Origin of the sequence: Bacillus paramycoides (assembly GCF_001884235.1) — a bacterium.
In the GTDB taxonomy this organism is placed as follows: Bacteria; Bacillota; Bacilli; order Bacillales; family Bacillaceae_G; genus Bacillus_A; species Bacillus_A paramycoides.
In genome coordinates this window covers 1-57,671 of record NZ_MAOI01000073.1, presented here as the reverse complement: position 1 = coordinate 57,671, position 57,671 = coordinate 1, and the positions used below count along the sequence as shown (strand labels likewise).

At 34.9% G+C, this 57,671-nt stretch carries 53 protein-coding genes, 3 pseudogenes and 1 riboswitch; of the genes and pseudogenes, 43 read left to right on the top strand and 13 right to left on the bottom strand.

Annotated elements, in window-relative coordinates; all coding sequences use genetic code 11:
• The first annotated feature begins 222 nt into the window (after positions 1-222).
• From BAU28_RS15205 to BAU28_RS15170, 8 genes are all read left to right on the top strand, one after another.
• Positions 223-1,074, top strand: a complete 852-nt coding sequence (locus tag BAU28_RS15205; protein WP_116500370.1) for a DnaD domain-containing protein — start codon at positions 223-225, stop codon at positions 1,072-1,074.
• A gap of 80 nt (positions 1,075-1,154) precedes the next feature.
• A complete protein-coding gene (locus BAU28_RS15200; protein WP_071719004.1) occupies positions 1,155-3,545 on the top strand; it encodes a penicillin acylase family protein in 2,391 nt (796 codons plus the stop codon).
• 137 nt (positions 3,546-3,682) lie between these two features.
• Positions 3,683-4,750: a glycoside hydrolase family 113 gene (locus BAU28_RS15195; RefSeq protein ID WP_071719003.1), complete on the top strand. Its 1,068-nt coding sequence runs from the start codon at positions 3,683-3,685 to the stop codon at positions 4,748-4,750.
• Positions 4,751-4,839: 89 nt separating this feature from the next.
• Positions 4,840-5,031 (top strand): DUF378 domain-containing protein, encoded by a 192-nt coding sequence (locus BAU28_RS15190; RefSeq protein WP_002172636.1) that lies wholly within the window; start codon positions 4,840-4,842, stop codon positions 5,029-5,031.
• A 209-nt stretch (positions 5,032-5,240) separates the two neighbouring features.
• The gene (serC, locus tag BAU28_RS15185; protein ID WP_048373074.1) at positions 5,241-6,323 is read left to right on the top strand and encodes a 3-phosphoserine/phosphohydroxythreonine transaminase; all 1,083 of its coding nucleotides are present in this window, start codon (positions 5,241-5,243) and stop codon (positions 6,321-6,323) included.
• Positions 6,324-6,335: 12 nt separating this feature from the next.
• Positions 6,336-7,508, top strand: a complete 1,173-nt coding sequence (locus BAU28_RS15180) for a phosphoglycerate dehydrogenase (RefSeq protein WP_048373072.1) — start codon at positions 6,336-6,338, stop codon at positions 7,506-7,508.
• Positions 7,509-7,521: 13 nt separating this feature from the next.
• Positions 7,522-8,769: a DUF1015 domain-containing protein gene (locus BAU28_RS15175; RefSeq protein ID WP_071719002.1), complete on the top strand. Its 1,248-nt coding sequence runs from the start codon at positions 7,522-7,524 to the stop codon at positions 8,767-8,769.
• A gap of 130 nt (positions 8,770-8,899) precedes the next feature.
• The gene (locus BAU28_RS15170) at positions 8,900-9,277 is read left to right on the top strand and encodes a hotdog family protein (protein WP_071719001.1); all 378 of its coding nucleotides are present in this window, start codon (positions 8,900-8,902) and stop codon (positions 9,275-9,277) included.
• A gap of 585 nt (positions 9,278-9,862) precedes the next feature.
• Here the strand turns inward: BAU28_RS15170 and BAU28_RS15165 are convergent.
• A complete protein-coding gene (locus BAU28_RS15165) occupies positions 9,863-10,144 on the bottom strand; it encodes a hypothetical protein (protein WP_071719000.1) in 282 nt (93 codons plus the stop codon).
• Positions 10,145-10,581: 437 nt separating this feature from the next.
• On the opposite strand from BAU28_RS15165, the gene BAU28_RS15160 reads away from it, so the two are divergent.
• The 5 genes from BAU28_RS15160 (at position 10,582) to BAU28_RS15135 (ending at position 15,625) form a co-directional block, all read left to right on the top strand.
• On the top strand, positions 10,582-11,223 hold the full coding sequence (locus BAU28_RS15160; RefSeq protein ID WP_071718999.1) for an ATP F0F1 synthase subunit alpha: 642 nt from the start codon (positions 10,582-10,584) through the stop codon (positions 11,221-11,223).
• 217 nt (positions 11,224-11,440) lie between these two features.
• Positions 11,441-11,710: a 2TM domain-containing protein gene (locus tag BAU28_RS15155; protein WP_048373060.1), complete on the top strand. Its 270-nt coding sequence runs from the start codon at positions 11,441-11,443 to the stop codon at positions 11,708-11,710.
• Between the two features lie 580 nt (positions 11,711-12,290).
• Entirely contained in the window at positions 12,291-13,130 is an 840-nt protein-coding gene (locus tag BAU28_RS15145) for a YitT family protein (RefSeq protein WP_071718998.1), read from the top strand.
• A 439-nt stretch (positions 13,131-13,569) separates the two neighbouring features.
• Positions 13,570-14,247, top strand: coding sequence for a response regulator transcription factor (locus tag BAU28_RS15140; protein WP_025148624.1), 678 nt, complete (start codon positions 13,570-13,572; stop codon positions 14,245-14,247).
• A 1-nt stretch (position 14,248) separates the two neighbouring features.
• Positions 14,249-15,625: a sensor histidine kinase gene (locus tag BAU28_RS15135; protein ID WP_071718997.1), complete on the top strand. Its 1,377-nt coding sequence runs from the start codon at positions 14,249-14,251 to the stop codon at positions 15,623-15,625.
• A gap of 168 nt (positions 15,626-15,793) precedes the next feature.
• Here the strand turns inward: BAU28_RS15135 and BAU28_RS15130 are convergent, their stop codons facing one another.
• Both BAU28_RS15130 and BAU28_RS15125 read right to left on the bottom strand, forming a co-directional pair.
• Positions 15,794-17,077 carry an MFS transporter gene (locus tag BAU28_RS15130; RefSeq protein ID WP_071718996.1) on the bottom strand — a complete coding sequence of 428 codons (1,284 nt, stop codon included), beginning with the start codon at positions 17,075-17,077 and terminating at the stop codon, positions 15,794-15,796.
• Between the two features lie 69 nt (positions 17,078-17,146).
• Entirely contained in the window at positions 17,147-17,770 is a 624-nt protein-coding gene (locus BAU28_RS15125) for an ArsR/SmtB family transcription factor (RefSeq protein WP_071718995.1), read from the bottom strand.
• 184 nt (positions 17,771-17,954) lie between these two features.
• Here BAU28_RS15125 and BAU28_RS15120 point away from each other — a divergent pair, with 184 nt between their 5' ends.
• Together BAU28_RS15120 and BAU28_RS15115 are read left to right on the top strand one after the other, a co-directional pair.
• Positions 17,955-19,019: an ABC transporter permease gene (locus BAU28_RS15120; protein WP_071718994.1), complete on the top strand. Its 1,065-nt coding sequence runs from the start codon at positions 17,955-17,957 to the stop codon at positions 19,017-19,019.
• Entirely contained in the window at positions 19,019-19,690 is a 672-nt protein-coding gene (locus tag BAU28_RS15115; protein WP_048373050.1) for an ABC transporter ATP-binding protein, read from the top strand. Before BAU28_RS15120 ends, BAU28_RS15115 begins: the two co-directional genes overlap by 1 nt.
• 85 nt (positions 19,691-19,775) lie before the next feature.
• Here BAU28_RS15115 and BAU28_RS15110 read toward each other — a convergent pair whose 3' ends face one another.
• Positions 19,776-20,894: an LPXTG cell wall anchor domain-containing protein gene (locus BAU28_RS15110; RefSeq protein WP_071718993.1), complete on the bottom strand. Its 1,119-nt coding sequence runs from the start codon at positions 20,892-20,894 to the stop codon at positions 19,776-19,778.
• A 150-nt stretch (positions 20,895-21,044) separates the two neighbouring features.
• Complete coding sequence (locus BAU28_RS15105) at positions 21,045-21,626, bottom strand: AAA family ATPase (protein ID WP_071718992.1); 582 nt, start codon at positions 21,624-21,626, stop codon at positions 21,045-21,047.
• A gap of 213 nt (positions 21,627-21,839) precedes the next feature.
• On the opposite strand from BAU28_RS15105, the gene BAU28_RS15100 reads away from it, so the two are divergent.
• From BAU28_RS15100 to BAU28_RS15070, 6 genes are all read left to right on the top strand, one after another.
• Positions 21,840-22,760: a class I SAM-dependent methyltransferase gene (locus tag BAU28_RS15100; RefSeq protein ID WP_083594736.1), complete on the top strand. Its 921-nt coding sequence runs from the start codon at positions 21,840-21,842 to the stop codon at positions 22,758-22,760.
• 268 nt (positions 22,761-23,028) lie between these two features.
• Entirely contained in the window at positions 23,029-24,024 is a 996-nt protein-coding gene (cuyA, locus tag BAU28_RS15090; RefSeq protein ID WP_071718990.1) for a D-cysteate sulfo-lyase, read from the top strand.
• Positions 24,025-24,156: 132 nt separating this feature from the next.
• The gene (locus BAU28_RS15085; protein WP_048373038.1) at positions 24,157-24,801 is read left to right on the top strand and encodes a class I SAM-dependent methyltransferase; all 645 of its coding nucleotides are present in this window, start codon (positions 24,157-24,159) and stop codon (positions 24,799-24,801) included.
• Between the two features lie 299 nt (positions 24,802-25,100).
• Entirely contained in the window at positions 25,101-25,316 is a 216-nt protein-coding gene (locus BAU28_RS15080) for a hypothetical protein (protein WP_025148613.1), read from the top strand.
• Between the two features lie 209 nt (positions 25,317-25,525).
• Complete coding sequence (locus BAU28_RS15075) at positions 25,526-26,155, top strand: LysE family translocator (RefSeq protein WP_000274249.1); 630 nt, start codon at positions 25,526-25,528, stop codon at positions 26,153-26,155.
• Between the two features lie 508 nt (positions 26,156-26,663).
• A complete protein-coding gene (locus tag BAU28_RS15070; RefSeq protein ID WP_025148612.1) occupies positions 26,664-27,062 on the top strand; it encodes a DUF1259 domain-containing protein in 399 nt (132 codons plus the stop codon).
• Between the two features lie 267 nt (positions 27,063-27,329).
• Here the strand turns inward: BAU28_RS15070 and BAU28_RS15065 are convergent, their stop codons facing one another.
• Positions 27,330-27,935, bottom strand: a complete 606-nt coding sequence (locus BAU28_RS15065; RefSeq protein ID WP_071718989.1) for a hypothetical protein — start codon at positions 27,933-27,935, stop codon at positions 27,330-27,332.
• 526 nt (positions 27,936-28,461) lie between these two features.
• Here BAU28_RS15065 and BAU28_RS15060 point away from each other — a divergent pair.
• The 5 genes and pseudogenes from BAU28_RS15060 (at position 28,462) to BAU28_RS15040 (ending at position 32,256) form a co-directional block, all read left to right on the top strand.
• Positions 28,462-29,940 carry a DHA2 family efflux MFS transporter permease subunit gene (locus BAU28_RS15060; RefSeq protein ID WP_025148610.1) on the top strand — a complete coding sequence of 493 codons (1,479 nt, stop codon included), beginning with the start codon at positions 28,462-28,464 and terminating at the stop codon, positions 29,938-29,940.
• Between the two features lie 111 nt (positions 29,941-30,051).
• Positions 30,052-30,221 (top strand): annotated as a pseudogene (locus tag BAU28_RS29855) (YdhR family protein); the annotation flags it as partial.
• A gap of 458 nt (positions 30,222-30,679) precedes the next feature.
• Positions 30,680-31,099, top strand: a complete 420-nt coding sequence (locus tag BAU28_RS15050) for a MarR family winged helix-turn-helix transcriptional regulator (RefSeq protein ID WP_002172612.1) — start codon at positions 30,680-30,682, stop codon at positions 31,097-31,099.
• A 320-nt stretch (positions 31,100-31,419) separates the two neighbouring features.
• Positions 31,420-31,770, top strand: coding sequence for a DoxX family protein (locus BAU28_RS15045; RefSeq protein WP_071719015.1), 351 nt, complete (start codon positions 31,420-31,422; stop codon positions 31,768-31,770).
• Positions 31,771-31,950: 180 nt separating this feature from the next.
• On the top strand, positions 31,951-32,256 hold the full coding sequence (locus BAU28_RS15040; protein WP_002172610.1) for a monooxygenase: 306 nt from the start codon (positions 31,951-31,953) through the stop codon (positions 32,254-32,256).
• Between the two features lie 499 nt (positions 32,257-32,755).
• Here BAU28_RS15040 and BAU28_RS15035 read toward each other — a convergent pair whose 3' ends face one another.
• Together BAU28_RS15035 and BAU28_RS15030 are read right to left on the bottom strand one after the other, a co-directional pair.
• Positions 32,756-33,079: a hypothetical protein gene (locus BAU28_RS15035; RefSeq protein ID WP_025148608.1), complete on the bottom strand. Its 324-nt coding sequence runs from the start codon at positions 33,077-33,079 to the stop codon at positions 32,756-32,758.
• A gap of 160 nt (positions 33,080-33,239) precedes the next feature.
• Positions 33,240-33,632 carry a VOC family protein gene (locus tag BAU28_RS15030; protein WP_025148607.1) on the bottom strand — a complete coding sequence of 131 codons (393 nt, stop codon included), beginning with the start codon at positions 33,630-33,632 and terminating at the stop codon, positions 33,240-33,242.
• Positions 33,633-33,745: 113 nt separating this feature from the next.
• On the opposite strand from BAU28_RS15030, the gene BAU28_RS15025 reads away from it, so the two are divergent.
• Together BAU28_RS15025 and BAU28_RS15020 are read left to right on the top strand one after the other, a co-directional pair.
• Positions 33,746-36,055 carry an AAA domain-containing protein gene (locus BAU28_RS15025; RefSeq protein ID WP_071718988.1) on the top strand — a complete coding sequence of 770 codons (2,310 nt, stop codon included), beginning with the start codon at positions 33,746-33,748 and terminating at the stop codon, positions 36,053-36,055.
• 75 nt (positions 36,056-36,130) lie between these two features.
• Positions 36,131-36,232: riboswitch (SAM riboswitch) on the top strand.
• A gap of 87 nt (positions 36,233-36,319) precedes the next feature.
• Positions 36,320-37,525, top strand: a complete 1,206-nt coding sequence (locus BAU28_RS15020) for a M20 family metallopeptidase (RefSeq protein ID WP_071718987.1) — start codon at positions 36,320-36,322, stop codon at positions 37,523-37,525.
• Positions 37,526-37,641: 116 nt separating this feature from the next.
• Here BAU28_RS15020 and BAU28_RS15015 read toward each other — a convergent pair whose 3' ends face one another.
• On the bottom strand, positions 37,642-38,082 hold the full coding sequence (locus BAU28_RS15015) for an Lrp/AsnC family transcriptional regulator (RefSeq protein WP_001178566.1): 441 nt from the start codon (positions 38,080-38,082) through the stop codon (positions 37,642-37,644).
• A 167-nt stretch (positions 38,083-38,249) separates the two neighbouring features.
• Here BAU28_RS15015 and BAU28_RS15010 point away from each other — a divergent pair, with 167 nt between their 5' ends.
• From BAU28_RS15010 to BAU28_RS14965, 9 genes and pseudogenes are all read left to right on the top strand, one after another.
• On the top strand, positions 38,250-39,014 hold the full coding sequence (locus BAU28_RS15010) for an SDR family oxidoreductase (protein ID WP_071718986.1): 765 nt from the start codon (positions 38,250-38,252) through the stop codon (positions 39,012-39,014).
• Between the two features lie 277 nt (positions 39,015-39,291).
• Positions 39,292-39,597 (top strand): arsenical resistance operon transcriptional regulator ArsR, encoded by a 306-nt coding sequence (gene arsR, locus BAU28_RS15000; RefSeq protein ID WP_071718984.1) that lies wholly within the window; start codon positions 39,292-39,294, stop codon positions 39,595-39,597.
• A 60-nt stretch (positions 39,598-39,657) separates the two neighbouring features.
• Positions 39,658-40,095: an ArsI/CadI family heavy metal resistance metalloenzyme gene (locus tag BAU28_RS14995; RefSeq protein ID WP_071718983.1), complete on the top strand. Its 438-nt coding sequence runs from the start codon at positions 39,658-39,660 to the stop codon at positions 40,093-40,095.
• Positions 40,096-40,111: 16 nt separating this feature from the next.
• On the top strand, positions 40,112-41,152 hold the full coding sequence (gene arsB / locus BAU28_RS14990) for an ACR3 family arsenite efflux transporter (protein WP_071718982.1): 1,041 nt from the start codon (positions 40,112-40,114) through the stop codon (positions 41,150-41,152).
• Positions 41,153-41,178: 26 nt separating this feature from the next.
• On the top strand, positions 41,179-41,583 hold the full coding sequence (gene arsC / locus BAU28_RS14985) for an arsenate reductase (thioredoxin) (protein ID WP_025148599.1): 405 nt from the start codon (positions 41,179-41,181) through the stop codon (positions 41,581-41,583).
• Between the two features lie 164 nt (positions 41,584-41,747).
• Positions 41,748-41,927, top strand: a pseudogene (locus tag BAU28_RS14980) (GNAT family N-acetyltransferase); the annotation flags it as partial.
• 95 nt (positions 41,928-42,022) lie between these two features.
• Positions 42,023-42,622, top strand: a complete 600-nt coding sequence (locus BAU28_RS14975; protein WP_071718981.1) for a DJ-1/PfpI family protein — start codon at positions 42,023-42,025, stop codon at positions 42,620-42,622.
• Between the two features lie 335 nt (positions 42,623-42,957).
• A complete protein-coding gene (locus BAU28_RS14970; protein WP_071718980.1) occupies positions 42,958-44,022 on the top strand; it encodes an endonuclease/exonuclease/phosphatase family protein in 1,065 nt (354 codons plus the stop codon).
• Between the two features lie 427 nt (positions 44,023-44,449).
• Complete coding sequence (locus BAU28_RS14965; protein ID WP_071718978.1) at positions 44,450-45,964, top strand: FAD-dependent monooxygenase; 1,515 nt, start codon at positions 44,450-44,452, stop codon at positions 45,962-45,964.
• A 261-nt stretch (positions 45,965-46,225) separates the two neighbouring features.
• Here BAU28_RS14965 and BAU28_RS14960 read toward each other — a convergent pair whose 3' ends face one another.
• Both BAU28_RS14960 and BAU28_RS14955 read right to left on the bottom strand, forming a co-directional pair.
• Positions 46,226-47,653 carry an IS4 family transposase gene (locus BAU28_RS14960; RefSeq protein ID WP_071718977.1) on the bottom strand — a complete coding sequence of 476 codons (1,428 nt, stop codon included), beginning with the start codon at positions 47,651-47,653 and terminating at the stop codon, positions 46,226-46,228.
• 161 nt (positions 47,654-47,814) lie between these two features.
• The gene (locus BAU28_RS14955; protein WP_070144492.1) at positions 47,815-48,804 is read right to left on the bottom strand and encodes a ketoacyl-ACP synthase III; all 990 of its coding nucleotides are present in this window, start codon (positions 48,802-48,804) and stop codon (positions 47,815-47,817) included.
• A gap of 146 nt (positions 48,805-48,950) precedes the next feature.
• Between BAU28_RS14955 and BAU28_RS29845 the strand changes: the two are divergent.
• A pseudogene (locus tag BAU28_RS29845) lies at positions 48,951-49,141 on the top strand (hotdog family protein); the annotation flags it as partial.
• 259 nt (positions 49,142-49,400) lie between these two features.
• The gene (locus tag BAU28_RS14945; RefSeq protein WP_071718975.1) at positions 49,401-50,009 is read left to right on the top strand and encodes a DUF998 domain-containing protein; all 609 of its coding nucleotides are present in this window, start codon (positions 49,401-49,403) and stop codon (positions 50,007-50,009) included.
• Between the two features lie 234 nt (positions 50,010-50,243).
• Here the strand turns inward: BAU28_RS14945 and BAU28_RS14940 are convergent, their stop codons facing one another.
• The gene (locus BAU28_RS14940; protein ID WP_071718973.1) at positions 50,244-51,386 is read right to left on the bottom strand and encodes a tyrosine-type recombinase/integrase; all 1,143 of its coding nucleotides are present in this window, start codon (positions 51,384-51,386) and stop codon (positions 50,244-50,246) included.
• 170 nt (positions 51,387-51,556) lie between these two features.
• Between BAU28_RS14940 and BAU28_RS14935 the strand changes: the two genes are divergently transcribed.
• From BAU28_RS14935 to BAU28_RS14920, 3 genes are all read left to right on the top strand, one after another.
• Entirely contained in the window at positions 51,557-52,681 is a 1,125-nt protein-coding gene (locus BAU28_RS14935) for an FAD-dependent oxidoreductase (RefSeq protein ID WP_071718972.1), read from the top strand.
• 250 nt (positions 52,682-52,931) lie between these two features.
• Complete coding sequence (locus tag BAU28_RS14925) at positions 52,932-54,710, top strand: aminopeptidase P family protein (protein WP_071718970.1); 1,779 nt, start codon at positions 52,932-52,934, stop codon at positions 54,708-54,710.
• Between the two features lie 418 nt (positions 54,711-55,128).
• On the top strand, positions 55,129-55,617 hold the full coding sequence (locus BAU28_RS14920) for an NUDIX domain-containing protein (RefSeq protein WP_071718969.1): 489 nt from the start codon (positions 55,129-55,131) through the stop codon (positions 55,615-55,617).
• A gap of 499 nt (positions 55,618-56,116) precedes the next feature.
• Here BAU28_RS14920 and BAU28_RS14915 read toward each other — a convergent pair whose 3' ends face one another.
• The gene (locus BAU28_RS14915; protein WP_071718967.1) at positions 56,117-56,575 is read right to left on the bottom strand and encodes a VOC family protein; all 459 of its coding nucleotides are present in this window, start codon (positions 56,573-56,575) and stop codon (positions 56,117-56,119) included.
• 607 nt (positions 56,576-57,182) lie between these two features.
• Here BAU28_RS14915 and BAU28_RS14910 point away from each other — a divergent pair.
• Positions 57,183-57,671: pyridoxal-dependent decarboxylase (locus BAU28_RS14910; protein WP_244158117.1), on the top strand; the 489-nt coding region annotated here is incomplete at its 3' end.

Below are 57,671 nucleotides of genomic sequence, written 5' to 3'. Positions count from 1 at the left end.
GGGACATATGTAATTAGAAATCAGATAGGAGATTACATTTCAATCTAATCTAGAATTATTAGATGGGAATAACAACACTATATAAGCCCCTTCCAAGCCCCTCATAAGCACCTACCAAGTAATAAATCACTAAGAAAAAACAAAACAAAAACAACTACAAGAACAAAAAAGCGCGGAAAAAAATAAACCGTCGTCGTAGTAGTAAAAAAATTTGAAATTCGAATGCCAAAACCGTTTGCTCATCCCTATATTTATATTGAAGGATTGGAATTTTCCTATTTGCTAATAAAGGGAGGAGGGAAACATATGGCGGTGTACCGTAATATGCAGGTGAAGTTTTGGCAAGATGAATTCATCTTAGATTTAACGCCAGAAGAGCGTTATTTTTACATATATTTGTTAACTGGTACGAAAACGAAGCAATGTGGTATTTACATATTACCGAAGCGTTTAGCAGAGTTAGAAACTGGTTACAGTATGGAGACTGTTGAGAAGCTATTGAACCGGTTTGTTGAATACGGGAAGATTTTATATAATGCGGAAACGAAAGAGTTATTCATTATAAATTGGCTACGCTATAATCCTATTTTAAATACGAACGTAGAGAAATGTGTATTACGTGAGCTGAAAACGGTGAAAAGTAAAGAGTTCATACATATGTTTTTACGTAAATGTCTTGAAGAAGAATGCAAGATTTCATTATTACTGCAGCATTTTGGTATGCCAAAAGAAGAGGTTAATAGTAGTTCACAAGCAGTTATTCAAGAGAAGGAAGATGTGGAAGCGGTAGAAAGAATAGAGGAGGCCACTTCACATAGTGAAGTTTACAAGTTTTACGAACAAAATATTAGTAGTTTATCCCCATATATTGTGAAGGAATTAAAGGAATGGATGCAAAGGATTTCAGGAGATACAGTACTAGAGGCACTTAAAATTGCGTTTGAAAATGAAAAAAGAACGCTTGCTTATGTAAAGGGGATTTTGAGGAATTGGTATAGGGAAGGATGTGTAAAGTTCAGTGAAGTAAAGGATGTAGTGCGTAAGAGAGAATTATTCAGTTTGTATGATCCATAGCAGGAGCAAGTATGGTTTCTTTCTTTTTCTTAAAGGTTCTTACGTAATAGAAGCGAATAGTTTGAGAAAGGAGGGGTTATATGGAAGTTGTTATAAAGAAGAAGCGAACTAGAGGTAAGAGAATTTTTATTTGGTCTAGTAGTATCGTTCTTTTATTGATTATTTGCGCTGCGATTTTTTTGAACGTATATACGCTGAAATCTATGCCGAAGATTGATGGAACGATAAAACTTGAGGATTTACAACATGCTGTTGCGGTGAAGCGAGATAGTAAAGGGGTACCTCATATTAAAGCGGAAAATGCACATGATTTATATTTTTCGCAAGGATATGTACAAGCGCAAGATCGTTTGTTTCAAATGGATTTAAGTAGAAGACAAGCTTCCGGGATGTTAAGTGAAGTTGTTGGTGAAGCGGCTGTTGATAGGGATAAGTTGTTTCGAACACTTGGTTTACGGCGAGCGGCAGAAGCTTCTGTAAGTCAATATGATGGGGAAGCGAAATACGCTTTACAGTCATTTGCCGATGGGGTGAATGCCTTTATACGTGAGGCAAAAGAGGAAAAGAAATTGCCAGTTGAGTTTACTCTATTAGGTTATGAACCTGCTGAATGGTCAATCGTTGATTCTTTAACGATTGGAAAGTATATGGCCTTTGATTTAGGAGGGCATTGGCACGGGCAAGCATTTCGATATTGGGCGCTGAAAAATCTTCCGAAAGAGCAAGCAAATGAGCTATTTCCTACATATCCGAAAGATGCACCTAGATTACTAGCTGAACTAAAAAATACAAATGTGAATGTAGCGCAAAGTTTTTCAAAGACGGTTATTCCGCCAGAGTTTAATGGGAGTAATAACTGGGTTGTGAGTGGTGAGAAGAGCGCTTCCGGTAAGCCTATTTTAGCGGATGATCCGCATCTTTCTCTCGCAACACCGTCCATTTGGTATCAAACAGAGTTAGAAATGAAAGATGTAAATGTGAGTGGAGTTATTTTCGCAGGTGTTCCTGGTGTTATGCTAGGGCATAATAAGGAAATTGCATGGGGCGTTACGAATACAGGACCAGATGTACAAGATTTATATATTGAAAAGCGAAATCCTAATAATGAAAATGAATTTTTGTATAACGATAAGTGGGAAAAGGCTACTGTTGTTGATGAATCTATTAAAGTGAAGGACGGAAAAACAATTCCTTATAACGTTACAATTACGAGGCATGGTCCAGTTATTTCGGAATTTGCGGATAAGGGGAAGGAGAAGACGAAAACAGTATTCGCTCTGAAATGGACTGCTTTAGAACCTTCAGCTGAATTAAAGGCAGTTTTAAATATGAATAAAGCAAAAAACTGGAATGAGTTTGAAGCTGCCCTTCAAGATTTTCACACACCGACTCAAAACTTTTTGTTTGCATCAAACGATGGAACAATTGCGTATAAAGCGAATGGAAATATACCAATTCGTAAAAAAGGTGATGGTAGTCTACCTGTACCTGGATGGACAGATGAATATGAATGGGAAGGGTATATCCCGTTTGACCAGCTTCCGAAAGTAATCAATCCAAAACAAGGGTTTATTTCGACTGCGAACAATAAAATTGTTGATGATAATTACCCGTACCATATTAGTAATACGTGGGCACAGCCATATCGGCAAATGCGTATTCAAGAATTTTTGCAAGAGAAGGATAAGTATACGGTGAAAGATTTAGAAGAATTACAGATGGATCAAAAAAATTTATACGGGAAAGAGTTTGCACCTATATTTTTAAAGGAGTTAAATAAAAAAGCTTTAACTGAAGTAGAGAAAGAAGGGGTGAAAGAGTTAACGAAGTGGAATTTTTACGATAGTAAAGATGAAGCAGCCCCATTAATTTTTCATTTGTTAATGAAAGAGATTTCTAATACGTTATTTTCAAAAGAAATACCGAAAGATGTGATGGAGTTATTTGAAGGGAAACAACAAGTTGTCGATGAATTAATTCGTAAGCAAGTAAACGGTGAAAATAGCGCTTGGTTTACGAAGTACGGAGGCTTCACAGAAGTTGTGCATACATCGTACGCAAATGTAATGAAGAAATTACAGAAGGAGTATGGATCGAATGTAGCGGAGTGGAAGTGGGGCGATTACCATCAACTGGCTTTTACACATCCAGTTTCGAGATCATCTAGCATATTAGCATTACTCGCATTTAATCGTGAGAAACCAGTTCCGATTGGAGGAAGTCAAGTTACGGTTCAAGCAGCGAGTTACGGAGATAACGGTATTGTATATCATGGGGCTTCTTGGAGATTCGTCATTGATACGAAAGATATGTCAAACGGTTATCATATAGTGGGGCCGGGACAATCAGGACATTTTAGAAGTGATTGGTATCATGATCAAATAGATGACTGGGTGAATGGAGAGTATCATACGACTACACTTAATACAGATGGGATAGAAGGAAAAGTGTTAAATTTAGTCCCTAAATAATGTGTGGATATTTTGAGTTGGAATGGTTTGTAAAGGAGCGGGAGAACCGCTCTTTTTTTGAATTGTTTTTCTTATGGAATATATGTGTAATTTTGTATAAAATAATCAAGAAAGCCAAAAATTATAGGGGGGAACTTGTGAAGAAAAGAAAGAGTTTAATAAGTATTTTAGGAGTGTTAATTATGTTGTTTTCTTTTAGTTTTCAAGGAAATGTACAGGCGGATGTAAATACTATTCAATCCGGAAAAATTAAGTCAGGAAACGTAACGGTGTGGGAAGTTGGAAATGTAGCGAAAGTGTTAGCAGATGTGGAGCGCTTAAATTTAAATACGGTGAATGTACCTATTCAAGTTGATATTCCGAATGTGAATTCTGCTAATATGGTAATCAATCAGGCGCAAAAGAAACAAGCTATTATTTTAATTCAAGAATTATTAAAGCGTAATATACAAGTTATAGTGGAACCGTTCCCATATATTCAGCAAGGAAATATTGGAGAAACGGAGTGGAACCCGAGTAATATTAACGATTTCTTCTGGAATTGGAAAACGGTTGTTTTACAAGATATTTTTAATTCAATTACAAGTAAATACAATATTTACGGGTTAAAGATCGCTTCTAATTTCGTCAATATGGAATACGCAGAAGGGTACTGGAATGATACAATCGATTTTGTTCGTCAGCAGTATAAAGGAAATATTTTGTATCAGATGAACTGGTGGTTAACTGCAAGTTGGGATCCATCTTATGAAGCGAAGTTTATCGGAAAGATCAATCGTCCGTATTTAAAAAAGGTGGACATTGTAAGTATTGATAGTTGGTTTGAAGTTTCAGGAAAAAGAAATCCATCATACGAAGAAGTGAAACAAAGTTTATTTGCGACGACAGTATATAATCGTGGCCAAAACGTCGTTCAGCAACTTGAACAATTACATAAAACAACAGGAAAGCCAGTTTATTTTGGTGGATTTAACGTTCCGGCACGTGAACTTGGACTGCAAAATCCGTGGAATCCAGATGTTACGAATGTATTTTCAAAAGATGTACAACTTAACGGATGGCGTGCTTACCGAGAGGTATTAGAACCGAAGCCATATTTTAAAGGTTTTTCAATTTGGTTTATTGGCTCTAATGACAGTAGTCATTCTTATCAAATACATAGTAAAGAAGCAGATGCAGTTATTAACGGTTGGTATAGAAAATAATTTTTAAAAAATAGGCAAGATTTTAAGTCTACTACATATATTTTTAGTGAAAGGCCTTTCACCATCTTATCACCTAGGGGGCAATCATAATGAAATTTTTGTCTTACCTTACAGTTATATTGGTGATTCTTGGCGGTTTGAATTGGTTATTTGTAGCGTTAGATTATAACGTAGTTGAGAAGTGGTTTGGTTCTATGCCGGCGCTTGTGGATACCATTTATTGGCTCTTTGGTCTTTCAGCTATTTATCAAATTTTTGATCGGTTCTTTATGAACGAGTAGCTATTATACTTTTATTACTAGAGTGTTAAGTACGATTATGTACTTAACACTTTTTTGTATGTTTATAAAAAATGCAATGTAACTGCAAGCGATTCCATTGCGTCTTACGCCGTAATAATGGAAAACAAATTGACCGTATATTGTATATGGGTTATAATTCAGAAAGTTTAAAATTAATAAAAATTATAATTAGGGAGGTTATCCGGGTGATGGAGAGAGTGTATAATTTTTCAGCAGGACCATCTATACTCCCTTTGCCAGTTTTAGAGAAGGTGCAAAAGGAGCTTGTAAATTATAACGGGACAGGCATGTCTATTATGGAAATGAGTCATCGATCTTCTTATTTTCAAAGTATTATTGATGAAGCGAGTAGTTTGCTTCGTGAATTAATGAACATACCTGATGATTATGAAGTTTTATTTTTACAAGGTGGTGCGTCATTACAGTTCTCTATGATACCGTTAAATTTAATGAGTACGTATAAAAGAGCTGGGTACGTACTGACAGGCTCATGGTCTAAAAAGGCACTGCAAGAGGCAGAGAAAGTAGGGGAAGTGCAAATAATTGCTTCTTCTGAAAAAGAGAAGTTTTCAGCCATTCCTACAATAGATGTTTTAAATAATGATTTAGAACTAGATTATGTACATATTACAACGAATAATACAATTGAAGGGACAAAGTATGTGGAGTTACCGCATGTAGAAATGATTCCGCTCGTTGCGGATATGTCCTCAAATATTTTATCAGAGCAATATGATGTTACGAAATTTGGTCTTATATATGCGGGTGCGCAAAAGAATTTAGGGCCAGCTGGTTTAACGATTGCAATTATAAAAAGAGACTTGATTGGCCGTGCAAATAGCTCTTGTCCTACGATGTTAAACTATGAAACTTACAGTAAAAATAACTCCTTATATAATACGCCGCCATCCTTTAGTATTTACGTAACGAAACTTGTACTAGAGTGGTTGAAAGAACAAGGCGGGGTATCTGCGATTGAAGAACAAAATAGAAAGAAAGCGTCACTTCTTTATAGTTTTTTAGATGAATCCCAATTATTCACTTCACCTGTTGATCCTACGTATCGATCACTTATGAATATTCCATTTACAACACCGTCAGAAGAGCTTAATGAACAGTTTTTACAAAGAGCAAAAGGTCATGGACTTGTTACGTTGAAAGGCCACCGATCAGTCGGAGGTATGCGCGCTAGTATTTACAATGCAATGCCAATTGAAGGTGTACAAAAATTAGTAGATTATATGAAGGAATTTGAGCTTGAGAATAGATAGGGAGATGGGGATATGTTTCGTGTTCAAACGTTAAATCAAATTGCGGAAAAGGGTTTGCAAATTTTTGATGGAAATCGCTATGAAATAGGAGATGAAGTAGCGCACCCAGATGGTATGTTACTTCGCAGTTATTCTTTACATCAAGAGGAGTTTTCAGCAGATTTAAAGGCGATTGCAAGAGCTGGTGCAGGTGTAAATAATATTCCAGTAGAGCGTTGTACGGAAAAGGGAATTGTGGTGTTTAACACGCCAGGAGCTAATGCGAATGCAGTAAAGGAACTTATTATCGCAAGTCTTATTATGTCTTCACGTAATATTATAAACGGAGTGAGCTGGACGAAAGGATTAGACGGGGAAGAAGTACCACAACTTGTTGAAGCTGGGAAAAAACAATTCGTTGGATCAGAGATTGCAGGGAAACGTTTAGGGGTTATCGGCCTTGGTGCAATTGGTGCCCTCGTTGCAAATGATGCGTTATCTTTAGGTATGGACGTTGTCGGATATGATCCATATATATCAGTTGAAACAGCATGGCGCCTTTCTACGCAGGTGCAAAGAGCATTTAGCTTAGATGAAATTTTTGCAACATGTGATTATATTACATTACATATTCCTCTTACGAATCAAACGAAGGGGATTATTGGTGAACACGCTATAGAAACAATGAAAAAAGGGATGCGTTTATTCAATTTCTCAAGAGGAGAACTAGTTGATGAAACAGCTCTTCGAAAAGCGCTAGATGAAGAGATTATTAAACAATACGTAACGGATTTCCCAAATGAAAATGTTATAAAGATGAAAAATGTAATAGCGACTCCTCATCTTGGTGCATCTACGTCTGAGTCTGAAGAAAATTGTGCGGTAATGGCTGCACGCCAATTACGTGAATATTTAGAGACAGGTAATATTCGTAATTCAGTAAATTATCCAAACGTAGAACTTCCGTACATTGGAAAGAAAAGAATTACGATTATGCATGAAAATGTTCCGAACATGGTAGGACAAATTACAGGGTGCTTAGCAGAACATCATATTAATATTGCTGATATGATTAATCGTAGTAAGCATTCATGGGCATACACAATGATTGATATTGATAATGGAATTGATGATATAATAAAAGAAAACATTGTTGAGAATATAAGAAAAATTACAGGTGTTGTAGCCGTTCGAATGATTGTGTAAAGGAGAGATAAACTTGGCAAAAATCCGACCGTTTCGGGCCATCCGTCCAGTAGAAGAAAAAGCAGTGCAAGTTGCAGCTTTACCTTACGATGTATTAAATAGTGAAGAGGCGAGAGAAGTTGTAAAGGGAAATCCATATTCTTTCTTACACATTGATAAAGCAGAAATTGATTTAGACCCGGAGATTTCACCGTATGATAGTAGTGTATACGAAAAAGCGAGTGAGAATTTACAACGCTTTATACGAGAAGAAGTATTCATTCAAGATGAGGAGCCAGCACTGTATATTTATCAACTTACGATGCAAGGTAGAACACAGTCTGGGCTTGTTGTTTGTACATCAATTGATGAGTATGAGGATGATACAATTAAAAAACATGAGCGAACACGCCATGAAAAAGAACAAGATCGTATTCGCCACGTAGATGTGTGTGACGCAAATACAGGTCCTATCTTCTTAACGTATCGTACAAAAGAAGAAGTGACGCAATTTATTGCAAGTTGGAAAGAGGAACATGCACCAATTTATAAATTTACGGCAGAAGACGGAGTCGAGCATGTAGCATGGAAGATTGTAGATGAAGATGCGATTGCGAAATTAGTAGCAGCATTTGAAGAGATTCCTAATCTTTATATTGCGGATGGGCATCATCGCTCGGCATCAGCGGCAAAAGTTGGGCTAATGCGAAGAGAACAATATCCGAATTATACAGGGGAAGAGGAATTTAATTTCTTCCTATCTGTTTTATTCCCTCATGATGAACTATCTATTTGGGATTATAATCGTGTTGTGAAAGATTTAAATGGTTTATCAGTAGAACAATTTTTAAAGCAAATTGCGCAATATTTTTATGTGGAAGAAGCAACTGTTTCTCCATATAAACCAAATGAGTCAAAATCATTTGGAATGTATGTAAACGAGAAATGGTATAAGCTCACTGTGAAAGAGGAAACATTTGATGCGAATGATCTTGTTAGACGTTTAGATGTATCTATTTTACAAGATCATTTATTAAGTCAAGTACTTGAAATACATGATCCACGCTCGGATTCACGCATTGATTTCGTCGGTGGAATACGCGGGTTAGAAGAACTAGAGCGTCTCGTTAATAGCGGTGATTATACAGTAGCATTCGCATTATATCCGACATCAATGGAAGATTTATTAGCGATTGCAGATGCCGGAGAAGTTATGCCACCGAAATCAACGTGGTTTGAACCGAAACTTCGCAGTGGGTTGTTTATTCATTCGTTAAAGTAAATATAGAAAAATAGACTTCTGTAGTTTTTAAAACCCGAAATGATTTTGAATTTCGGGTTTTCTTATTTACCAAATGAAACATTATTTTAGTTAACTGTGTATTCGAGAATATTTTTGAGGAGGAAGATTGATGGCATTACAAGTAGGCGAAAAAATTACCTTTGAGCGAACTTTTACAAAAGAGGATGTTGTCTTATTTACGGAGGTATCTAAGGATGAGGGAATTCATCATGTTACACCAGATGAACAAGGGCGATTTGTTGTACAAGGTCTTTTAACATCAACACTGCCTACAAAAGTTGGTGGTGATTATAATGTATTGGCTCGTAAAATGGATTTTGAATTTTTACGTCCTGTTTTTAGCGGTGATACGATTCGTTGTGACGTAATGATTGAACAATTTGAACCAGATGAAAAAAATCGTACAAAAATTACTGCGGCGTTTACATGTATGAACCAACTTGAAAAAGAAGTGTTAAAGGGAAGTTTTTCAGGAATAATTCTTTAATCATTAGGCTGAGGGGTCAAATGAAAAAGATGTAATAATTCGATGGGAGAAACTTTGAAAGGAGTTTGCTTCATGAATGTTACATCTTGCAAATGGGTTATCAACACCTTTACATAATTTTTGGAAGAATAATCCGTTTCGCATGTTGCATGACTATAACCCAGAAGTATATATACCACTGAAAAATGGGAAGTCATGAAGAGACTGAGAAGAAAGAAAAGCGTTGGAAACAAAAATACACTTAGTTAATAGGTGTATTTTTTAGACTTGAAAACCACATATGTATTGGAGATTTCTCTCGGGTACAGTGTATCACATTGTAAATCATACGTATACATACGTTTTGTCGCGTGAAATGGTTTTCTTTAAAAAGAAATACGGATAATTTAAAACCGTAGTAGTTTCCTTTTTGGGTAAATTAGATACCTGTACCATGTTCAGCGTATGCAGGGACACCGCTCCACTGTAGAATCCTATAAATATGATGCCACATGTACATTGCTGGAATAAAAGTTGAGAAAGTTTGTTTGAGATGTATCATAGATAAAAATGAGAAAACCCTAGCGGAGATCTAGGGTTTTTGTGTTATATAGTATCACCATGAGCTTCCGATTTAGGAGCAGGAGTATCCCCTTTATTGAAAGCAGGAGCCCATGAATCACCATGTGAATCTAATTTAGAAGCGGGGAAATGTTCATGACCTTCTTGTTTTGGAGCCCCACCTGTATTGCCATCTGCTTCTAATTTAGGAGCAAGAGTATCGCCATGTGCAGCCTTAACAACTCCGCCATCCCCAATGTTTACACCAAAAATACCAAAACCAAGTACGGATAACCCTACAACAGTTGTACCAATTTTTCTCTTCAATTCTTACCTCTCCTTTTTTTGTTTTTTTATTTGTGTCTGCCTACATGAATTAGGCAGAATAAAACAAATCGTAATAAAAAGTTACCTGTCAAATTACGATTGATAAATAATTCTGTGTAATATTTTGTAAAACCTTCTTTAATTTTGAATTTTCTAAAAATGATTTTCGATAAAAAACCACTAATTGTTCTTAAAAGGGCCCTTTTATTTTAGAAAAAATTGCATGTCTATGCAGATAGATTATTGATAAGCAGTTGCCCCTTAGCACTTAAGATTAATTGAAACAAATGAGAATCGATCCTTATACTTAAGAATTGTGATATGCAAGATTGCATAGGAAAGGTAGTTGTTATTTTTCTTACATGTAACTATAATAGTTACAGGTTGGTCGTATCCAATCAAACAAATAAAATCATCATGAATGGAGATGTTACACAATGGGTATGAAAAAAATAATCTTAGCTGGTGCTTTAGGTATCGCAGCATTATCAGGAACGAATTTACCAGGATTGGAAATAACAAAAGCGAGTGCTGCTTCTATTGAATCGAATTTCTCTACGTTAGAAGGACGAGTAGTAGAAGTAGATAATGGTGTGATTGTTGTGAAATCTAAGCAATATGAGGAACCTGTTAGCGTTTATATTGATTCGCTTTCAAATGTGAAAGTAGGAGACGAAGTAAAAGCTACTGGATCTATGATGCGTAATTTTACAGAATATATGGTTGCGACTACAGTTGAAAATACAACAAACAAGTTAGGTATGCACATGAAAGAAGATGGCTCACCTGATTATGTGATTGGAGAAGTATCAAAAGTAGGAACGATGGAAGATGAGGGAGTCGGTTCTACTAAATATGTCGTAGTTGAGTATCCATCGGTAAATGGGAAGAAAGATATTATTGATGTTTTCTTAACAAAGGGACAAGTGTTTAATATGGGTGAGAAAGTGAAAATTAATATGAAGTATGTAGGTTGGGGCGGAAGTTCTATTAACTGGAACACAGTTGATCATATCGAAAAAGTTTATGAGGCAAAGAACAATTTTGAAAATAATGATGATGTGTGGATCTGGTCTTAATAAGGCGAGTATAAGTCGTTATTTGCAATTTACTCCAAATAATAAATGTAAAAACTAAAGTATCATGAAGTACCCACCAAATTATCATGTGTATGACAATTTGATGGGTACTTTTTTGTTTTGTATTTTTTTTGAGAATAAGGGATTTTCGATTAGAATATGATGTTAACACTGGAGTGAATGTGAAAAAATACAATATTGAAAGAGGTGTTTAAGGGTGGAGCGAGATGAGATTTATTTACGAGCTAAAAAAAGGATGGAGAATTTAAAAGCGTTTTACATTCATTTAACGGTCTATATACTAGTTAATTTGATGCTTTTTTTAATAAATGTAAGCTCTGATTCAAGTGAATTATGGTTTTTATATCCACTTGGAGGTTGGGGGATCGGTCTCCTTATACACGGTTTGACAACTTTTCCATTTGGGATATTCGGAAAAGAGTGGGAAGAACGAAAGATTAAAGAATATATGGAGAAAGATAAGTAAATCTATTTCTGGAATTTATGAATATAAAATACAATAGCAAGTATCTTTTTGAACATAGCATGTTTATAAAAAATAAACTTAAATCTGCTGGAGAAGAATCCATTTTGATTAAACTTTATTTTGAATCTACATTAATAAGTGTGGGGAGACGGAAGGTAGAAGCCAATTAAGAGGATATCAGTTGGAATTAGTGAGGATAGTAATAGAAATCTACAAACTGAAATAGAAATCAATACTGAGGTATAAGCAGGTATAAAATTTCATATAAATCTCTGTGATCAAATGCTTGATGCGAAGTCTATTTCTATGGCTTCGCCTATTTGTTTTTTATTCGAAGTTTGTGCGAGTGAGTGTTCATATTCATTTTTTAGCGTGAATTGTATGTGAAATCAAAATTTTATTTGTAGTACATAATAAATAAAGTCGTTTTACTTTTTTAATTACATGTGAATATAGGATAAAGTTGATTTGTTATCTTATATTAAAATAAAAACAAACCACTGTTCGGTTTGAATATTCCACGATATAATGGTGAGAGTTTATGCCTGAATAAATATTTTTATAAGAAGTGAGGTACTGTATGAAAAAAAGAACCACAGACATTATTTTTATTATTATTGGTGCATTCCTTTTTGCGTTAGGTGTGAATTTGTTTGTTATCCCGAACGAGTTCGGTGAAGGAGGGGTAACGGGTATCACGATTATTACCTACTATTTATTTGAATGGTCACCAGGCTTAGTCAACTTAATTTTAAATGCGATTTTGTTAATAGTTGGCTACAAATTTTTGAATAAGGTAACAACAATTTATACGATTATTGCTGTAGTTACCAACTCGCTTTTTCTTCATCTGACAGAAGGCTGGAATATTGCTTCGAATGAAATGCTGGTAAATGCCATTTTTGGAGGGGTATTTATAGGATGCGGGATTGGTCTAATCATTCGTGTTGGCGGAACAACAGCGGGTACTACCATCTTAGCAAGGATGACGCATAAGTATTTAGGATGGAGCATTAGCTATGGTCTGTTGTTTTTCGATTTAATAGTTGCTTTTTCATCTTATTTCATCATTGGTGCAGAAAAGCTGATGCTGACAATTATTATGTTATATGTAGGAACAAAAGTGATGGAATTTGTAATCGAAGGTTTGAATCCGAAAAAGGCCATTACGATTATTTCTGATAAACCGAATGAAATTGCCGAACAGGTGACTACCTTAATGGACAGAGGGGTTACCGTATACTCAGGTCATGGTTATTACACAAAAACCCCGAAGGACATTCTTTATATTGTTATTAATAAGCAAGAAGTAATGAAGTTAAAACGGATTGTTCAATCTACTGATCCGAGTGCTTTCATCGCTATACACGATGTTCGTGATGTGTTTGGGGAAGGATTTGTTGATATTTCTAAGGCTTAATAAGAGGCTACTTAAAAAGAGTTAGAATTTGTTTATAAAAATATATCTTAATGCGAAAGTATGAGAATCTATTTTGATCAATCTTTTTTCAAAATAGATTCTTTTTATTTATCCCGCTATTTGCGGGCAGTAAGACTCCCACCTCAAAATTCGGCACATGTGAGGAAGTTAGGTAGGAGATTAACTGCCCGTAAAAGCCCGATTGTTGTGGGCTAATAATCAGAGGGGGATGGCCCCCCTCTGATTAAAGTTTTACTTTATCGTAAAATGTTTGCTTGTTGGGTAGTATTTATCAATCTTTATTCCAAAGCTACATTACCATACTAATCCAACTGTATTCCAAACAACCGTGTCATAGCATTTTGTTTTTCTTTTTCTTGCAAAAAGTCCAATTCTTTCTTAATGTAAGAATGTAGAAGGATGAACAAGAGAGGGTTTAATGAAAATGATACATATTTTATTAGCTGATGATGACAAACATATTAGAGAGTTATTACATTACCATGTACAAAAAGAGGGGTTTAAAGTTTTTGAGGCTGAAGATGGAAAGGTAGCACAGTCCATATTAGAGAAAGAAAATATTCACCTTGCGATAGTGGATATTATGATGCCGTTTATTGATGGCTATACGTTATGCGAAGAAATTCGAAAGTATCATGATATACCTGTTATTTTATTAACTGCAAAAGATCAGTTAGTTGATAAAGAAAAAGGATTCATTTCTGGTACTGACGATTATATTGTAAAACCATTTGAGCCAGCTGAAGTAATTTTCCGTATGAAAGCTTTATTGCGTCGTTATCAAATGCTTAGTGCCGACATTATTACATTGCACGGAACGACAATTGATCGAAAAGGATTTGAAGTGAAGTGTAACGGTCAGACGATTTTGCTTCCATTAAAGGAATTCGAATTATTATCGCAGCTTGCTAGTTATCCTGGAAGAACATTTTCGAGAGAAGAATTAATTGAGTTAGTGTGGGGAATGGACTTTGAAGGGGATGAACGGACAGTTGACGTTCATGTGAAACGACTTAGAGATCGTTTCTCAAAACGAACAGATGATTTTCAAATTAAAACAGTACGTGGACTCGGTTATAAGTTGGAGTTGAAATAAGATGAAATCACTGTATTCTAGATTTGTTTTTATGACAGTTGGCATTATGCTACTTAGTAGTATAATTGGCTTTTTATTAACGAATGTATATTATCAAGTGAAGTTAAAGCCTTATAATAGTGAAAAGATTTTAAAGTATGCTGAAGAAGTCAAATCATTATATGAAAAGCAAAGTGAAGAAAATAAAGAGGCATACTTACAATCTATTGCGAAATTAGGATATGAAATTTATATTGTAGATGATCAAAAGAATGGAAAGCGTATTGGGAATGCGTTTCGTAAGATAACTATTAGTGATGATACAGTTCATAAAGTATTGCAAGGTGAAACATTTAATGGCGTTTCCACATATCCAACCCGCTTGTTTATTACAGGGTTTTTCGATAATGAATTAATTAATAGTGTAGGTGTCCCATTAAAACATGGTGATAAACAGTATGCTCTATTCATCCGTCCTGACATTCAGCAACAATTTGGTGAGATGAGAATTTTTCTAGCGGTACTACTCGGTTTTATCGTTGTATTAAGTATCATTTTTATAGCGATTGCAGCAGGTTATATCGTTCGTCCAATTCGAACATTTACGAAAGCTACCAAAAAGATTGCAAGTGGTGAATATGATATCGAATTAGATGAAAATCGAAAAGATGAAATTGGTACGCTAGCAACTAATTTTCAAAAGATGACGAAAAGTATAAAAGAATTAGACCAAATGAGACAAGAGTTCGTTTCTAACGTTTCTCATGAATTCCAATCGCCACTTTCGTCGATACAAGGTTTTTCGAAAACGTTACAATCGGAGAATATGAGTGAAGATGAAAGAAAACGTTACTTGAAAATTATTGAGGGCGAAAGTAAGCGAATGTCTAATCTTTGTAAACAATTGCTGACGCTAGCTTCTTTAGATAAAGAAGAAAAGGTTCTACAAATAAAAGAATTCCATCTACAAAAGCAAATTAAAGACGTCATTTTTATGCTAGAATGGAAGTGGCGTGAGAAAGATATAGCCGTTGAATTTGACGTGCCGGACATCGTCATAAAAGGCGATGAAAACTTACTTCATCAAGTATGGAGCAATATTTTTACGAATAGCATTAAGTTTTCAAACGATGGTGGGACCGTTGAATTTGTTGTAGAAGAATTAGAATCTAGCGTAATGATCTCTATATCAGATAACGGAATCGGTATGGAAAAAGAAGAAATGGACCGTATATTTGATCGTTTTTATAAAGTAGATACAGCAAGAACGAGAAATATAGAAGGTAGTGGTTTAGGATTATCTATTGTACAGAAGATCGTTGAACTGCATAATGGAAAGGTTTCGGTATATAGTACGAAGGGGGAAGGGACGACTGTTCGGGTTGAGCTTCCTAAATAAATGAAAAGGAAGAGGCTGTTTTTGGAACTGCCTCTTCTTTTTTGTTGTCGTTTTTGTCGGTAAATCGGTATAATCGAAAAATCGCTGATATAAATTGAGTTACGGTCGATATATTTCAAAAATCGCCGATATAATTTCATTTCCTGATTAGATACTCTTTTCTTTTTGTTATAAAGCTGCATCCTTCGCACGTTCTTCCTTAAATCGAACCCCAAAAGTATCCGCTGTAATTTCATTAGCTTTCGGTAATGAACGTAATTTCGGATGAAGTAGCCATACTATAGAAATAAATAAAATACCGATGCTAGCGAGTGCGAAAATGAGTTGGCTACTATAGACATTTGCAGTATATCCACCAATTAAAGAACCAAACGGCATAGCGATTGTACCCATACTTCGCATGACTGAATTGATGCGTCCAAGATATTGATTTGGAGTTGCCATTTGACTAATCGTCGCAAATAACACGTTGATCGCACCAATTGGTATCCAAGCTAAGCCGAATAAAAAAATAGATAACCATTGAAACGGTACAATCGTAGAAAGAAACCAAAAGAAAGCGCCAGCCGCAAAGCTAATAATAGAGACACGGCCAACATTACGTTTACCAACCCATGAACTGAATAGTGCTCCAATTAAACTACCGGCTGATATAGCGGCTAAAAAGAAGCCGTATAATTTCACACCCCCTAAAGAATCAGCGAAAGAAGGGAGTATCGCCATCGTCATACCGATTGAAAAATTAGCGACAATGGAACCGATTAAGAATACTCTCATTAAAGAACGAAAGACGATTGAAAAGCCTTCTTTTAATTCAGAGAAATATTGCTTAACCGAAAATGATGTATTGTCTTCAGAAGAGAGGTCTGTATTGGTTTCTGCTTGTTTTGGTAATTTCAACGAGATAAATAAAAGCGCAGTAATCGCGAATGTGAAAGAATCGATCACATATAAAGTGATTGCGCCAAGTAGTGCTACTAATATTCCTGAAAGAGTCGTGCAAATTAAATCAATGCCTTGATAAGCAAACGAGAAGAGTGAATTTCCTTTTAATAATTGTGTTTTATTCAGTAGAAGAGGTAAAGCTTTTGACTGTGCGGGATAGGCGAATTGTTCGATAAAGGCTACGATTGGCATAATGATGAGTAGTAGTTGAACTGTTAGTAGATTGAAGTAGTGTGTAATAGGGATGATTAATATAAGAATGCATTGTAAAATTTGTGTCATTACGAGTGTGTTTTTTATCGACCATCTATCAACAAACGGCCCAGTAAGAAATTGTAATGCAGAAGGTAATAACGTAAGAAAACCAGCTAATCCAGAATAAAAAGGATTGCCACTAAGTTTATATACGAGCCACATCGCGGCTACATAATACAAACTATCTCCTATGTTTGTAAAAATTCTCCCTAAAAATAGTAAGAGGAAATTCCGGTTCTTTAATACGTCCACTTTATCTACTCCTTTATAATAAATTTATTCGGTAAAATAAAATTGACCGTTAGTATAAAAAAAATCGTATTACGATTTTTCTTCTTTTTTAACAAATCGCTGCATTGCTCGTTCGTCGATTTGTAGTGCAGTAGTAGAAATGTAATAAGATTTACTATTTGGATCTTTATCTGCACCTTTTGTGATTTCGTTTAATTCATACATTAATTCATGAAACTTTTTCACCCACACTTGAAATTGTTCTGGCGTGGCATCAAACTCCCAGCAGGATGAAACGTAATTCCACTCAGCTGGGTCTTCGCTTACTTTTCGTAATGTAAAAGCTTCTTCTGGTGCAGCGAGAATATGGCTTTTCGTTCTTTCTGTCATTTGTAAAAAGATTTGGCGACCTGATTCGCTTAATATTTCTAAATGAGGTAATAGGTCCGCGGCAGGGGTGAAGCCTCTAGCGACAGATTGATAAAACTTTTGAACGATGCCATTCTTTTCTTCTGTATAAACAATTTCTATAAAACCATTCTTTTCTAATTCTTTTAAATGATAATGGATTTTCGCCCTTGGAATGCCGAATTTCTCAGATAATAGTTGTCCTGTATAAGGACGTTCGCATAGACGCATCATCATTTCGACACGTAGTGGATCGCTTATTGCTTTTAGTTGGCTATAAGTAGTTAGTGTTAACATGGGCTTCAAAATGATCAACTCCTCAAATTAAATTACTCGGTCAATATTATTTGACTGAATTGTATCAAGGATTTTAGGTATTTTCAATACTTTCTGAAAATTTAATCTTTACTCTGTAATCTTCTGTTCATATTCCGTTCATATTTCTTTTTTATGATAGGTGCATAGAAAGAAAGAGGAAGGAGCGAGCGAAATGTTTTTAGCTCTGCGTGAATTAAAACAATCAAAATTAAGATACGGATTAATCGGACTCATTATGGTTTTATTATCATTTTTAGTCCTTGTCATTTCAGGATTAGCAAATGGATTATCATATGATAATGCTTCGTCCATTCAAAATATGGAGGCAAATAAATTTGTATTAGCGGATGATGCGGAAAATAAATTACTTCGTTCACAAATTAAGAAAGACGATGTAGATAACGTAGTAAATCAAGTAGGCGAGAAAGAGGCAGTTCCGTTTCGCGTGAAAGTTTCAACTTATGAAAAGAAAGATAGCTCGAAAAAAGTTGATGTCGCTATTTTCTCAAGTGAACGTGATTCATTTTTAGAACCGAAAATTGTAAAAGGTGAGAAATTAGGTACAGCAAATAACGAAATGGTTGCTGACGAATCAATTAAAGAAAAAGGAGTCGATATTGGGGATACAATTATCGATCCTGTTTCAAAGAAAGAATTTAAAATCGTTGGATTTACGAAAGATCAAATGTTTAGCCATACACCAGTCGTTTATGTAAATGAAGATGTATGGGGAAATATCGCACAACCAAACCAAAAAGATTATAGTGCAATTGCGCTTAATACAGATAAAGAAATTAAAAATGCACATGTTATCGACAAAAAAGAAGTATTACAAAGCATTCCAGGATTTAAAGAAGAGCAAGGAACATTAACGATGATCATTGCATTCTTACTTGTTATCGCTGCGCTACTAATCGGTGTATTCTTCTACGTAATTACACTACAAAAAACACAGCAATTAGGTGTATTAAAAGCAATCGGTACGAAAAACTCTTATTTAGCAAATAGCTTAGTCGTGCAGGCGTTATTCTTATCAGTTGTTGCGATGATTATTAGTATCGTCCTTGTACAAGGATTGGAACAAATCTTACCAGCGGGTATGCCGTTCTTATTAACAACACCGATGATTGCACAATATGCAGTAATCTTTATCGTAATTAGTATTTTAGGAACACTTATTTCGTTATACCAAGTATTAAAAGTTGATGCATTAGAAGCAATTGGAGGCGGGATGTAATGACTTCATTATTAAAATTAGACAAAGTAAGTAAAGTGTACGGAGAAGGGAATACTGAAGTAACAGCCCTTCATCCGATGTCGCTTGATGTGAAAGCTGGAGAGTTTATCGGAATCGTTGGTCCTTCTGGATCAGGAAAAAGTACATTATTATCAATCGCGGGTGCATTACTATCACCTTCAAAAGGGGATATTTACATTCGTGAGCAAAATATTACGAAGTTATCAGAAAAGGAAATGACAGACATTCGTTTGAAAAAAATCGGCTTCATTTTCCAATTCGCAAACCTTGTTCCATATTTAAATGTAAAAGAACAATTGCTTTACATTGCAAAGCTAAAAAAAGAAAGTAAACAAGAATCAGAAAAGCGCGCGGATCATTTATTAGCGGCATTTGGATTAGGAGAAAGAAAAAAACATTATCCAAATCAACTATCTGGTGGAGAAAAACAAAGGGTAGCAATCGCTCGTGCTTTCATGAACAACCCAGATTTAATATTAGCTGATGAACCAACTGCAAGCTTAGATTCAAAACGCGCACGTGAAGTCGTTGAAATGATGAAACGTGAAGTGAAAGAAAGCCAAAAAGCAGCAATTATGATTACGCATGATGAAAGAATGCTTGATGTATGTGATCGTATATTGACGCTTAGAGATGGACAGTTAATATAAAAGTTAATACAAAGAAAAAATGACAACCGTACATAAATGTGCGGTTGTCATTTTCATAGATTATTTTAAAATAGTTATAATTGCTTTATTTTGAGAAAAACATTTTAATTTTATTGCGTGTTAATAATAAAAGTCCACCAATGATGGATAACATTCCTAGTGGCACGTTACTTGATTGTTCACTACCAGCTTTAGGAAGTTCTCTAGTGTTATTGTTTGCATTTGTAGTACCAGTATTTGTCTCTGTTTGTTTCGATTGTGATACTTCATTAATTTTGTTATCTACATTTTGCTTCGTTGTATGTAACTCAGCTAATTTGTCGTCAATTTTTTTCTCAGTATGTTTAAAATCGTTTATTTTGATATCTAAGTCTTGTTTTTTCTGTGTTAAATCATCTGAAACAGTTTGTTTTGATTGCTTAATTTCGTTCAATTTATTTATTAAGTTCTGTCTAGCCTCTTGTAACTCAGCTAGTTTATTTTTTACATCTTGTTTAGCTAGTTCTAAGTTAGATGAAAGACTATCTAAATTTTGTTTAATTTTCTTAAGTTCCTCTAACGTGTTACCAGTATTCGGCTTATTTTCTTTTAGCTCAGCAAGTTTCTCCTCAGCAGTTTGTTTCGCTTTCTTTAACTCAGCTAATTTTTCATCTACCTGTTTTTTTACTTCCTTAAGTTCATTAACCTTCTGATCGATGTTCTCTTTATGCTGCTTAATTTCATTCACTTTTTCATCGACTGTTTGTTTATGATCTTTAAGTTCATTAACCTTGTCATCGATATTTTGCTTATGCTCTTTAATTTCAGCAACTTTGTCATCTACTTGTTTTTTATGCTCTTTAATTTCAGCGATTTTCTCATCGGCGATTTGTTTGTCTTGCTGAAGTTTTGCATCTAACTCTTGTTTATGTTGTTTAATTTCGCCGATTTTTTCATCAGCAACTTGTTTATGCTGCTTAATTTCGTTTACTTTTTCATCAGCATTTTTCTTAACTTGGTTAAGTTCATTTAACGTTTGATCCACATTTTCTTTGTGTTGCTGAAGTTTTGCATCTAACTCTTGTCTATGTTGCTTAATTTCAGCTAATCGATCTCCAGTACTTTGCTGAGCAGTAGTATCATTTACTTCCGCATGAGCTGAGTTAGAGCCAGCAATCATTGCTAAAGCTAGTGTAGACGCAGCAATCGTTTGTTTTGTTTTCATATTTTTGTACCTCTTTTCTTTCATATGCGTGAGCTTTTTTGTGTAAACTTGAGCATATAGAAGTAGATTATTTTATCATTATATACCATGTGCGACGCCAAGAGGAAGTATTTGCATAATAATCTATGATTATCTAATTTTTTAAATCTATTATTTTGAGGGAGGGGACAAATCTTCAGCAAGATGAACAATTTCTTCTATAGTAGAGTTTACATCCTTACTATTGCGAATAACAAACAAATAATCGGCTTCATTTTCAACAGGATCTACTACATCCTCATGCAGTGATTCATCCTGTTGACGATTAAGCACTTCTTTGAAACTGGAATAGTTACCTCTAAAAATATTTGTATTTCGTTTGCTTCGATTCACTCTTTCATAAAGTACATCATCTGGAATAGCAAAATGAATTAATATGCGCACATAATCTTCTTTCCTAAACAATTCATTCAGCAAATACATTCTTCCATTTCGGCTTCTATTTGAGTTGCAAATAATAAGGTGTAAATTTGTATACTCTTTTGCATAATCAACAATGAATTTTGAAAGACCATGCTTCAATGTATTCGGTCCTTCTATTGGCTGCAATTTTTCATAATATGAGTTAATAAATTCAGCTTGGTTGTCTTGATCCATAACGAAAGAGTTAGGTAACTCTTTTTCTAGTTCTCTTGCAAATGTAGTTTTCCCGCTGTGTGTTTTTCCTACTGTAATAATGACTAATCTTTTCATAATGGCCTCCATTTATATTGTTATAAGCAGGAATATTCTGTGTAGGATGAAATCTTCCTGCTAGAGAATATGCAAATTGTTGGAGTGGTGGCGGGCTGAAAACTTGACAAAAAAACTTATTTACGCTATAATTTACCAATATAAAAATAAGGTGTATAATAGGGTTCTCCTGGCCAGGGGAACCCTATTTTTGTTGTGAAAATGAAGGAGTGTATGTGTGTGAAAAAAGGTGAAGCAAGTATAACGTCGTTAGTATCAGCTTTCGGAAGGGCGTATCATAGTGAGTTTGATACCCCTAAAATTTTTGATGATTATGTAGCTAAAGATTTCATTTCAAAAAAAGAACGTAAGGATATTGAAATGAACATGGTTCAAGGGATACATTTTTTCAACAAAGACATTGCAGAGCGGTTTCAAGACAATCCGAAAGAAATATTAAAATGGATTACACAAGTTCAGTTGTCACCAACACCTTTGGCACGTGCGGCATATTGTGAAAGAGTACTGTTACATGAAGTTACACTAGGAGCAAAACAATACGTCATACTTGGTGCAGGGCTGGACACTTTCAGTTTCAGACACCGAGAATTAGAAAACAGTATTGAAATATTTGAAGTGGATCATCCTTCTACGCAGGAGTTTAAGAAGCAAAGAGTGAAAGAAGCAGAACTTGAAGTTCCAAATAATCTTCATTTTGTTTCGATGGATTTCACTAAGGGCTGCTCTAAGCAAGAATTAGTAAATGAAGGATTTGAAAATAAGAAGACTTTCTTTAGTCTTTTAGGTGTTACTTATTACTTAACGAAAGAGGAACTTTCTAGTTTAATAGACTGTTTATTTGCGATGGTTCCAGCAGGGAGTTCTATCGTTTTCGATTACCCTGATGAAAACTTATTTACGGAAAAAGGGTTGTCCAATCGAGTTGAAAACATGGTGAAAATGGCAGAGGTAGGCGGAGAGCCGATGAAATCATGTTTTTCTTACGGAGAAATGGAAGCACTGTTAGAGAAATCGGGCTTACTCATTTATGAGCACTTATCACCAGAGGACATTAATAAATTATATTTTGAGGGACGAAACGATTATTTAGAAGCTTTTGAGACGGTGCATTATGTTCATGCGGTGAAGAGGTAGAAAACTAAGTAGGCATGGAGAGAAATCTCTATGTCTCTTTTTGATTGATGAGAAATTGGTTTCTGTTTGTTGTTTATTGTCGATAAATCGATATGTTAAGAAAATCGTTGATATATTTCGAGTTACGAACGATATATTGAGAAAATCGTTGATATATTTCAAGCTACGAACGATATATTTTTAAACAGGAAAGGTGACTTCATCATTTTTCCATGTAATAATAGTATGGTTACATTTACTGTGAAAGAGTATAAAAGGAGCGTTATTGATGAATTTAGCTAAATTCCCGAGAAAAAAATATACAGAATCATATACACCAATTGAAAAGTTAAACAATTTTTCTGAAGCACTTGGTGGACCGACTATTTATTTTAAACGAGATGATTTACTTGGTTTAACAGCAGGCGGTAATAAGACGAGAAAGTTAGAATTTTTAGTTGCGGATGCACAGGAAAAAGGTGCAGATACGTTAATTACAGCAGGTGGCATCCAGTCAAACCATTGCCGTCTAACACTTGCAGCTGCGGTAAAAGAAAAAATGAAATGTATCCTTGTATTAGAAGAAGGGCTTGAGCCAGAAGAAAAGCCAGACTTTAACGGAAACTATTTTTTATATCACTTATTAGGTGCTGAAAACGTAATTGTTGTACCGAGCGGAACAGACCTTATGGAAGAAATGCATAAAGTAGCGAAAGAAGTAAGTGAAAAAGGGAATACACCGTACGTAATTCCAGTTGGTGGATCAAATCCTACTGGCGCAATGGGGTACATTGCTTGTGCGCAAGAAATTATGGCGCAATCATTTGAGCAAGGAATTGATTTCAGTTCAGTTGTTTGTGTAAGTGGTAGCGCTGGTATGCATGCAGGTTTAATTACTGGTTTTTCTGGAACACAAAGTAAAATACCTGTAATCGGGATAAATGTAAGTAGAGGAAAAGCGGAACAAGAAGAGAAAGTAGCAAAACTTGTAGACGAAACTTCAGCTCACGTTGGTATTCCAAACTTTATTCCGCGCGAAGCAGTTACATGCTTTGATGAATATGTAGGACCAGGTTACGCTTTACCAACGCCAGAAATGGTTGAAGCCGTACAGTTGCTCGCGAAAACAGAAGGTATTTTACTTGATCCAGTTTATACAGGTAAAGCAGTAGCGGGACTAATCGACTTAATTAGAAAAGGTAAATTTAATAAAGAGGACAACATTTTATTCGTACATTCAGGTGGTTCACCAGCTTTATATGCGAATACGTCTCTATTTGCGTAAGTGTGAAAAAGCATTGGATATCCAATGCTTTTTGTTTTGAATTAATGTTGAAATTTGATACAATTTCGTGAATATGCGATGATTTTTCAACATTCAACGGTAAACAACGATATATTTGAAGGAGATTGATGTATGACAGAATTTTGGGAAGCAAGTTTTATAGAAAATCAAATGATGTGGGGATTTGAAGCTTCAGATTCCGCAATTTTGACGAAGGACTTTTTCCTTGAAAAGAAAGTGAAGGATATATTGATTCCTGGTATTGGATATGGCAGAAATGCAAAAGTTTTTATTGATAACGGAATACATGTAACAGGTATTGAAATTTCAAAAACGGCGATTGAATTGGCAAGACAAAATGAGCTTAATGCTGATTTCTTCCATGGTTCAGTTACGGATATGCCTTTTGATAACAAACTGTATGACGGTATATTTTGTTATGCACTTATTCATTTATTGAATAAGGATGAGAGAGAGAAGTTTATTCAAGATTGCTATAGTCAACTAAAACCAAACGGATATATGATTTTTACTACTATTTCAAAAGATGCCCCAATGTTTGGGAAGGGTAAACAACTGGGGAAAGACTACTTCGAGATAATGGAAGGGGTAAAAATGTATTTCTATGATATTGACTCGGTAAAACAAGACTTTGGAAAATATGGACTGATAGAAACTACGGAAATTGTTGAGCCGCATAAAAATATGGAAAGTAAACCTCCATTTAAATTTATAATGATCAAATGTCAAAAAACACCTCTTGAATTCGCATACTAAGTATGCGAATTCAAGAGGTGTTTTTCGTTAGAAGACAAGAGCTCATTACCCAGAAGAAACAAAGTGGAAAGAGATTGAGATGAAAAGAATAGTTATTCAAACCATTCCAGTATGAGACGATTGGAATTAAAATAATCAATAAAATTGACAATGAATATCATTTTCACTTACTATAGAATCGTCACATTTAATTAGACATGACTTTTTTATTAATGTAATAGATTTCTATTAAGATGTCACTTTCAAGGACTATCACTAAATCTTTTAAGAATTTAAACGTAAGAAAGGGTAAAATAAAAATGAACTGGAAAAAAGGCGGATTATGGATTATTATTTTTTTCATTGTAAAAGGTACGATTTCTACACTTTTAATTGTTACAGGTGCTAAATATTTTGATTTATCATTTATGCAATTTTTAGTACTAATAATGATTTTATTACTGATTTCTCTAACAGGTCGAAAATTCCTTTATAGACATAAACAAAACAAAAAACAAAAAGAGATAGATATATAATGATGCCCCAGAGACCTTTGGATTTCTGGGGTTTTACTTATTCAATAGTGAGTTTTGGGTCCGCAATACGAATGATATGCTCCATCAGTATTATTGGTTGTAAATCAAAAAGTCACTGATTTTATTGAATAAATAGAAAACACTTTTCTTTTTCTTTTATTTAATTTAATATCAATAAGGGCACCAAAAAAATAGATAGAGGTGCTAGAATGTACGGTATTATTAATTATGAAGTGTTTTTACTAACAGGGATTTTATTAAATCTAATTCCTGGCGCAGACACCATGTATATTGTGGGGAGAAGTATTTCACAAGGTAGAAAAGCAGGTGTGTATTCTGTTTTTGGTATTATTACTGGTTCTTTAGTTCATACGTTATTGGTTGCTTTTGGTTTATCTATTATACTTACAAAATCCATTGTGTTATTTAACACCATTAAGGTTATAGGTGTTATCTATCTTGTATATTTAGGGATTAAAATGATACTTGATAAGACAAATGTAGCTTTCCAAGCCTCATCCAATAAATTGAACATTAGAAAGATATATTTACAAGGACTCTTAACAAGTCTTACGAATCCAAAAGTCTCTTTATTCTTTATTGCGTTTCTTCCGCAATTTATAGATACAAAGGCTTCAGGTCCTATGCCTTTTATCATTTTAGGAATTACTTTTACAGTAACTGGACTATTGTGGTGTTTATTTGTTGCTTATTTCTCTTCATATGTCACAAAAAAATTAAGAGGAAATCAAAAGGTAGGAATGATTCTAAATAAAGTAACAGGAATGATTTTTATTGGTATGGGGTTAAAGTTGCTTCAAACGAAGGCTCCTCAATAAACCTGAATAATATAAAAATGCCCCCTTTCAAGAGATGTTATCTTTGATTTAAGCTAATTTCTATATACTAAAAAGCCCCTTCAAATTTGAAGGGGCTTTTGCTTGTTATTTTGGTTTATCTAAAAATTTATTTCATAGTTCATGATCTATGTGCCCTCCAATGATAAGGTCAAATCTTTTCAGTATTACATTTAGAAAACAAGAATAGAGGAATCTAGTTATACCAACTACATGCAGTCTAAGACATTTTTTAACTGAACATTTGGGGAAGAATGTGTTTCTTAACTTAATAGCGATGGAGTAGCACCCCATACCCATCAAGCTAAAAAGGAAAAACATCTCATAACAAAAAATTCTGCATCATTTAAACTCCGGTAACAATTCATATGATCAAGAATGATTGAGCTAATAGATTTTGTTAGATTGCCATCATCTTTTTTGTAACAGAATAGATTCATTACCGTTTCAGACCTATGTATGAATTCATAACCTAACAGTAAAAGGGGGGATGATTAAAGGTATGGCGATTAATGAGGAATCAATTTGTCAACAGTTTGCAAGAATTATCGGTGGCCAAAAAGGATTCGCCGGTGGAAAATGCGTGGCAACAATAAATCGGGATGAAATACAAGCAACAATCTTAGGAAAACGTTTTAGAGTAACAACTTCCTTCTCATTCGAATCAAGAGATAATAAAACTGGACGGGCATTATGTCTAGGCCGGGTAGCGCTCTTACAAAAGGAAGTTACTGAATTTGTTGCTACAATTATTAAACAAGGAATAATAGTTTCGTCTATACACAATGAGTGGTTATGTGATGATCCAAATTTGATTTACGTTAATATCGAAGACGTTGATGATCCACTAAGTTTCGCAAGGAAAGTTAGAAGAGCTTTATGCAATTAACAAGTATCTTTCGTTAAATGAGTGAAGTATGTTGATTAGAATATTTCAGATTGTTGAATGGCTTTATGCAGTGAAAGAAGACGTTCCATATTTGGAATGTCTTTTCTTGATGCTTTTATAATTTGAAAGACGAGGGAACGAACTTGGAGGGAGTATGGGAAGCATACAATAAATACATTGAGGGGGCATGTTTGAGAAGATTAAATCAATGGAAAAGGAAATGTTTTTTTATTCTGGGCTATGGACCTATCCGCCTGTTCTAATTAACTAAAAAAAGAACTTTCCCATACCGATTAGACTACTAAGCATTCCGATTCCATTCATGGTGCCTTTTCCTACTGTCAGTAAGTTTCCAAGCATTCCGGGCTGACCGTTACCTCCGTTATTCCCCCATCCCATGGGACTTACCTGTCCTCCCCATCCTGGAGGATTTCCAAAAATACCCCAGTTATTATTGGTATTAAAATTAAAAGCTTTGGCTGGTGGCGATAGTAAAGCGGCAAGATGACCTTGTGCGAACATCCCTGTAGGATTGAATGGTTGGGCCCAAGGAAAGGGAGGTTTTTGAAAATTAAAACCTGCATGGCCTGGTAATGGAGTCCAATTAGCAGGATGCCCTTGGGGCATCATCCCTGCATAATGAATTGGCTGACCTAAAGAGAAGGGAGGAGGCTGGGGATTGAAACCCGTATAATTGGTTGGTGAATCCCAACCAAATGGATAGACTCGATAACTCCAATCCTCAGGAATCTTCAGACCATTCATTCCCTCAGCTTTAGTTATTTGGGGTTGTAAATATAATGCTGACGTTGAAATTTGGTTACTATATTGCTCCCCGTTTCCCTGTGAATTCAAATACCAATATTGGCTCATAAGCTTATTCCCCTCACTTTAAAAATGTAATGTTAGACTTAGCCTATGTAAAATTCCTTTTTATGGATGGTTACATAACTAGATTTACAAGCCCGTATTTAAAGGAATGGGTGTGTGGTCTTGTTGATTTATCCCGCTATTTGCGGGCAGTAAGACACCTCCACCTCAAAATTCAGCGAAAGCAAAGCAGCTAGATGGGGGGCTGCCTGTAAAACTCCCACTAATTAAAGTTTCACTTTATTTTAGAAGGGTATGTTCAGTTGCTCCTTTTATTTATTTCAGCCTAATTTAATTTTGGTTAACAAACGTGTTTAAATATTCATTCAAAATCTTATTTAAATGTTTATAAAGGTTTAATCAATAAAAAAAGATATTAAAATGTTATGTTGAGCAAGTAGAATTGCTAAAAAGAGAATATCCATTCGAAGAGTTTGGCAAAATACTGCAAGGACAATGTATTCTTGTGCAGATATGCAAACGATTTAAACTAATCAATGGAATTTATAATGAAGGGGCAAATGAATATATGAGTGAAACATTACATAAAAGAAAACCACCATATTTAATGCTTGTAATCCTTTTTATTGGGGCATTTGTTTCATTTCTAAATAACTCGCTTTTAAATGTAGCCTTGCCATCAATAATGAAGGATTTAGACATTAAAGATTATTCAACGATCCAGTGGCTTTCTACAGGGTATATGCTTGTAAGTGGTATATTAATTCCAGCATCAGCATTTTTAATAACCCGCTTCTCCAATAGGAGCTTATTTATTACATCTATGGTGATTTTTATTCTTGGTACGGCCTTAGCGGCTTTAGCACCGAACTTTGGTTTATTACTTACTGGCCGGATGGTCCAAGCAGCAGGTTCTTCAGTCATGGGGCCTTTGTTAATGAATATTATGCTAGTAAGCTTTCCAAGAGAAAAAAGGGGAACAGCAATGGGGATTTTTGGATTAGTTATGATTACAGCTCCAGCAATTGGACCGACACTATCGGGTTATATTGTAGAGTATTATGACTGGCGTTTGCTTTTTGAAATGATTTTACCGTTAGCAATCATTAGCTTACTGTTAGGGATTTGGAAATCGGAGAATGTCATGAAACAAAACAAAAATGCAAAACTTGATTATCTCTCATTACTATTATCTTCTGTCGGTTTTGGCGGTTTGTTATATGGATTCAGTTCTGCAAGCTCCGATGGTTGGACGAATAAAGTTGTCTTAACAACCTTAATCATAGGCGCTATTGCCCTAATTACTTTCATTATCCGTCAATTAAAAATGAATGAACCGTTATTGGATTTACGTGTTTACAAGTACCCAATGTTTGCACTTGCGTCTGTAATTGCAATTGTCAACGCAGTGGCCATGTTTTCGGGTATGATTTTAACACCAGCTTATGTACAAAACGTCCGCGGCATTTCGCCGCTGAGCTCTGGGCTGATGATGCTTCCAGGTGCGGTAATAATGGGGGTTATGTCACCAATTACAGGTAAACTATTTGATAAATATGGCCCTCGGATTCTTGGTATAGTAGGACTTTCCATTACAGCTGTTTCAACTTATATGCTGGCAAACCTGCAAATCGACTCTAGTCACATACATATTATTCTTATTTACACACTGCGGATGTTTGGGATGGCGATGGTGATGATGCCACTTATGACAAATGGTCTTAATCAATTACCAACTCGCTTAAATCCGCACGGTACAGCTGTTAATAATACAGCTCAACAAGTGTCCGGTTCAATTGGTACTGCTATTCTTGTTACGATTATGAATTCTGTAACAAAAACAAAAGCTGAAAGTCTAATAGCTAATGTAGATCCAACAACCTTCACTGAAACTACGAAGGCAATATTAACTCAGAAGGCTTTATTATCCGGAATTCAATATTCATTCTATGTAGCGCTTGGCATGAATGTTGTTGCACTACTATTAGTTTTTTTCGTTAAACGTGTAGATACAAGCGCGGAAGCTGTCGAGAGGTTAAATCGGTAGAGCAAAATAAAACTTTAGATAATGATGCCTACAAGTTTTTTTGCTGATTAGTTAGATAAGGAAGCTTTTATCTGGGCGTTATCAAATCAAAGAAACTTCCAGTGAAATCCACATTGGAAAATATGGACAGAGAATCAAGAAACAAAAGAAGCTGGAGGCATCTATGTATTTGAAGAAAAATAAGCGAAAATGCACAAGAACAGACTTCAAGCATCTGGTGTTAAAGAATTTTTAATACCAATGAAAAGCTAACTCAATTGAATCGTGGCTATGTTACATAATAAGGGATACGCAATCCGGGCAGTCATAAAAAGAGGGGGATTATTGCCCTCTTTTTTAAAATTCTAATTTGGTGTAACTAATAAAGCTATTAGGAGCAATAGCAATAGCACATATTGAATTAGCTTTAAATGGAATCTAATTTTAAGGCAATCTAGCTAAGCCGATAATTAAAAGAATTTGAATTTAGTTAACGTCGTACTTAGAGTAGCACGCCATACAGAACAAGAACGCTACAATAAATGAAGAAATATCACTGGAGGAATTTATCAAATTAGATATTTCTTCTATAATGTATGGAATGAATTTTGCCGTAGAAAAATAATAGGTAATTCATTTGACAATTAAAATGACCTACTTTAATATATATGCCATAGCATATAATTAGTAAAACAAGCAAATTCACTGTGAATAATTGATATGTTATACCCTTTTATATCTTAATTTATCGAGGTGATATATGAATTTACATGATTTAATAGGCTATCTTGTTCATCGTACTGATGTGAAAATGTCCAATTATTTTACCAAGAGATTAAAGCCTTATGGAGTTACACCAGAGCAGTGGGGGATTATTAGTGTACTTTGTAGCCAAAGGGGGACTACTCAAAAAGAGTTAGCAGAAGCTATTGATAAAGATCAAACTACTGTCGTAAGAATGATACAGTCAATGGAGAGAAAAGGGATTGTAAAGAAGGCTTTGAATGACCAAGATAGACGTTCACACAACCTTTTTTTAACTGAAAAAGGTGACGAGTTAAAGAAAACAATCTTGCCTGTAGTGAAAGACGCTCACCATTTGGTTACGAGTAATTTGAGTGAAGAAGAGATCAAATTATTACAATCATTATTAAACAAATTGTATGATACACGCTATTAATACTTGTTCCTTATTGATGCTATGTTATTTATAAGGAACAAACTCCGTTTTATATATGCTATAGCATATAATTTTGTTTGAAGGAATGGGTAGATAGCTTTATTTTGTATGATATGTGATTTAAGATCAATTTTTTGTCTAGTACTAGTCAAATTTCTATATTATATATGCTATAGCATATAATTTTTATCCCTTTAATATTGGAAAGGGGAATTTAAATTGAATCAACCTCAATAAGGTTAATCTCAGGAAATAGGGTAAAGGCAGTGGCTTCTATCTGAACAATACTGAGTTTTTATCAAATAAATAAGAAAGATGTGATTACTATTTTAATATTAATTAATATTGTAAAAGTTGTGTTGTTTCTGTTCTTTTTAATGACAGGTACGAAAATTATATCTGGGAAAATGGCAGATGAGTTCAAACGATTTGGTTTACCTTCGTTTTTTAATTTCTTAACTGGGGCTTTTGAGATTGTAGGAGCAATTGGAATGTTGATAGGAATTTGGTTCCCAATAGCAGCTTTATTGGCAGGGTTTTTGTTAGGCGGTACGATGCTTGCAGCTGCCTTAACTCTTATTGTATTAGCGAGAGATCCCTTTAAGAAAGCGATACCTGCGCTTGTTTTATTTGCCCTTAGTTTAGGGATAAGTTTGTATCATATTTTTTAAACACAGCCTAAAGCCGTTAAACTATATGCGTTCAAGTTGCTATCATTTTGTAATTATTTTATAAAAGGGTTTGTGAAAATGCGGGTGAAATTTCAAATGAGTGCAGGAATAATAGCAGCATTCATTTAAGGTATTACCTGCATTCGAATTGAAAAATATTGAAAATAGGAGTGAGTGAAAATGGCATATTTATTACAAATTGATTTTCCGTTTGAAGGTCCTTTTGGTGAAGAAATGGAAAAAGCATTTTGGGATTTAGCAAAAAGTATTAATGAAGAAGAAGGATTTCATTGGAAAATATGGACGGAAAATCAAGAAACAAAAGAAGCTGGAGGCATCTATGTATTTGAAGAAAAACAAGATGCTGAAAAATATGGAGAAATGCACAAAAACAGACTTCAAGCATCTGGTGTTAAAGATATTAGAGTAAGAATTTTTCACATCAATGAAAAGTTAACTAAACTGAATCATGGTTATAGTAAATAATAAGGGACATGGAATTCAAAAAAGAAGGGGATAATCCCTTCTTTTTTGAATTCTTCCTTTATGTCTTATTATGCTTAATAAAAAAATCCCTATATAGATAGGGATTCGTGTATTGGCATATAGTTCCTTGGAAAAGGTTGTACTAAGTCTAACATATGAGAGTTCTTACATTTGTGAAATTGACGTGAAAGTACTGTGAAAAAAGTTGTATTAAAATAGTTATTTGTAAAAGGGTACGCCCCTTACTGGGAGGTAAGGGGCACAGGAAATGCAAATTTATTTGTAATTTGCTAAGTTGATTATAACGCATATATCCATCTATACATGTTACAAAATTATGAACAAAACTATAATTTTGTAACTAGGAGTAGTGAAGATTGTATGATCTAAGCTATTTTTAAATGAGTATAACAGAGAAAATGCAAGAAAATCCCTGATAACAGGTCCGTTTTTCTCATCAATTTGGGCCAAGGTGAAAGAAAAAAACAGGAGAACTACCTTATTTCTTTTTATTAATATAATAAAATGTAATTGCTAAATCTAAAGTAATGATAATAATTAGAAGTAATAAGTGTATAAGCGCATCAGTTTTCCCATGTTGCAAAGACTTTATAAAAAAATCCCATTCTGTTTCATAGGGAGGCTCTACCCAATTTCGTTGCAGTCCTAACACCATTCCATTTATGAAAAAGATAACACTTAATAGGATTCTTCCAACAAATACGGCAACTATTTTTAAATTCCAATGTTTTATCTTGATTATATAAAGGATTGGAAAGAGTATAAGTATCCAAAAAATAATAATATAGATTGTATTTACCATTCTCTACTCTCTACTCCTAACAAAATGATTGTTTTTAATATAGGTGAGTTTTCGGGTTGAAGGTATGTTTTATTGCTACTGATTGCGTACTTGCAAAAAAAAGAGCCGGAATTCCGGCTCTTTTTCTATCCCGCAAAAGCCTTCTAATTAAAGTCTTACTTTATCTCTCCGTCTCAAAAAACTCAATCCACTCTCCATCAGGACCAGCGAAGAATATGTAACGTGTTCCATCGGGTAATGTTTCAATTTCTTCTCCTAGTAAAAAGGTTACTTTGTGTTTCTTTAGTCTTTCGATTTCATCTTCTAATGAATCTACTTTGAAGCAAATGTGATGTACTTTTCCTTCTGCCGGAAGAGAAGAGTTGTAACCCTCAATTAGTTCGAGTATCGTTTCTTTTGATTCTTCTACGCCTAAAAAAGCGAGTTTTAAGTCTGGATTTGGGTGCCCCATACGTTTAATGAGCTGTAAGCCGACTACTTCTTCATAAAATGAGATGGATGTTTCTAAGTTTGTAACCATAAGTCCGACGTGTTCAATTCTTCTGACTGGCATGTAGATTCCTTCTTTCTGAAAATTATATACATTACATAATATTGAAAATTAAGAAAATAAGCAAGATATAATTGTTACAAATTTTAGAGCGTTATATGGTATAGTGAGAAAGTATGTTTGGGGAGAAGGAAGGAGATTATTTTATGAATACAACTACTCAAACTCCTTCATTAACGGAAACGATGAAAGAGTGGCATTATGCATTAGCATATGAAATTAAACATTGGAAAACGATAGGTGGTAGTAAAATCTCTATCATTAACGGTCGTTTCTTATATACAGATTATGAAAGTACAGTATACGTATTTCAGCTTATTTCGGAAGTAAGCTTACCTGAAGGGTCACCAATTCGAATTGAGTTCGATGGTGAGGAAGCAACGGGGGAAGTATTATCTGTACATGGATTAGAAATAGAACTGAAATTAAATGATTATATACAAGGTGAAATAAGAGAAGCTGTTTTATACAGTGAACCGTGGCAATTGTTAGAACAACTGCAAGAGAGATTGAAAGAAGCTCGTAAAGATAAGCTGAAACGTAATCGTATAAAGCGTCTTGTAGATGGAACGAGCAGTCCGAAGCATATTGAGAAGATGAAAAATACGAAAAATGAATTGGCGTATCGCTCATTTTACAATCCGACAACGTACGTTTGGGGACCGCCCGGAACAGGGAAGTCTTACAATTTATCACGTATTATTTCAGCTCATTATCAAAAAGGAAAATCGGTACTTGTGTTAGCTCATAGTAATGCGGCAGTAGACGTATTAATGAGTGAAGTAACGAAGCAAATTGAGAAGAAAAAGAAATGGACACCTGGAGAAATCGTTCGTTACGGTTTTAGCCAACATGAACATATACGAAATCATGAAACGTTACTTGCATCGAGGCTAGTAGAAACGACGAATGGATTATGGGGAGAGGAAAGGCTTTATTTAGAAGAAACACGCCAAGATCTTCGTGAAAAAATTCTATCGTATAAGGCGACGTCTTCTGATAAGAAGCGTATGCAAGAAATAGAAAGTGAACTTCGAAAACAAAAAGCGAAAATTAAAGAAGTAGAAAAAGAATATATTGAAAATGCGAAAGTAATCGGTGCGACTTTATCGAAATGTGCAATTGATGCGCTTATTTATGAGCGTACATTTGATCTAGTTGTCGTAGATGAAGTGAGTATGGCATATGTTCCGCAAATCGCATTAGCTGCTTCTCTTGGAAAACGTATTGTCGTTTGTGGCGACTTTTTACAGTTACCTCCAATCGCAATGGCGAACCACGAACTCGTTCGAAAATGGCTCGGTGAAGATATGTTTTATCACGCAGGGATTGTTGATTCTGTAAATAAATCAGAAGCACATCCCAACCTTTTTATGTTGCAGGAACAAAGACGTATGCATGCAGATATATCTAAGTTTACAAACTCATTTATTTATAAAAATAGAGTGTATGATCATCCATCTGTTTCAGAGCGTCAAGAACTTGCGAAACTACAACCGTTCGCAAATGAGGCGAATGTTTTATTTGATACGAGCTTAATGGGAGCCTTTTCTTTAAAAGACGCTGCTTCTGGTTCTCGTTTTAATATTATGTCTGGCTTAGTAGCGATGCAAATGATTTTAATTGGACTGTTAGACGGTGTTCAATCTATCGGTGTTGTTACGCCGTACCGAGCACAGTCCCGCTTTTTATCAACGTGTATTAGAGAACTGTTGCAGAGAACGAAATATCAACACGTACCAGTTTTAGCCGCAACAGTTCATAAGTTTCAAGGTTCCGAAAGAGATATGATGATATTTGATACGGTGGATAGTTATCCGCAAGAACGTCCTGGTGTGTTATTCTTTGATCATAAAAACCATCGTCTCGTCAATGTAGCTGTAACGAGAGCGAGAGGGAAGTTCATTCAATTATCAGATTGCCACTATATGCGTAAAAACTTGTCGAGAAAACAAGCGTTATCACAATTAACAGCTCATATAGAACGTCACGGAGATGTGTATGATCGCACGACATCAAGACAAGTGTGGGAGCGAAAAATTTCGAAACGTTTACGCTGGTTTATGGAAATGAATCTTGAGGAGCCGAAAGGACTATTAAAAGATTTTTTAGCGGCAAAGCGAAAAATTATCATTTCACTTCCAAGTACAAGGCAAGTTGATAAACGAGTATGGCAAGCGTTAATGCGTACGAATGCACAAGTAACGGTATATAGTGATGGACCAGTTCCATTAAAAAATGTAAAGTTACAAAGGCAAAACAAATCGTTCCCGTTTATATTAATCGATGATGAAATTTTTTGGGCAGGAGCACCGTTAACATCTCAAATGATGTTTGAAGGTGGTACGGAATTTCCGTACATATGCGCAAGACTACAAGCACCTGAAACAATTGGTGTATTAAAAGGATTTTTAGATATTCGGTAAAATCGGATAGGAATTCCTTGACTTTTAGTCGGAATAAACTTAGAATAAAAATAATTTAATACAATTTTATGAAAATTCTTATCACGAGAGGTGGAGGGACTGGCCCTACGAAACCTCGGCAGCGGATTCTATATGAATACTGTGCCAATTCCAGCAAGTTAACTTGAAAGATAAGAAAGAAGCTCATTTTGACTGTATATGCCAAAGCCTCTTTCTATCTTTTAGAAAGAGGCTTTTTTACGTGAAAATAAAGGAGGAAGAAAAATGGGAGCGACAGGAGTAACGTCACAAAGAAAAACAATTGCCCGGAGTATAGAAAGAAATAAGGAAAAGTACATAGAAACAAGTCATGACATTCATGCGAATCCGGAGATTGGTAATCAAGAATTTTACGCATCAAGAACGTTAAGTTTATTGCTTGGAAGTGCAGGTTTTCAGCTGCAACATAATATAGCTGGACATGAAACAGGTTTTATTGCGCGGAAAAGTTCAGGGAAACAAGGACCAGTAATCGCCTTTTTAGCGGAGTATGATGCTTTACCAGGATTAGGTCATGCGTGTGGTCACAATTTAATCGGAACAATTAGCGTTGCAGCAGCAATCGCATTATCCGAAACGCTTGAAGAAATCGGCGGGGAGGTTGTCGTGTTCGGGACACCAGCTGAAGAAGGGGGACCAAACGGTAGTGCGAAGGCGAGTTATGTAAAGGCTGGTTTATTTAAAAACATTGATGCGGCGCTTATGATTCATCCGAGCGGAAAAACAGCTCCAACGAGTCCGTCACTAGCGGTTGATCCACTTGATTTTCATTTTTACGGGAAAACAGCTCATGCAGCTGCGTCACCTGAAGAAGGGATTAACGCATTAGATGCGATTATCCAGCTGTATAACAGTATTAATGCACTTCGCCAACAACTTCCATCAGATGTGAAAATCCATGGTGTCATTACAGAAGGCGGAAAAGCACCTAACATTATTCCGGACTACGCATCAGCAAGGTTCTTCATCCGTGCAGCAACGAGAAAAAGATGTGCGGAAGTAACGGAAAAAGTAAGAAACATCGCGCAAGGGGCAGCATTAGCAACAGGTACAAAAGTGAAAATTCATCAATTCCAAAATGAAATCGATGAATTACTCGTAGCAAAAACATTTAATGACGTCGTAGCTGAAGAACTAGAATTACTAGGTGAAGATGTGAACCGTAAAGAAAGAGTAGGAATCGGCTCAACGGACGCAGGAAACGTAAGCCAAGTCGTACCGACAATTCACCCGTACATTAAAATCGGTCCAGATGACTTAATTGCTCATACGAATGAATTTAGAGAAGCAGCACGTTCGGAACTAGGAGACAAAGCGTTAATTACATCGGCAAAAGCGTTGGCAAATACGGCGTATCGATTAATTACGGAAGAAGGGCTGTTAGAGAAGGTGAAGGAAGAGTTTAGAGAGGTGCAGAGGAATCAGGGATAGGTGGTTAAAAGGAGTGGATGACCCACTCCTTTTTCTTTTTTGAGGAAAGTTTGTGCTTATCACCTTAAATAAATTGTTCATTTTCACATTGAGGTGTTAATTCTCTTATCCCTTTATCAGAACGACAATTTCTCTTCAAATTCACTCTTTAAAACAATTAAAGGAGACGATAATCCAAATTGCATTAAAGAATCTAAAAATGTAGCGAGAGAATCCATCGAATCGCTCATGACCTTCATCATATAATTAAATTCCCCGCTAATTCGATATAAATCTGTTACTTCAGGAGCGGCATTACAAAATTGGATAAAATCAGAGCATTGGCTTGTTTTAAACATAATGAAAGCTTGAATGTTTTTATTAATTTTGGAAGGCTCAAATTTCGTTCGGTAAGCAGCTATAACGCCTTGATCTTCAAGCTTGTTAATCCGTTCTTTTACAGCAGGTTGCGTCATGGATATAATCCGTCCTATTTCTGAAACGGAAATTCTCGCATTTTCATATAACAGGTTCATAATTTTATGATCGATTTCATCCAGTTTTACTGCATTTTGCATTGTGTAGCCTCCTTGTTTTATTTTCTAAAGTAAATAGTGAATTATAACTATAATATCATAAGTTAACAAACTGAATTCCCTATAAATCTATATTTAAAATTATTGGTGTTTGAATGAAAATATAAGTATAGGATTTATTAAACGGAAATTTAGGAAGGATGGAAAAAATGAAAAATCTTGATGGGAAAATAGCGTTAGTAACAGGGGCGAGTCGTGGAATCGGTCGTGCCATTGCAATGAGATTGGCGAAAGATGGGGCATTAGTTGTGATTCACTACGGCCGAAATAAAACAGCTGCAGATGAAACGGTTAGAGAGATTGAATCTAATGGAGGAAAAGCGTTCTTAATTGAAGCTGAGCTCAATTCAATTGATGGTGTCAACAAGTTAGTAGATCAATTAAAGAATGAACTGCAAACAAGAGTTGGTACATCAGAGATTGATATTTTAGTTAACAATGCAGGTATAGGTACGCAAGGGACAATTGAAGATACGACAGAAGAAGTTTTTGATGAAATTATGGCCGTAAATATGAAGGCACCGTTCTTCTTAATCCAGCAAACATTACCATTACTACGAGCAGAAGGGCGCATTATCAACATTTCATCAGCCGAAGTACGACTTGGTTTTACGGGATCAATTGCATATGGTTTAAGTAAAGGTGCACTAAATACGATGACACTTCCTCTAGCTAAACATCTTGGAGAAAGAGGTATAACTGTTAATACAATTATGCCCGGATATACGAAGACAGATATTAATGCGAAATTGCTAGATAATCCAGAAATACGAAATTTTGCTACGAATTCATCTGTTTTTGGACGAATAGGGCAAGTTGAAGATATTGCAGATGCAGTAGCATTCCTTGCTTCTTCTGATAGTCGTTGGGTAACGGGACAGATTTTAGATGTTTCTGGAGGGTTTTGTCTATAGAAAAGGGGGGCGCTTCATAACCATCAGCTTTAGATTTCGCATTTTATTAGTTTGATAGTTATGGAGCACTACCGTTTGGAAATAGATCAAATTACGATATGAACCATAATTTTTCCATTTCGGGAAGGCTACGGTTCTTTTTATTTGCAGAAAATTTATGATAGGAGAAAAGGTTTGTATATTAAACAAAAAAAATTGATTAACCAGTTGCATAAAGAACTCACCAGCGTATATACTATAAACATCAAAAAAAATTGATGAAGGGAAGTGAATTATAGTGGCACAAGATTTTCAATTGTATGAGAAAAAATTTAAAGCATTGGCTGATCAGAAGCGTTTAGAGATTATGTATGAACTTTGTCAACGAGGACAGACGTGTGTATGTGATTTAACAGAGGTTTTTGAAATGACGCAATCTAAGTTGTCATATCATTTGAAAATTTTATTAGATGCAGGTTTAATTGTAAAAGAAACAAAAGGTACGTGGAGTTATTATGATTTAAATGATGCGGCAGTAAATAATTTATTATCAGAAGAATTATGCTGTATCTTTAGAAAAACAGGCAAAGGTAGCTGTTGTTAAAATTTTGCACTATTAATCAAAAAAAATTGATTAATAACATTTTAAGGGGAGGAATAAGTTATGAGATATGTTCATGTTGGTATAAATGTTACTAATTTAGAGAAGTCTATTGAATTTTATGAGAAGGTATTTGGTGTATCACCAGTTAAAGTGAAAACAGATTATGCAAAATTTTTATTAGAAAACCCAGGTCTTAATTTTACACTTAATGTACGAGATGAAGTGGGGGGAAATCAGGTGAATCATTTTGGTTTCCAAGTGGATACAGCCGAAGAAATTGCATTTCATAAAGAAAGATTAGAAAAGGAAGGTTTCTTTGCACGTGATGAAATGGATACTACTTGTTGCTATGCCGTACAAGATAAGTTCTGGGTAACGGATCCCGATGGTAACGAGTGGGAGTTCTTTTATACAAAAGCAGATAGTGATGTTCATAAAATAGAAGATTCATCTTGCTGTACGACTTCTAACGCAGCAGATAAAAATTCTTGTTGTTAATGAGAAGGGGGATAAAATGAAAAGTTTATCTTTTCTAGATCGATATTTAACACTATGGATTTTTCTAGCTATGGCTGTTGGAATTGGTTTAGGATTTGTGTTTCCTAGTGTAGTAGATGGACTTAATACATTACAAGTTGGAACGACGTCTGTTCCACTTGCTGTTGGTTTAATTTTAATGATGTATCCACCGTTGGCGAAGGTTCGCTACGAGGAAATGGGGCGGGTATTTAAAGATGTAAAAGTGTTAGTTCTATCATTAGTACAAAACTGGATTATTGGGCCTGTACTTATGTTTGTTTTAGCAATTATTTTTCTTCCTGATAAACCAGAATACATGGTCGGGCTCATTATGATTGGTTTAGCACGTTGTATTGCAATGGTAATTGTTTGGAACGATCTTGCTGATGGTGATAAAGAATATGCAGCAGGTTTAGTTGCTTTTAATTCGGTATTTCAAATGTTATTTTTCTCGATTTATGCATACGTATTTGTAACAGTAATCCCAGAATGGTTAGGAATTGAAGGGGCTATCGTTAGTATTACAATGGTAGAAGTTGCGAAATCAGTATTTATCTATTTGGGAATTCCTTTTATTGCAGGTATGTTGACACGCTTTGTACTAGTGAAGCTAAAAGGAAGACAGTGGTATGAAAAGGTGTTTATACCTAAGATTAGTCCAATTACATTAATTGCATTGCTATTTACGATCATCGTTATGTTCTCTTTAAAAGGAGAAATGATTGTTAGCGTACCACTAGATGTAGTAAGAATAGCAATTCCGTTATTCATTTATTTTATCGTGATGTTTTTCGTTTCTTTCTTTATGGGAAGAAAAATTGGTGCAAATTATCCGGTAACAACAACGTTAGCATTTACAGCAGGTAGTAATAACTTTGAATTAGCGATTGCTGTAGCAGTTGGTGTGTTTGGTATTCATTCAGGTGCGGCATTTGCAGCCGTCATCGGACCGTTAGTTGAAGTACCTGTAATGATTGCACTTGTAAATGTCGCTTTTTGGTTTAAACGTAAATATTTTAATGATCAACCAGTATGAAATTAAAAACAAAGGTGGAAAACAACATGGAAAACAAAAAGACAATCTACTTTTTATGCACAGGAAATTCATGCCGAAGCCAAATGGCAGAAGCTTGGGGCAAACAATACTTAGGAGATAAGTGGAATGTATACTCTGCTGGGATTGAAGCGCATGGAGTAAATCCAAATGCTATTAAAGCGATGAATGAAGTAAATATCGACATAACAAATCAAACATCAGATATGATTGATTCAAACATTTTAAATAATGCTGATTTAGTTGTTACTCTTTGTAGTCATGCTGATTCTGTGTGTCCTTCTACACCTCCGCATGTGAATCGCGTTCATTGGGGATTTGATGATCCGGCAGGAAAAGAGTGGTCTGAGTTTCAACGTGTTCGTAATGAAATCGGTGAACGGATTAAACGATTTTCTGAAACCGGTGAATAAATAAAGTAAAGAGCCAATCTTCTATTGTATAGGAGATTGGCTCTTTTTTACTATATATTTCACTACATATCCATTTACTTTAAATCCATCACCAAACGAATGGAGAATATTCTGTTAAAATGGTAAAGTTAGAATAGAACTGTTTAAAGAAGACGGTGTAACGTATGATTTGTGAACTAAGTAAGAATGATTTTTATAAATGTAGCGGTTTAGTAAATGAACAAGGACAATTAGAAGTCAAAGCTGTAATTGAAGGAGGGAATCCTGGTCGTATATTTGTAGATAACATTTCTTCTCCTAATTCGGGGCTTATTTGGTCAGGAAATAATGATTGTTTCTTTTATTAGATGAGGGAGCTTTTTTGTAAATCAATTGCATAATCGCTGAATCGTTATATATATCTACGATTCACAAAAGCAAGCATACGAGGTGTTCAAAAATGAAAATACAAATTGTCTTGTTTGACGGCTTCGGAGAGCTTGTCTCTTTCGCACCTTTTGAGGTACTTAAAAGAGCGATAGAAGAAGGGGCTCCATTTACGGTTGAACTAATAGCAAGTGAACCAAAACAAGAAATTACTACTTCGTTTGGAGTTACGGTCAAATTAAATGATTTTTTACGAATGGATAATCGTCCAGATCTGCTAATTGTACCTGGTGGTGGCTGGAATCATAAAGCTGAACATGGGGCACGAAAGCAAGCAGAGCTTGGAACCTTGACCGAAATGATTAGAGAGATGCACAACGAAGGAACGATTGTTGCTGGCGTTTGTACAGGAGGTATGCTACTAGCTGCATCCGGTATATTGAATGGTCGAAAGGCGACGATGCACCATTTGGCGCAGAGTGAAATCAGTGAATACGGGGCAGAGCTTCTTCGTTACAGAATTGTGGATCAAGGGAATATTATCACTGCAAGAGGAGTCACTTCAGGAATTGATTTGGGACTTTGGATCACGGAAAGGTTCGCAAGCTCCAAAATTGCGGCTGCCGTTGAATATAGAATGGAATACGAGAGGCGAGGTGTTGTTTGGGGTTAATTTGAATTCTTTTTTAGACCTGAACGTATAATATGCATCTTCAGTCAATCGAATCCTCTTATTACACAAGAAATCCCATATAGAATAGATTTTTTCAGTGTCTATTCTATATGGGATATTATATATACATTTATTTCTCGGCACAGCTGTTTTTTCTGACGAACAAGCGATTGAAATTGCGAACAAATCAGAGTTCGGCTTTGTTTATATAATGGGTGAATCGTTTCAATTCCTTTTATCATGCTTGAAGCCTTTAGAGTTACGTTATATATTTTAAACATAGAAACAAATTAAAATATCACATATACAAACTATAAAAAGAGAATAAAGGAGTCATGAGATTGAAGAAGACAATGAAAGGTTTATTATGGGGGACAGGCTCGGTATTTGGTGCTTTCACAGCATTTATTACTTATGTGGCAATTAAGAATGTGAAGCATAAGGATGTTGAGAAATTGATGGTGACCAATAATAACGAGCGCGTTCTTAAAGTTGGGAAAGAGTTTAAGGTGACAACGTTTAATATTGGCTTCGGCGGTTTAGATAAAGATCAAGATTTCTTCTTAGACGGAGGAAAGGGTTCGCGCTCTAGTAGTAAAGAGCAAACAGAAAAGAATATCAGCAATATGCTGTCTTTCTTACAAAAGGAAGATTCTGATTTTATATTAACGCAAGAGATGGATGAGAAGTCACTTCGTTCATTTGATGTGAATCAGTATAAGGCATTTCAAGATAGACTGAAAGATCATGCGTCTACGTTTGGTGATAACTTTAATGTGCAGTGGGTGCCGGTACCAATTAAGAAGCCACACGGATATACGAACAGTGGACTTGGTTCGTTTTCAAAATATAAAGTAGAAGAAGTGACGAGATATAAGCTTCCTGGAAGAGAAATGTGGCTTCGTCAATTATTCGACGTAGACCGAGCGATTGTTGAGCATAAAGTTCCAGTTGATAACGGAAAATATTTACGAATGGTGAACGTTCATTTATCTGCATATGATAAGGGTGGAAACATTCGAAAGCAACAAGTTGAGTTTTTGAAAGAGTATATGAATAAACATTACATAAATGGCGATTATATTGTGCTTGGTGGGGACTGGAATCAACTATTATCTGATGTGCAGTTAAAGGATCCGAGGTTTAAAGAAGACTGGCCAGAGTGGTTAGTACAGTTACCAGAAGATTTCACTGATGGTGGGTTCCAGTGGGCTGTTGATGATACTGTTTGGACAGTTCGTGACAATGTGAAGAGCTATGTTGAAGGTGAGAACTTTGTTACGATTATTGATGGTTTTTTAGTCTCTCCAAATGTGGAGATTGTAAGCGTACAAGGGCATGATTTGAAGTTTGAAAACAGTGATCATAATCCGGTTAGTGCAGTGTTGAAGTTAAATTAGCAAGGGAAGAAACGGGTTATGTGTAAGAAGAGTGTAACCATATGTTTTCTGAAGTTTATACAATATAAATATTCTTGGCTCATTCATTTCATTAACCGGTTCCTGACGTATAAGGTACCGGTTAATTTGCGTCACAGTTTCCTGAAATGATAGGGTGCCCCTTCACGGTATAGTTGCTTTTTCTTCCATCAATTCCACAAAGGCATCTCGGATGGCTTCTTTTGTACGAACGACTCGTAAATCGCTATATATATTACGCAAGCAATATTCCATCTGAATTTTTTCAACACATTAAGAGTATATGTCGGATATACGACACATCCATCATTTTTGATTATTGTTAGGAGTTTTATTCAAGATTATAATTTGAAATAAAATAAAACAACACGTTGTTCGTTATTTCGCTTAGAAATGGGGAGGGAAGTTTATGAAGAATCAATTGTTAATTGTTGGAGCTGGACCAACTGGATTAGTTTTAGCTATTGGACTTACAAAACAAGGAATCCCTTTTAGAATTATCGATAAAAATAAAGGCCCGGGAGAAACTTCAAGAGCTATGGGTGTGCAAGCAAGAACATTAGAGTTCTATCGTCAGTTTGGGTTTGCAGATCAGGTCGTACAAAAAGGAATTAAATTTGTTAATATGCAATTTTATAGGAATACAACATTGAAGGCTAAATTCAACTTTGAGAATATGGGGAAAGGCCAAAGTCGTTATCCCTTTATGCTAAGCTTCCCACAAGATGAACATGAAAAGTTTTTAATTGAACAGTTAGAAGCTAAAGGGGTCCATGTAGAATGGGATACTGAGCTTGTATCATTTAATCAGAAAGATGACCATGTGAACGTCGTTACAATACAGAATGGTGTTGAAGAAAAAAATGTTTATAGTTATTTGTGTGGATGTGATGGTGCACATAGTTCAGTAAGAAAGGGATTAGACTTGACTTTTCCTGGTGGCACATACAAACAAGCCTTTTATGTAGCAGATGTACAAACTGAAAACAGAGAAAATATTGGTTTTCAAATGAGGCTTTTTGAAGACGGATTGATGATTGTTATGCCGATTCGTACTTCTGGATCTTTACGTTTAATTGGAATAATACCTGAGGATTTAATGAAAGAAGAAAACAAAGAATCCGGTTTTTCTTTAATTGAACCATATATAAAGAAAAACACGGAGTTAAAGATTACGAAATTGAATTGGTATTCAACATACAAAGTACACCATAGGGTAAGTGAACATTTTAGAAAAGGACGTGTTTTTATTGCAGGAGACGCTGGACATATACATAGTCCAGCAGGGGGACAAGGAATGAATACGGGTATTGGTGATGCAGTAAATTTATCATGGAAACTTGGGGCTGTGATTCAAGGAAAAGCTGATGAATCTATTCTAGATTCTTATGAACAAGAAAGAATACAATTTGCCAAAACTTTAGTCGCAACGACGGATAGAGTATTTACTTCTATTGTTGGTAACGGCGTATGTAAAAAGTTCAATCGCCAATACTTAATTCCAGTTATTATCCCTAAGATGACTAAGTTTTCAATAGTTAGGAAAACGATGTTTAAAGTTGTTTCGCAAATACGGATTAACTATCGAAACAGTAAGCTCGCTAAAGGGAATGTAGGTAAAATTCATGGAGGCGATCGTTTACCATGGATCCCTTTTGATGATACAGATAATTTTGCACCACTTGAATCTTTTGATTGGCAGTTACATGTATATGGAGATGTAACTCCTGATTTAAGTAACTTTGCAAAAGAAAATAATCTTCTTTTGCATACATTCCAGTATAGTCAAGGAGTACAGAAAGCAGGAATTAAATTTGGTTCTGCTTTTCTGATTAGACCCGATGGTTATATCGCATTGGCAGATGAAACTCAAAATATAAATAGTATGGAAGAGTACCTTAGAAAAAATAAATTGAAATTTTAATATAATATTTCAAGGTAATACGAAAATGTATTGCCGTTTAGTTAAAAGAAACTAGTTATCATTAATTTAGTTTAACAAGCCATTATAAAATTTTGCTTAGCGTATGAAATCTGCGTTTTGATGGTGCTACCCCATCGCTATCAAGCTAAGCTTATGCAAAGTCAATTTTAGGCGAGATTGTTTCTTTTTTCTAAAGGGCAAGTGTAGGTAATTTAAAAATTTGCATACGAAATAAACCCTAATGGGTTTCACTTTTTTGAATTAAGCGGCTTGATTATCAGACATGGTACAATTGTAAACGACACCTAATATATCAAAGACCGTTTTTTTCTCATATCGATGAGATTTCCGCCCGTTTTGCTGTAGGAGATTGAACAGGCGAAGTAACACCTTTGATAGCTCTTGGGTGTCTTTTTGAATAGTTTGGAATAGAAGAAAATATTCTTTAATCATATATATTGCTTTATACTCACTAAGCTCTCGTTTTTTCTTCATGAGGAGCAATTGGCGCATTTGAAACATGATAGAAGAACAGAGTAGAATGGCAATCAATTGACCATATAAATGGCACTCCAATCGTTCTGGTTTTATCTTTTTACAATGATGAATTTGAAAGAATGACTTCCACGTTTTAAATAAAATTTCGATTTGCCAACGCAAAGAATACCAGTCATGTACCTGTCCCATCGGGACAATATCTGTAGGGGTGTTTGTCATATATACATTGATACCACTGAGTCGTTTACTACGAAAAGAATACTTCATTCCTTTCTTTTTTTCTCTTATAGCTTGATCTTGTAATCGTTTTTGTTGTTGTTCTTTGGTTAGTCGATGAACAATCACACGAGTTGAGACTTTATCATTCATTCCTACATAAGCGTTGAATATTTCACATGTTTGTCCTGGTTGAAAAGAGTTCATTAACGTTTCCATATCTATCTGTATATACTCTGTACCTTTCTTGATTCTGCCATCTTGAAAATAATCAGGGTTAGGATTTTTTTGATAAATACGTGTATTCGATTTGATACGTGAGATATAATATGCCTTTTTATCTTGTATATGTTGAAGATCTTTCAAGTGAAAATAACCTAAATCACGGATACATAAATCATTCGCTGTCACAGTTGGGGCACATAGGGAACCATAGGTTCGATCATGTTGTTTACCTGGGCCTGTATGAATATGTAGGAACTGCCCACTTAATAAATCATACTCAAGCTGAATCTTTATCCCAGCTGTATGACTGCATCCTCCTGCACCTGGATAAACCGATGAAAATACATTCGGGAGTTGAAAGGCAGTTGAATCTAGGATACGAATACGCTTGAAAATAGAAGCGTATGGAGAAGTGAGCATCTTAGTTGAAGATAACTTTTGATTGAGAAGTTCGGCTAACACTTGTTGTAGAAATTGCACGGCTGTGGCATTAAATCGTTGATTCAGTCCTTCAGGACTGATGAGCACTTCTGTTGATGCTTCTAAACAGCTACATAAATGAGTTAAAGAGGTTTTAGCGACATTTTGACTGATCCATACACATAAAGCGACTAAATCTTTTGCTTGGTACTTACTGGTTCTTTGTACAAAACCAACATTTCTAGCAAGATCTCGTAAGAAATTTGGAGATAAAAAGTTTTGAATCTCTTGAGCAAATAGTTGTAATTCATCCGATACAGAAATAGACATACAAAAAACGCCATCCTTTCCTATGATTCTACAGAAAGGATAACGCCTTTTTTGCTTTAAAGGTAGTGCAAAAAATTAGCTTTATAGCGATGGAACAGAATCCCTATAAAGATTTTTAATGTAATAAAATACGTTTATGTTACTATTGGATATTTCATCTCCTATTCCTTTGCTAAATGCCATTTAATGATATGTCCAGCGTGTGTAAGACCTCCTCCAAACCCATAGAGTAAGAGAGTGTCCCCTTTTTTCACCTTTCCTTCATTCATACCTATGTCTAATGCTAATGGAATGGAGACAGAAGAAGTATTTCCCATGTATGTTACACTTGTTAACGTTTTATCCAGTGGGAAACCTGATTTTTCACATATAGATTCAATCATTCGTAAATTAGCACTATGTGGAACAAACCAGTTCACCTCTTCCAGTTGTAACTCTGCTTGACATAACAATTCTTTAATACCAATTGGTAGTGTCCGTGCTGCCCACTTATATACTTCTCTTCCATTTTGAACTATCTTCCCATGTGTTCTTAAAGGATTTCCAAACATGGTAGTAGATAAATTTTTACGATATACATGCATACCTCCTTCCCCATTTGTCCCGATATGGGTAGCTATAAAGCTAGACTCTTCTTCATCTTTCTCTACTAAAACAGCTGCAGCTCCATCTCCAAATAAGATACATGTAGTTCGATCTGTATAGTCTGTAATCTTAGATAAGGTTTCTGTCGTTACAATTAAAATCTTGCGATGAAGGCCAGATGTAATTAAACCATTCGCCAGATGTAATCCATATGTAAAACCAGCACAAGTCGCATTGAAATCAACAGCACCTGTATGTTGAATATTAAAATACTCTTGTATTTGGCAGGCTACACTTGGAAAAGTGTAGTCAGGCGTAGTTGTTGAAACGAGAATACAATCCACGTCGACAAGACTTTTATGATAACGTTCCACTAAGTTTTCAATAGCTTTAAAAGCTAATGTAGAGGCATATTCGTTATCACCAGTAATTCTTCTTTCCTTCATCCCAGTTCTTTGTACAATCCATGCATCATTTGTATCTACTAATTTTTCTAAATCATCATTGGTCAGCTTTTTTTCAGGTACATAGGTACCAATAGCTGTAATTCTTGCTTTTGATTGCATACATTTATCCCCCTTTACTATTTTAATACTTAGTTATATAATCAAATAATAGTACTAGATACTAATTATTGTCAATATTCTAATATTTTACTTCTGGAAATTAAACTAACTAAAATATCTAGCTATGGCATAAAGGAGAGACATTCATGCTCAATATTCAACAAATTGAAGAAATTATTCCCCATCGTTATCCCCTTTTATTAATTGATCGGATCATTGAAGTAGAAGAAGGAAAGCGTGCAGTTTAGATCCAAAATGTTGTAACTAAAGAAGGATTTTTACCGGTCATTTTTCTGACTATTCAGTCATGCGCGGCGTCTTTATTGTAGATGCCCTTTTAACATGAATAAATAAGTAGAAGTTTATTGAAAAATGGATTAAGAGCAGTGATCATATGCCAATATATATAGAATTTGATAAGTAAATCATAAATCTCAGGCAGCATATGTCTCGTGATAATAAAGTCGTTTAAATCATAATATAATTGTTTAAAAAATAATAAAGTCATTTAAAATTAAATTGTTGATGATGCTATTCAACAAACGGGGAAGGAACTGTTGGAGAACTGAATCTGATGAACTTTGGGAGGTCTGAAATTGTCCATCGAGAAAATCCTATCGATTGTGGCCGTACTGTTCTTTTTGGGTTATTTTATTTTTTTTCTCATACTTCACTTTAAGAAAACAGGCTATCATCCTATTCGACATGCTGTAAGTGATTACGGTGTAGGTGGTACAAAAAAATTATTTATAATTTACGCTTGGCTCAGCAATTTAGGGGCATTGTCACTTTCTATCGTGATGTTGAATGTAAAAGATCGCTTCACCATATCCGCGTCCATTCCAATTTTAATCATTATAATGGTCATCTCCCGTATCCTTATGTTATTCTTTCCAACTGACCTAGAAGGAGAAAAACTTACGGTTCGAGGAAAATTCCATTACTTATTTGCTATTCTTGCGTTCACTTTTTCCTATATGGTCATTGATCGTGGAGGAAGTCATTTAAAATTACTGGAAGGCTTTAAAAATCTAGAACCATTTTTTCACATCATAACAACGATTTCTGCTATCTCGCTTGGGGCTGTTGTTGTAACGATGTTCAAGCCGTTGCGATTTATCTTTGGGATTTGTGAGCGAGTGTTCCTGTTGTCAATCAACATTTGGTTTATTGTCGTAAGCATCTGGTTCGTTTACCTTCTATGATAAATGAATGTATTGGTAGAAGGTTTCTAACAATTAAACAAACGTGCGTGATTGTTGCATAATGATTGGGTTTTTAAACGACTTTATTGTTATTTCTAGGAGTTCTTATTCAGTAATTGTTCAAAGAATTAAACATCTTTACTTTTACACCGTCCACATTTACGGACGGTGTAATGCGTTTTTCTGCTTTAAGATTAAACATCTTTATTATCATTACATAGCATAATTAAAAATTTAACTAAAAGAATCGGCAAAACTAAGAGCAGCATTATGTTTACGCTTCATAGTCTTTTCAAGATATATTTTAGTTGTATTTGGACTTTCGTGTCCTAAGGTTTGTTGTATGCGTAGTAACTCTACATTATTTTCTGCTGCAATAATCGCAAATCCATGACGAAAAGTATGTGCAGTAATTGGATTTTCTCTTGGTAATACACATGGCAACTGGGTATCGGCAATTAATTTTGTGACTTTATTACTTAGATAGTTGGAATTAAATTTATTCATATGACCTGAAACAAGTAATGGGGTATGATCTGTTCTATTAAAATTTGTATCTAATCCTTTTCGTTTTCTATATTCACAAATACATTCAAAGAGATGCTGTGAAATATAAACTTCACGCAATTTATCGCGTTTACCAATGACTTTTAACCAAATTTTATTTTCAGCTTTAAATAAATCCCCTATATTTGCATTAGCTACCTCATCAATACGTAATCCAGTTGTAACTAGGAAAAGTGTAATCATATAGCCAAATAAGTTATTTTGCTCCTTAAAATGATTAAGTAACTGCTGGGCCTCATCAAAATGAAAATCACGATTTGGTCTATCCTCAGCACGTACGGTCGCCTTTTTAATATGCTCGTGAAGTGGAATGCTAATGTACTCATTTTTATATAGATGGAGTATAAAACTATTAATAGTTGCTAGTTTCCTTGCTAATGTTGAAACAGAATAAGGTTGCTTGTTGCGACCATTAGGTACAGTTTTAATCCATTCATTAAATTTCCTAATATTCCATGGCCGCAGAGCTTTTAGAAAAGAGCTGTGTTTTTGCACATCATCGATTGAGATTTCAAAGTTTTCTGCTTCAGTAGTTAATACTTTACAAAATTCTAGAATCTCCCGTAAGTATTGCTTGCGAGTTTCTGACTTTCTATCTTTTATTTCTTGGATATTAGTTGAATAATGGATAAAATGATAAACCATATCAATATCATTAAAATATGCTGTTTGATTTTTGCCTTCTTTTTCAGCAAATGTTATTAAATCATTTATATGAGCTAAATACTTAGGATCTAATAGCATCTGTTCATTAAGTTCATTAAAAGTAGAAGGGAGGTTATTTCTTATTGTAGTTAAATCAGTAGGCATGGTAATACTCCTCTCTAAATATATGTATGTTTATTATAGTACAATCTGGTATAAAAATTTTTTTGTAACTTAGAGGTCTTTATTTTTTGAAAAAGATGATTATTCATATTATTTTTAGTGAAAAACCTATAATATAGTAATTAGTAATCTTTTCTGAAGGGGTGTATATAGTGAAACAGCAGATCAACAAAGTAATTATTATCGGCGGTGGAATAGGTGGACTATCTGCTGCAATTGCTTTAAGAAAAATTGGTTTATCTGTTACAGTATGTGAGTCTTCAAGTAGTAATTCACTTAGAGGTGCAGGCATTTTACAGCCGCAAAATTCATTTAGAAGTCTCAAGGAATTAGGTGTTTATGAACAATGTTTGAAAAAGGGATTTCAACTAAATTGTCTGAAAATCCTCAACAAACAAGGCGCGCTAATAAGTGAAATTAGTGAAAGATTTATGGATGAAAATCTACCAGGTAGAAATGCGATTTGGCGTTCGGAATTAAGTGGAATATTAGTTGAAAAGGCTCAGTCTTTAGGAGTACATATAGAATGGAATAAAACTCTAAAGTCGTATACTGAACGTGAATATGAGGTGAATGTAACTTTTGAAGATAAAAGTACTCTCACTTGCGATATTCTTGTAGGTTTTGATGGGATTCATTCTAAAGTCAGGGATATCATGCTGGGGCGAAACATTCATCCTCAATTTTTAGGTATGGGATCATGGAGGTTTCCTATAGAATTTTCTAAGAGTAAATCTTTTAATGAAACGCTCATGTTTCATAATGGAAGCACGAAAGTTGGGATTGTACCATTGTCTGAAAGTGCAGGTTATGCTTTTATCTTGAAACCGGTAAAGGTAGATTATTGGGATGATAAAATGACACGTTATGAAAGAGTGATGGACATTGTAGATCCATTTGGAGGGGCATCAAGTTTAATTAAAGAGGGACTTTCTAAAGATTTTCCCATTATCTTTACTCTAGTTGAAGAAGTTGTATTGGAAGAGAACTGGTACAGCAACCGTGTAGTCATTGGTGGCGATGCTGCTCATGCCAGCGCACCAAATTTAGCCCAAGGAGCTGCGATGGCAATAGAAGATGCGATAGTATTAGCAGAAGAAATCGATAATCATGATTCCTTTTATAAAGCATTTCAATCATATTTTAAAAGAAGGTATGAAAAGGCTCGAAAAATTCAAAAGCTATCTTCCGAACTTATAAGAAAAGAACTACTGAGGGAGGAAGGCAGTGAACAAATTATAAAGGAGTGTCATTCTTTTCTTAGTACAGCCTATTAATCCAAACGATTAAATTAGCAAAGTAAGCGTCAAATATTCCCCACCTACTATTTGTAAATAACCCATGAGATAATCTCCTTACATACTATATGTGGAGGCTTTATTAAGTATAGTTTAAGTACAAATTTAGAAAATAAACAACTTGTTCCAAGGTTTATAGAAATACTTTCTCAAAAGAAAGATGAAGAAATATTATCCTATAAGCGTGAAAGTAAAGAATTTAGTCTTAAGGAAAATGGAGGTATTAGTAATGAATATCAGGAATAGAATCGAAAAGTTAAGGCAGCTAATGAAAGAAAATCAAATGGATGCTTATATAATTCCCAGTTTTGATGCACATCAGAGTGAATATGTAGCAGAACATTGGAAATGTAGACAATGGATATCAGGATTTACAGGGTCTGCAGGTACTATAGTTATTACATTAAAGGATGCTGTGTTATGGACAGATGGCAGATACTATATTCAAGCTGAAAAGCAGCTTGAGAGCTCAGGAATCAGATTATTTAGAATGGCGGATCCAGGGGTACCATTTTATACAGAATGGCTAGCAGATGTTCTTAAAGAAGGAAACATTGTAGGATTTGATGGAAATGTTTTTTCAATTAATATGGTTAAAAAGATGGAAAAAGATCTAAAAGCAAAGAAAATCGTATTAAAAATGAATCAAGATTTAATTGGTGATCTGTGGGAAGATAGACCGGAGATTCCTAAAGGACCAATTTTTACTCATGACGTAAAATATGCAGGCAAATCACGAGTAGAAAAATTAAATGAAGTAAGAGAAGAAATGAAAAATAAAGGAGCAAATTATTATATTTTAACTTCACTTGATGAAATTGCATGGCTTTTGAATATAAGAGGGGCCGATGTACCTAACAATCCAGTTGTAATAGCTAATGTAATCGTAGCAGAACAAAAATGTTATTTATTTATTGATTCTTGCAAGGTTCCCTCTTTGGTTAAATTAGAACTGAAGGCGGAAGGAATCGAGTTAAAAGCGAATCATGAAATACAAACATTCTTAGGAAATATTTCAAGCGGAGATACCGTTATTTTGGATGCGGATAAAACTAATATCATATTATATAATGCCATTAACAGTAATACAAAGAAAATTGAAAGCCCTAACATCACGGATGATTTAAAAGCTATTAAAAATGAAGTTGAGATAGAAAATTTAAAATGGTGTGAAATAAAAGATGGTTTAGCCATGGTGAAATTTATAAAATGGGTTAAAAACTTTGTAGATAAAGAAGAAATTACAGAGATTGCCGCAGAAGAAAGATTAGAAGATTTCAGAAGGGGACAGGAAGGATTTGTTGGACCTAGCTTTGATACGATAGCAGGTTATAAAGAACATGCTGCGATGATGCATTATAAAGCTAATAAAGAAACGCAACATACTCTTAGGAATGAAGGTCTTTTTTTAATTGATTCAGGCGGACAGTATTATGATGGAACAACAGATATTACACGAACGATTGTTTTAGGTGAACTTACCGATGAACAAAAAAGAGATTTTACATTGGTGTTAAAAGGGTTTATTGCATTAAGCTCAGTAAAATATTTATACGGAGCAACAGGCCCTCACTTAGATGTATTAGCAAGACAACCAATTTGGCAGTATGGTTTGGACTATAAATGCGGGACGGGACATGGAGTAGGTTTTTTCTTGAATGTTCATGAAGGGCCACAAAGCGTAAGGAATAATAATAATAGCGTTATATTAGAAAAAGGCATGATTATTACGAATGAACCAGGAATATACCTAGAAGGTAAATACGGTATAAGAATTGAAAATATGATGTTAGTAGTAGAAGACGAGAAAACAGAGTTTGGTCAATTTATGAAGTTTGAAGCAATCACGTATTGCCCTATTGATTTAGCCGGTATCAATAAGGATATGTTAACAGAGAGCGAAAAGCTATGGTTAAACAATTATCATCAAGAGGTATACATAAAGCTCGCTCCTTATTTAAATGAAGAAGAGAAAATGTGGCTAAGGGAAGAGACTCGGGAAATATAAATAGGTTTGCCGAATACTTAGCAAATCAAATTAAATATGGTAACTACTCATCCACTCTATGAAAAAAAGGCAGAAAACTGCCCGTAAAAGCCCGATTGGTGATAGCTTTCCATCAGTGAGAAAAGCGTCACTGATGGAAGTTTCACTTTATCTTCATGACAGCAATCTAGATGCTGAAACATGAAAATAACTTTCCAATGAAATGTATGACTGAGTAGTTACTAAAAGTAAATAATTTAAATCGAACCATAAGCTTGCCGGCAAATTTATGGTTCGATTTTTTTTAGGGCAAAGATATTTGACATTTTATGTTAAACTGAAATTAGGAAGTTGTAAAAGTTTACACTTAAACGAAGCAGATTAGTTTAATAAAAAATTAGAAATTGTGGAAAGGTTGTTATTGTTGGAAGTAAGACAGATGGCTACGGCATTCTTAATTCATCAAGACAAAATGTTAATGATGAAGAAAGAGAAGAGTAAAATCTTTAATTTTGAATTTTGGGGTGGTATTGGAGGTCATATGGAAGCTAATGAACTCAATTCTCCAATGGAAGCAAGTTACAGAGAAATTAAAGAAGAAACAGGATATAAAAAAGAAGAAATTAAAAACTTTAGGCTGAAATACATTCTGCTTGAGAAAAATAGTGGTGAATTGCGTCAGCAATATGTCTACTTTGGAGAAACAGATCATAGTAACTTTATTCCTTCTGACGAAGGGGAATTATTTTGGATTTCTAAGAATGAATTATTGGATTTACATACCTCAAAAATTATCAATTTAACTCTTGAACACTATTTGAATGATAAAAATAACATTGATGATATCTTGGTTGGAGCAATGAAGACTGACAATGAGTTTGAATCTGTAATTCAATGGTCAACCATCAAAGAGACGGTTGGTTTTTAGATTTAAACTAACCGATGAATAGTAACTGTTTCTTATTCAACTAACCTGTTTTACATTAAGGGTGAAAATTGTAAAAATAGGATTCCTCATTACTCTTTATTTTAAATAATTGAACTTTGTTTTAATTTATCAATTGACCTTTAAGGGGGAGCACGCCATGACTATCAAGCTAAGAAAACAGGTCAACCCCAAAACGAAAAAATATGCTTTTTTGTTATAAGTTAACACAAAATTTCGTTCTGGGAGTACTATCAAGTTAAGAAGAGCAAATACCCCCAAAAAAGAAAAAATGAGCCGAACTCTTATAAATAACTGTGAAAAGGTAAAATTTTTGTTATGGGAGGCTGCTCAAAATAGTAGCTTGATGGGCATGGGGTACCACCCCATCGCTATCAAGCTAGCAAAACTAAATTTCCTTGAAATGAAAAAAAACGCTATTCTTTCTGTATATTTTTACAAAAAGAATAACGTTTTTTCCGTTTTATAGATACAATCTCATTTATTTTTCTTGGTGTTCCGCATCCCATTCACTTAAATAGGATGCATATTCTAATTCACCTGGATTATCATGTAACATAGAAATAAACTCTAATTTATTTCCATCACAATCCAGAAAGTATACACTCGCAGCTGGCATCCATCTTTGGACAATTGGCTCTTGATTTCCTTTTCCTTGGCTTCCTACCACTTCTATTCCACGATTCTCTAACCACAATTTAGAAGTCTTTAGAAATTCTAAATCTACACCAAAAGCAAAGTGTTTCATCTCAAAATCTTCAATATTATGTACTTCCCATAGTCCAAGCATTTGCTTTTTATTTTTTCCTACCCAAAAGAAAGCCACTTTTCTTTTGGATAGTTTTCTTGCTAATGCTAACCCTAACTTATTTTGATAGAAATCTATCGCCTTTTCTAAATCTCTTACATGTAAATGAGTTTCGTATATGTTCTGTATCATTCTGCTTATTCCTTTCTTTATTAGTAACTTACGGGCTGAGTAGTTACTGTAATTCTAAATCTGAAGTATGTATAATCATTGTAATGTATCTCCATATCCGATATACCTATTTACTATTCTATCGAAATTGAAATATGATAAATCCAACTGAGGTAGCAAATTCAAATAAAAATTCTACTACTTTTGTAGGAGAAATCTCCATCAAATTCAGATGAAATCATATTTAAATAATGAAAAAACGCTATTCTTTTAGTAAGAATATAAAGAAGGGATAGTATTTTTACTCTTGGGGGTAGTTAATATTTTTAACGCGATTATCGAAAGATGAACGCGCGTGCCTGTTTCATGTTTAGGGCAGGTTGTAGAGGATATAGTCCAGCATTAATAGTGGTGAACCGTATCATAAGTAAATGAGGTTTTAGCGAAAAAACAACAGCACCCCCTAATTTGCTGGAGAGGTGCTGTTTTGTTATTTGAATGGCTTACATTAATATATTCCTTTAATTCGAATGGTGGTAGCACCTTTTATTAGAATTGTCACCTTGGTTTAACAAATGCTTTTTTGTAAATAATATGTTTGTTAAACAATTAATTAAGGGGGACTTGTATGCCACAGGATCGAAAAGCAGAAGTTCAAAACGATGCATACGAAGGAAAAGAGATCATGCCAGATAATCCACAAGCTCTACCGCGTCACGTGCAAATGGAGCTGCCTCACGAATTTTCTGTAAATCCTCTGTTTGCCCGCGAAGGAGAATCAGTCGTTCCGCGCTTTCACATGCGTGATGAAGGCATGTTACCAGAAACAGCGTATCAAATCGTCCATGATGAAATTGCTCTTGATGGCAATGCCCGCTTGAATCTTGCAACATTCGTTAGCACATGGATGGAGCCTGCCGCAGAGCACTTATATGCCAAATCTTTCGACAAGAACATGATTGACAAGGATGAATATCCACAGACAGCCGAAATTGAGGAGCGGTGTGTCCGCATTTTAGCCAACCTCTGGCATTCGCCCACCCCCCTTACGACTATGGGCGTTTCAACAACTGGATCGTCGGAAGCATGTATGCTCGGGGGGCTTGCGTTAAAGAGG

Bases quoted from the DNA above. Each gene is read 5' to 3' on its own strand.
- BAU28_RS15205 (WP_116500370.1), top strand. From the start codon at position 223: ATGCCAAAACCGTTTGCTCATCCCTATATTTATATTGAAGGATTGGAA.
- BAU28_RS15200 (WP_071719004.1), top strand. From the start codon at position 1,155: ATGGAAGTTGTTATAAAGAAGAAGCGAACTAGAGGTAAGAGAATTTTT.
- BAU28_RS15190 (WP_002172636.1), top strand. From the start codon at position 4,840: ATGAAATTTTTGTCTTACCTTACAGTTATATTGGTGATTCTTGGCGGT.
- serC (WP_048373074.1), top strand. From the start codon at position 5,241: ATGGAGAGAGTGTATAATTTTTCAGCAGGACCATCTATACTCCCTTTG.
- BAU28_RS15180 (WP_048373072.1), top strand. From the start codon at position 6,336: ATGTTTCGTGTTCAAACGTTAAATCAAATTGCGGAAAAGGGTTTGCAA.
- BAU28_RS15170 (WP_071719001.1), top strand. From the start codon at position 8,900: ATGGCATTACAAGTAGGCGAAAAAATTACCTTTGAGCGAACTTTTACA.
- BAU28_RS15160 (WP_071718999.1), top strand. From the start codon at position 10,582: ATGGGTATGAAAAAAATAATCTTAGCTGGTGCTTTAGGTATCGCAGCA.
- BAU28_RS15145 (WP_071718998.1), top strand. From the start codon at position 12,291: ATGAAAAAAAGAACCACAGACATTATTTTTATTATTATTGGTGCATTC.
- BAU28_RS15140 (WP_025148624.1), top strand. From the start codon at position 13,570: ATGAAAATGATACATATTTTATTAGCTGATGATGACAAACATATTAGA.
- BAU28_RS15135 (WP_071718997.1), top strand. From the start codon at position 14,249: ATGAAATCACTGTATTCTAGATTTGTTTTTATGACAGTTGGCATTATG.
- BAU28_RS15120 (WP_071718994.1), top strand. From the start codon at position 17,955: ATGTTTTTAGCTCTGCGTGAATTAAAACAATCAAAATTAAGATACGGA.
- BAU28_RS15115 (WP_048373050.1), top strand. From the start codon at position 19,019: ATGACTTCATTATTAAAATTAGACAAAGTAAGTAAAGTGTACGGAGAA.
- BAU28_RS15110 (WP_071718993.1), bottom strand. From the start codon at position 20,894: ATGAAAACAAAACAAACGATTGCTGCGTCTACACTAGCTTTAGCAATG.
- BAU28_RS15105 (WP_071718992.1), bottom strand. From the start codon at position 21,626: ATGAAAAGATTAGTCATTATTACAGTAGGAAAAACACACAGCGGGAAA.
- BAU28_RS15100 (WP_083594736.1), top strand. From the start codon at position 21,840: ATGTGTGTGAAAAAAGGTGAAGCAAGTATAACGTCGTTAGTATCAGCT.
- cuyA (WP_071718990.1), top strand. From the start codon at position 23,029: ATGAATTTAGCTAAATTCCCGAGAAAAAAATATACAGAATCATATACA.
- BAU28_RS15085 (WP_048373038.1), top strand. From the start codon at position 24,157: ATGACAGAATTTTGGGAAGCAAGTTTTATAGAAAATCAAATGATGTGG.
- BAU28_RS15080 (WP_025148613.1), top strand. From the start codon at position 25,101: ATGAACTGGAAAAAAGGCGGATTATGGATTATTATTTTTTTCATTGTA.
- BAU28_RS15075 (WP_000274249.1), top strand. From the start codon at position 25,526: ATGTACGGTATTATTAATTATGAAGTGTTTTTACTAACAGGGATTTTA.
- BAU28_RS15070 (WP_025148612.1), top strand. From the start codon at position 26,664: ATGATTAAAGGTATGGCGATTAATGAGGAATCAATTTGTCAACAGTTT.
- BAU28_RS15065 (WP_071718989.1), bottom strand. From the start codon at position 27,935: ATGAGCCAATATTGGTATTTGAATTCACAGGGAAACGGGGAGCAATAT.
- BAU28_RS15060 (WP_025148610.1), top strand. From the start codon at position 28,462: ATGAGTGAAACATTACATAAAAGAAAACCACCATATTTAATGCTTGTA.
- BAU28_RS15050 (WP_002172612.1), top strand. From the start codon at position 30,680: ATGAATTTACATGATTTAATAGGCTATCTTGTTCATCGTACTGATGTG.
- BAU28_RS15040 (WP_002172610.1), top strand. From the start codon at position 31,951: ATGGCATATTTATTACAAATTGATTTTCCGTTTGAAGGTCCTTTTGGT.
- BAU28_RS15035 (WP_025148608.1), bottom strand. From the start codon at position 33,079: ATGGTAAATACAATCTATATTATTATTTTTTGGATACTTATACTCTTT.
- BAU28_RS15030 (WP_025148607.1), bottom strand. From the start codon at position 33,632: ATGCCAGTCAGAAGAATTGAACACGTCGGACTTATGGTTACAAACTTA.
- BAU28_RS15025 (WP_071718988.1), top strand. From the start codon at position 33,746: ATGTTTGGGGAGAAGGAAGGAGATTATTTTATGAATACAACTACTCAA.
- BAU28_RS15020 (WP_071718987.1), top strand. From the start codon at position 36,320: ATGGGAGCGACAGGAGTAACGTCACAAAGAAAAACAATTGCCCGGAGT.
- BAU28_RS15015 (WP_001178566.1), bottom strand. From the start codon at position 38,082: ATGCAAAATGCAGTAAAACTGGATGAAATCGATCATAAAATTATGAAC.
- BAU28_RS15010 (WP_071718986.1), top strand. From the start codon at position 38,250: ATGAAAAATCTTGATGGGAAAATAGCGTTAGTAACAGGGGCGAGTCGT.
- BAU28_RS14995 (WP_071718983.1), top strand. From the start codon at position 39,658: ATGAGATATGTTCATGTTGGTATAAATGTTACTAATTTAGAGAAGTCT.
- arsB (WP_071718982.1), top strand. From the start codon at position 40,112: ATGAAAAGTTTATCTTTTCTAGATCGATATTTAACACTATGGATTTTT.
- arsC (WP_025148599.1), top strand. From the start codon at position 41,179: ATGGAAAACAAAAAGACAATCTACTTTTTATGCACAGGAAATTCATGC.
- BAU28_RS14975 (WP_071718981.1), top strand. From the start codon at position 42,023: ATGAAAATACAAATTGTCTTGTTTGACGGCTTCGGAGAGCTTGTCTCT.
- BAU28_RS14970 (WP_071718980.1), top strand. From the start codon at position 42,958: ATGAGATTGAAGAAGACAATGAAAGGTTTATTATGGGGGACAGGCTCG.
- BAU28_RS14965 (WP_071718978.1), top strand. From the start codon at position 44,450: ATGAAGAATCAATTGTTAATTGTTGGAGCTGGACCAACTGGATTAGTT.
- BAU28_RS14960 (WP_071718977.1), bottom strand. From the start codon at position 47,653: ATGTCTATTTCTGTATCGGATGAATTACAACTATTTGCTCAAGAGATT.
- BAU28_RS14955 (WP_070144492.1), bottom strand. From the start codon at position 48,804: ATGCAATCAAAAGCAAGAATTACAGCTATTGGTACCTATGTACCTGAA.
- BAU28_RS14940 (WP_071718973.1), bottom strand. From the start codon at position 51,386: ATGCCTACTGATTTAACTACAATAAGAAATAACCTCCCTTCTACTTTT.
- BAU28_RS14925 (WP_071718970.1), top strand. From the start codon at position 52,932: ATGAATATCAGGAATAGAATCGAAAAGTTAAGGCAGCTAATGAAAGAA.
- BAU28_RS14920 (WP_071718969.1), top strand. From the start codon at position 55,129: ATGGCTACGGCATTCTTAATTCATCAAGACAAAATGTTAATGATGAAG.
- BAU28_RS14915 (WP_071718967.1), bottom strand. From the start codon at position 56,575: ATGATACAGAACATATACGAAACTCATTTACATGTAAGAGATTTAGAA.